The sequence below is a fragment of the Polaromonas sp. CG_23.6 genome, from assembly GCF_029892315.1.
In the GTDB taxonomy this organism is placed as follows: Bacteria; Pseudomonadota; Gammaproteobacteria; order Burkholderiales; family Burkholderiaceae_C; genus Polaromonas.
On the sequence record NZ_JARXUY010000002.1, the window covers coordinates 1 to 55947 of the forward strand.

Here is a 55947-nt window from a genome sequence, read left to right on the forward strand (position 1 = left end):
GCAGTTCGAAAAGTAATATGTTTGAAGAACACCAACCCTGTGAATTTTGGGCAGCTTTCGTGAGACTCGACCATTGGCCAACCGAAGCTGGCCAGACTCCACCCCAGCAGGCAAGCCACCAGGATGGGCTTGACGATGGTGGTCCACTTGATTTTTGAAATCGCACCGCTGCGGCGCTCTGTTCCATCGCATGCTACGCATGGGCCTTTTTTTGCACGCCTGTAAAAAGGACGTTGTCCGTGGTACGTCTCAGGCAAGGCGTGAAGTCGCCATGAATCGGCATTCGTTTTATGACCTACAAGGCCGCGTGTCCGGACGCGCAGGGCGGTGGGCCATGCCGAGCTTGGTCTACAAACCCTTGTCGAAATCAGCCCCTCACGCTCTCATCGCCCGCCACGTTGAGGCGACGGCAGCCATAGGCTGTTCACTGACAAGACTCACTGTTCAGGCGCAGTACGATATGAACTGGTACAACTTTAGAAAAAATCCAGCATGAACGAACTCGTCAAGCTCCTCCAGCAAATTGCCGCCATGGAAAAACAAGCGGTCCAGCTGCAAAAACAAAACCGGCCCGCCGTGCTAGCCCAGTTGCGCGAACAGATGGCTGCCTACGGCATCACGGCCGAAGAGCTGAGCCGTCCGGCTCCCAAAGCCAGGGCCAAGGCGCCCCCGGCCAAACCGGTTAATCCGGTGAAGGGCAAAAAGCCCGTCGTGTCCTCGCCAGCCAAGTACCGCGGACCCCAAGGCCAGTCGTGGACCGGCCGGGGAACCGCGCCCAGGTGGCTCAACGACCTGGTGGCAGATGGCAAAACCCGAGAAGATTTTTTGATCCGCAATGATGACGCGGCAGCTTCTAGCAGCGCAACCCCAGAGTAAAAGAGCAGGCGGCTTGGATGGGGGTGCCTTTCATGCATCGCGCCAAACTTGCTTGCCATGGGAAAACTGTGCAGGTATGCGACGGTGGGCAAAACAGTTGGATTTGCGTTGCAGTTCCAGCCATGGCAACATGGCTCAATCCGGCCGAGATCGCGGTGTTTGAATAAAAAACTGATACTTTAAAATGAGCTCGGGGATAGTGGTGCATTAAACATAATTCTTGGAACCGCCCAGGCTTACAGAGTTCATCTTCCACGAAATAGGTTATGTTAAATAACTACTTCTGATACGGTGTACTTAAGCTCGCGAGATGAGCTATGCTGTAACCATTTGAAACTCTGAGTTTCAGGAAGCCTGCTGAGCTCCTAAAGGCTAGTCATTGGTACCTCTTCGAGGCGTGGTGTAGGCTTTCACTAGAAAAATGGTTCAATTCTTTAACGTTCACTGCCATCAACTGACATTGCAGCCCCGGCTGCACGGCGTCTGTGCGGGGTATGAGTCTGGAAAGTGGCGCTCCGACCAGCTTTCTCGCTACCTAATGGAATGGTTGCCCGAGTTTTCTCTGTCGTACACAGAACGCAAGTCCATCAACGACACCAACTCCGTGGCGCAGATCCGCAAGGCGGCACAAATTGTCTATGACACGGACAAGTACGACAAGCGTGGAGAGTTTGGTGAACTCCTCCTTCACGCCTTGATGCGCGAATCTATGGGAACCGAGCCCGCGATCAGCAAGATTTTCTTCAAAGACGCTGTCAATTCCACTGTCAAAGGGTTTGATTCGGTGCACGTACTCGACACACCAAAAGGCCTCGAGCTCTGGATCGGTGAGGTCAAATTCTACAAAAGTATAACCAAAGCGATTTCTGATGTGATACCTGAGCTTGAAGCCCATTTCAAGGATGACTACCTCCGTAAGGAATTTATCCTCATCACTGGCAAGCTCGATCCACACTGGTCAGGTACCGGTCGGGTGACTGACCTGCTGCATCGAAACAGATCCCTTGATGAGGTTGTTACCTCCATCGTTGTACCCGTGTTGTTGACATACGACAGCGCCACAACGAAAGGCTTCACAGAAGCATCGGCCGCATACAAGGCAGCTCTTGAAGCAGAACTTCAAGATAACCACAGAAAGTTCGTTGCCAAGAATACGGTGTCGAAGGTCCGCATTGAGCTTTTCCTCTTCCCTATGGCGGATAAAAGCGACCTTCTGATTCGTCTGAACAAACGCCTGCAAGCAGCTAGAGATCTATGAGCTACAAGGAACTGCGTGCGACCCTCGATGAGACTGACCACGACAAATCGTTCGACGCATTCGCCTTCCTCGGGAAGCTATCTAGTTTCACTTCATTGGCGACTGATGAAGACCAAATGCAGCTTGCGCGCGAGTTGCTCATCCGCGTTCTCGACCGTGAAGCTATGTTCGAGCCGTACTCACTGATAGTTCAGACGCTGTTGCGGACAGTTGGCCTTTTTCCGTACCTTGACGCTAATAAATCGGGGGTGGCTACGCTTATCGCGACAGAGGCTCACCGGCCGGATGCTATGCCCAAGGACATTGTGTTCACGACGAAGCAGGCCGAGGTGTATCGAACCTTGATGGCGGGGCGGAACGTGATCCTGAGTGCACCGACCAGCTTCGGGAAAAGCCTCATCATCGATGCGATAATCGCCAGCGACCGTCACAACAACATCGTCGTCGTTGTGCCTACGCTGGCTCTCGTTGACGAAACGCGTCGACGCCTAATGAGATTTCGTGATCGCTACAAGGTGATAACCCACCTCAGTCAAAAACCAGCCCAACGGAATATCTTTCTTCACACGCAGGAGCGCGTAGTCGAGAACACCCAGATCGAGAACATCGACTTCTTCGTGATCGACGAGTTTTACAAGCTCCAGATTGACGAGGGCCAGACTGACGAACGGGCTGTGCTCCTCAACCATGCGTTCTACCGACTCGCGAAGCAGGCCAAGCAGTTCTACATGCTCGGACCCAATATCAACGAATTGCCGGACGGCTTCGGCGCGAACTACAACTGTACCTTCATCCGCACTGACTTCAGCACGGTTGCATGTGATACCCATCTAGTGCCTGCCGGCAGTGATGCGAGTACCCGCTTAAAAAATTTGGTCCCGCAGTTGTCCGGGCCAACCTTGGTCTTTAGCGGATCCGTCAAAGGTGCAAGGGTACTGGGCAAGGCCGTTGCCGAAGTGCTCAACAAGTTCGAGCCGAGTGAAATGTTGCAAGACGCCATAGAGTGGCTCAGCAAGAACTACAGCCCCAAATGGGGCTTAGTACAATCGTTGAAAAGAGGGGTAGGTACACATCACGGAAAGCTGCCGCGCTCTGTTGCTCAGATGCTCGTGCGACTTTTCAACCGTGGACACTTGGACTACCTTGTCTGCACTTCAACGTTAATTGAAGGTGTCAACACTGCAGCACGTAACGTAGTGGTCGCCGACAACAAAATCAGCAATCGAAAATATGACTTTTTCACTTTCAACAACATCCGAGGCCGTTCTGGAAGGATGTGGCAGCACTTTGTTGGGCATGTATACCTGTTTAACGACCCTCCTCAGTCGAAACTGGAGTTTGTTGATGTCCCCGTCTTCACCCAGAACGGCAATGCTCCAGATGCGCTACTGATCCAACTTGATGAGGAAGACCTCTCAGACATAGCAACAAAACGAATGCGACAGATCTGGGAACAGGATTTTGTGACACTCGAGACCATCAAGGAGAACGCAGGACTGGAGCCTTGGGGGCAGATCAACCTTGCGCGCGAAATAACAGAAAACATTGATCAGCTTGGCCCTATGTTGTCATGGTGTGGTATGCCCAATTACGATAACCTAAAAATTGTGTTCGACCTCGCATGGCGACATCTGGGTGGGCGCAGCGGTGCTGGAGTGAATACTGCGGCTCAACTCACCTATCGAATTAATCAATACCGCAGCCAACCAAGCTACACGGCTCAGCTTCGCGAAGCTATTAAGGGGAAGTCCGGGGATGAGGCAGATGAGGCTCTTGAGACGTTTTTGGAGTTCGCGAGGCAGTGGGTCAACTTTAAAGCCCCGCGTCTGATGGGTGCGGTCAACCGAATTCAGGCCGAGGTTCTTCGGCGGCATTCCTATACGCCTGGAGACTACGCATTCTTCTGCGGTCAACTTGAATCAATGTTCATGAGTCCTGTTATCACCGCTCTAGAAGAGTATGGAGTTCCGATTCAACTTGGCGAACGCCTTATGCCAATTTTGGGCGCTCCAGATACGCTGGACGACGCTCTCGCGGCTCTGGCAAAGCGGTGGCCCGAAGACATTGTCGGAATTTCCCGCTTCGAACGGGCGCTTATCCGACCGCTGTGTCGTACAGATGTACCCGATCAAATCAGCGTAACTTGACCAACCTGTACAAGGCATACACTGCCACTGAAGCGGTAAATCTAATATGTGGCTGAAGGCAAAGATTTATGGAACCGCTGCTTTTGCCTGCGACGGAAGGACCGCAATCAGTTGCAGGCGTCATTTAGTTCAGCCGCCGTGCATTTCCGCAAGTGGCAGATCAGTGCGCGCATACACAGCCTTTGATTGATTGTGCTTTTTTTCTTTACTTCAATACCATCCAGTAACCGCCCTTTTGCGGGCCGACATGTTTTAATTTTCCGTCCTTGACCAACCGGGCGCTGGCGCGCTCCACGGCGCTGAGCGATTTTTCAATCTCTGCTGCGACTTCGGCCAGCGTCATGGAGGGGTTGGCCGCCAGGCATCGCAATATTTCTGCCGGCGTTTTGACCGGCACTTTGACCGGCGTTTTCACCAGCGCGCCTACCGGCGTTTTAGGCGGATCAACCACCTCAGGAAACGCAAACTCGACCCAAAACCCCGCGCTGTCGCATTCAAACCGTGGCGCAGGCGTGCCTTGCGCTTTACAGGCGTTGCGAATCAGGTCAATGCCGCGCCCCCAGGATTCGATCTTGCCAGCGACAAACAGCACATTGGCCACATCTGGGTTGGCAGGCTGCGACGCATGCTTAGCGAGCAGGCGGTCCAGCGACCAGTCGGGCGGCAGCTGGCCAGGGTTCCATAGCATGAGTTTGTGGTCATACACGCTGACTTGCACCGGGATGCCGGCCGCATAGTCCTTATGCGCGATGGCATTGATCAGCGCTTCGCGCAAGGCCGCCTCGGGCACCGGCAAGCGCTCGAGCCGCTGTGAGCCTTGGTACGAAATGCCCGCCCGCAGGTATTTGGTCAGCAGCAAGTCGAGCGCTTTTTCCACCTGTGCGACCAAGTCGCCCTGGACCACGTCATGAAAGAGCAAGTCCGAGTCGGTGCGAAAAAACCCGATCTTCACACAAGCGCCAGTGGTGAACTTCTCGGGGTCCGCATGAAACAGCAGCGTCGCTGCGCGCTTGAGATAAGGCCCTTCGAGCAAGTGCAGTTTTTCGATCAGCAAGGCATCGCTGTCGGCGGCAGACGCAGCACTCAGGCGTCCGCTTTGCGCTGCCAGCTTTCGAAAGGCCTGGAGCGCTGCCGAATCAAGGTCTTTCACACCAACGTGCAGCATTGGCACGCCGTCCCAGTGCCGCCCGAGCTTGCGCAGCAAAAAGCGGTCCAAGGCCGCCCCCTTGAGTTCTTGCTTGGTGCTGCCGCTGCGCAAGTGGTATTCACCCTTGTAGCTGATCGGGCTGGGGTACGGATCGACCTCGATTTCCAGCCAGTCAAGTCCCGCTTGCGAGTGCAGGTTGACCGCCACCACGATGCCCAGGATGTCGCGCACCTTGTTCGGTATGTCCTCCAACAGCCGGGCAGCATTGTCGATGCCAACCACTTCGCCCTGGTCGTTCTTGCCGATCACCAGCGTGCCGCCCTCGGCATTGGCAAAGCCGCAAATCCACCTCAGGTACTCATCGCGCCAGGATTGCTTCCATTCGGTGTTCTGGCTTTCTTTCATACTAGGCGAATGCTGCCAGTCAGCAGCCCTTGCATCATCTCTTTGTCAAGGCCGCATATCTTTTTAGGGCAAGCTTGGAACACGGCGTAGCTAGCAAACACCGTAGACACGCTGCACTTCTTGTAGCGGCCAGGGTTCATGCAACCGCGCAATCTGCCGCCGGCTTGCCCGAAGGATGAATAGAGGCCTGATTTTTTAATGACCATGAGATGTATTTGATTGAAAAGCCAGTCCGTGCTCAAAGGCAGTGCAGACCACACTAATAACAACGTTAAAGCGATGCCAGGTGCAGCAGTTCGGCTTTAAAGCTGCTTAGCGGTGCCTTTTAGGATGAAATCCTTTGTAGGTTGAGAGAAAAAGTATTCATTGAGAATACGAGCCTACCGCGAGCCGTCCGAGGAATGAACCAGACGTATTTCTCCATGCGCCTTTTCTGAACTGGGCGTGCTGCCTTTGCGGCCGCCATTCAACAGGTTCAGCATGAGGTTAAAGGTCAGTGCATCGATTTCCTCAATGGGAATGAGCAGTTCACCGGCCACATCAAACTTCGAAACGCCCTCCTCGCGCAGCGCCTTGAACACCTTTTCAAGGATCAACGACTTCTCGTGGCTGGCCTCTTCGGGCTCCTTGGTGCGATAGCCCGCCTCGGCCAGTTGAATGCACAGCGTCCGGTAAACCCAGTCCGACGTCATCCCCAGCGCATGGAGCCGGTAATTCAAAGCGGCGACCGAAACTTTCCAATAGTGTTTTGCGCGCACCAATCCGGGCAGGGTGGCCACACGCGGGGCGTTGGCCAACACGCTCTTTCTGGGCATCAAAAACGCCGAGGCAAAAGCATTGGCTTCGCGCTCCAACTCGGGCCCCTGCGTTTGCCCGTGGCGATGCAGGGCCAGGTGCCCGAGTTCGTGCGCAGCATCGAACCGGCAATGCTCGGCCGATTTGTACGTGTTGAGGAACATGAACGGCTTGCCGCCATGCCACATCGAAAACGCGTCGACCTCCTTGGCATCGACCGCCAGCGAAAAAACGCGCACCCCCTTGGACTCTAAAAGGGTGATCATGTTTTTGACAGGCAACTCGCCCAGGCCCCAGTGCGACCGGAATGCCTCGGCCGCCACTTCCGGGCCATTGGCAGTCGATTTCGAAGGAAAGGCAGTTTTCTCTTCGTAAGCTTCGCGCCGCGACGGGTCTGTCAAAACGCCTGGCTCGCGGCCCAGATCGGGAAGGTTCGGCTCGGGCAGGTTGAATTTTTTTTCCAGCCATTCATTGAGCAGCAAACCAATCGAGCCTGATCCCAACGCCGAATCACGTTGGCGCGCGCTCATTTTTGACATGGAGCGAAAGCTCGCGATGTCCATAGTTAGCTCTTCAGGATCGGCTGCATAAAAAAACGCTTGCGGAAAATTCAACGCTTTCGTCATCCGCTGAACGTTGGAGAGCTCGGGCTCCTGGTCACCCTTTTCATAGGCCGATACCGAGCGCTCGCTCACGCCCATGCTTTCGGCAATCTCTCGCTTGGTCAGGCCTCGCCGGCGCCTAGCCAGCGAAAACCGCTTGGGATTGAACATTCAGAGCCTAAGCTACCTTGCGAGTGACCACAATGTCGTCTTCGGGAATCTGGGGCATCGACATTGGCATGGGATCGTTGTCCAGCGAAATGGCGCCCAGCAAGATGCGCTCGGACCATCCAGTTACAAAGCGCTCGGTGTCATCAAAGCCGTTGGGACGCGACAACTCCAGCCGAATTGCGTTTGCGCAGCGGTGGTGCAGCAGTATCCAGGTATCTGTTGGGACAATGCTCTCTGGCGCGGCAGGGACTGTTTCGGGAAAAAGATCAGCCGTTTGGTTGTCCTTGACGGCCTTGGCCGTGCGCGGGCCTTTTTCACTTTTGTTCGATGGAACGCGCAGCCGGTCGCCCGTCGCTTCATTGCCAGAGGCCACAGCAATGCTCATGTTCAATTTTGGATTGAAGACCAGCTCGTAGTTGCCTTCATTTCGCACTTCCCAACCGCGAGGCGCCAAAAAGTCGCGAAGCGCAGCGACCGTCTCAGCCGTCAAAACACCGTAACGAAAAAGAAGCGGATGGTGCGATGTCAGGCGCGCAAAGTACATATGGGCCTGAACCATCGCATCGGTCAGCACCTGTCGGTCCAAATCAAGGCTCGCCAAGCGGGCATCGACGGTATGTGGTTCATCGAAAATGATAGTGGCGAGCATGGAAAGCTTCCTGAATAGACTTCCGGTAATCTTACCGCAATTGAGGTTTAGAAACCGGAAGCCTGCTGCCTAAATACGCACCATCTATTTTGAGCAAGCGCAGTACCGGTTGACGGTAGCCAGTAAGGCACCCCAGTGCTCTGCAGTCTTTGCCAGCCTCGCGCCGCCTTTACTTCGCCAGCCTTTTTTCTCTGGCAGCAGCTGAATTTATGATGCGGGAATATAAATAGCTGCGCTATTGCGCTCTTATCGTGCGGCGCGACATTGCAGAATTTCGTTAAATCAGAAATTCGCTCAGCAACTCCGGGTAACCCTAATCCGTCCGCACTGCTTGGCACACCAAAGATCGCTGCTGTAGGCCTCAAGCGGCACGAAATGTATGCAGCAACATGGTGGCCTCTGGTTGAATTGTTCCGTTATCCTCAAGCGACCCGCCCCGTGTCAGAAAAGGTAACCGACCCATGCCCTCCTCGCTTGCCGAGCCATCCCTGACGACCGCAATGCCTGCCGACGCCGGTTTGGTCCCTGCCGCTGACACGATTTTCCCGCATCCCGAGGGCTTTGCCCTGCTTCGCCTGGTGCTCATCGACTCCCTGAGCCCGGGGCGGATCGTGGAACTCCCACTGGCCGGCGGTGCAGTCCTGACCGGCCGCAACGGGCGGGGCAAGACCTCCCTGCTGCAGTTGCTCTTGCTGTTCTACGGGGAAAGCCCGAACCGCATCGTCACTGCCGAGGCCGGGCGCGAGACCTTCACCGGCTACTATCTGCCGCGCACCACGTCGTACCTGGCGTTCGAGTACCAGCGCCATGGCGGCCACAAGCGCATGGTGGTCGCGTATGCCGACAAGTCCGGCGAGCGCGTGCTGTACCGCTTCATCCGCAGCCACTTTGACGTGTCCCAGTTCATCCGCGCTGACGGCGAGTTCGTCAAGGTCCCGGACTTTCGCACCCACCTGCAGACGCACGGCTTTCAGTGCTCGGAGCGCCAGATCGAGTCGCAAAGCGACTACCGCAACATTATCCAGGGCATTCCGGGCAATTCCACCGACAAGCAGCACCAGCTCTACCTGCGCCAGCTCACCCAGGACTACGCCTTCACGACCACCAGGCAGCCGCTGCGCCAGATCGAAAAGATCGTCAGCGGCATGTTTCGCCGCAAGACCAACTTCGAGGACCTGCAAAGCATGGTGATCGACTGCGTGGCCGACGAGATGGCGTCGCACGCCATTTCCGGCGACCGGCGCAAGATTGAGGACTGGCCCCGGGGCTACAAAGCCTATGCTGCCGTCATGGCGCTCGAGCCCAGGATGCAAGCGGCTGAACTCGCCGAAAGCCAGTTGCAGGCGGCCGAACTGGCGCTGGGCGACATTGGCGCTAAGTACCGCAGCTTGGGCCTGCATTTGGACGAGCAAGCCAATCAAGCATCCAAAGCCATGCGCCAAGTCGAGGAACAGGCGCAGGAAGAGGAAAAAGGATTTCAGCAGCAGCGCCAGCAAATCACCGCCGAGAAAGCTACCACGCAGCGCCAGGCCGAATTCGCCGAGCAGCAGGCAAGCGAGCTTCAGCGTCAAGCGCAAGCTTATGCGCAAGAAGGCATCGAAGCGCTGGACGCGCGGGTGCGCCAGGCGCCGGCGCTGCGTAGCGAGCGGCCGCTTCTGGAAACCCGGCGCCAGGCCTTGCTTGGCGCGCAGTCGGACATCGCCGGGCGCTACGAGCGGCTCAAGCAGATCGAAAAGGACGCGCACAACGGCTTTCGCGACGCCGAGCAAGCCCGCCGAAACCAAGCCACGAAGGCGTGCGAGCTCGATCTGGCCGAACTGGCAACAGCGCAGGATGCGGCCGAGCAGCTGATTCAATCGGAATTGGCAGCAGCGCGCGCGCCGCTGGACCAGGCCGTCCAGACCGCCAACAGCGAGCACGGCCGCTGCCAAAGCGGCGTGGAGCATCCCGCGCCCGATGCCGCCATCGCCACCCTGGTCGAGTGCAAGCGCGATGCGCTGGACGCGGCGCGGCAAGCCGCCAGCGTGGTCGACGAGCAGCGCCGGGCACTAGACGATCTTCAGCGCAAGGCGCTGCAAGCGTTCCTGGACCGCGAAAGCGACGTGTCCGCAGCCAGCCGGCAGCTTGACAAGGCACAAGCCGAACTCGACGCCAAGCGCCTGGAACTGGCACCGCCCGAAGGCACGCTGCTGCACTTCCTGCGCCAGGAGCACCCGCGCTGGTCGCTGGACATCGCCAAGGTCCTGCGCGGCGATATGCTCGGACGCACCGACCTGGCGCCAGCACTGAACGAGCCCGAGGGCACGCTGTACGGCTTGTCGCTCAATCTCGAGCGCCTGGACGCCCATCCTGCCTCCGATGTACGCAGCGCAGAGCTCGATGTCGAGCGGGGGCAAACGCGTGTGAAGGAAGCAAGCCAGGTGCTCGGGCAAGCCCGCGCCCGCCTGGCCCAGGCGAACGACACACGCATTGCAGCCGAGAAGGCCTGCCAGCTGCACCAGCAGCACACGCAAAAGGCCAAAAATCAGGCGCAGTCGGCAGCGGCCGAACTGGAAGAAGCCAAAAGGCAGCTGGAGGTGAGCCGGGCAGAAGCACTGGCGGCAGCCCGGCAGCGCCTGGACAGCGCCAGGCTGTCTCTGGACAATGCCCGGCAAGCGCTCAGGCGGTTTGACGAGGCGACTAGCGCCGAAGCCGCCAAGGTGCGCACCCTGCATGCGCAACAGCGCCAAGCGCGCCAGCTGCAGCGCGATGCCAAGGTCCAGCGGATCGATGCGGCCGTGGCCCGCCAGGAAGCCGAGCTGGCCCAAAAACTAGCAGGGTATGACAGCGAGCGAGATGAAGCGCTTATGGCCAACGGGGTCGACCCGGCCAGGCTCGCCGCCATTGACCGCGAGATCGATCGGATCCAGACCGAACTGAGCGCCATTGGCATCTTTATCGAGCGCGTGCAGGAATGGCGCTTTTGGAAAGAGCATCAGTGGCCTGCGCTGCAAGAGCGCTTGGACGAAGCGGCCCAGGCACGGCAAGCCGAGCAGCAGCGCATTGCCACCATTGCCCGGATCGACAGCCAGTGGACAACCCGCAGCCATCAGTTGCAGCAAGAGATCGGGCAATTCAGGGCAACCCTTGCGAGCAGTGCCGAGCAGCGCAGGCTCGTGCAAGGGCGCCTGGACAGCCTGCAGGGCTACCCCGAGGTGTGCGTTTCGGCCTACGACGCGTCCTGGACGTTCGATGCCTTGTGCGGGCTGGCGAACCAATACGTCCAGGACACCGTGCGCCTGGGCGGCAGCATCCGCCGCACGATCTCCGACGTGGCCTTGGGCTTTCGACTGCACCAGGGCACGCCGCCCGAGCAGTATTTGCAGTCGGCACTTAGCACGCTGTCGCCCGCGCCCAGCCGGGAATGGCTGGCGCCACTCAAGGCCTGGTTTGCCACGGCGCACCATGAATACCGGCGCATCCTCCTGATGCAGGCCGTGAGCATTGCCAGCGAAGTCAATGCGTTTCACCGCACGATGGAAGAATTTCACCGCCGCGTCCAGCAGTTCAACCGCGAGCTGCAAGAGCACCTCGACACCAGCCTGGCCTTCGAATCCATTTCCAAAATCAGCGTCGAGGTGGTCTCGACCATCCGCGAGCTCCAATACTGGCCGGCGATTTGCGAAATGGCCGAGGCCCACCGCGCCTGGGCGGGCAGCAGCACGACTGCCTTGCCGCCGCCAGAGTTTGCCCAGACCATTGAGAGGCTGCTCGAGCACTGGGAGGTCAAGACCGGCATCCGCGCCGACCTCAAGGGCCTGATCCGCATCCAGGGCGAGGTCACCGAAAACGGCAACCGCCGCGTCTTCAAACGGGCCTCAGACCTGGAGGCCGTCTCATCGAACGGGCTGTCGTACCTGGTGCTGGCAACCATTTTTGTGGCCTTCATCAACCGCATTCGCCGCAATGCCCAGGTCAACATCATCTGGGCGCTCGATGAACTCAAGGACTTGGATGGCGGCAATGTCGTCGGCCTGATCGAGCTGCTCAAGCGCAACAACATCACGCTAGTGTGCGCCTTTCCCGACCCGGACCCGGACACGATGGCGCTGTTCCGGCACCGCTTCACGGTCGAGCCCGATCGGCGCCTGGCCGAAGTGCGGGTGGCGTTCGGTGAATTTGGCGCGCCCGATACCCTGGAGGCATCAGACGCCGATCACGCAGCCGATGCGCTGGAGGTGGACCATGTTTGAGCGGGTGGTGCAGTCGCTGCTGTCGGGCCAGTTCGTCTGCCCGGTCTCGGACCATGAAGGCTTTTCCTTCCTGAGCGAAGCGGGCAGCCACCAGGCGGTCAATGCCTACCTGGGAAAAATCGGGCTGCACCTGGCCGCCACGCGCCACGGCGGCGCCTATTTTGCCGCCCACAACGCCATCGGCGGGCCCGAGCGCAAGGCGGCCCGGGAGGTGTTCACCGACATCAAGCAAACGCTCAGGCCCCTGGTGAGCTTTCTCGACCTGGTCATGCGCGCCATGCAAAGCGACGACCTGCTAGCCGTGGGCACGCCGATCGAGGTCAACAAGCTCATGGCGGCGATCGACGCCAACCCGAGCTTTCGAAGCGACCTGCAAACACTCGCTGGCCAGCTCAAGGTCCAGGCCGACGGCACCGACCGTACGCGGCTGGACAAGGTGCTCAAGAGCTTTCACGAAAAGGGCTACCTGTTGCTCTCCAACCCCGAGCGCGAGATCTACCAGGTCACTGGCAAGATCGAGTTCATCCAGGAGGCGATCGAATTCCTGATGGAGCATGACGCCATCCGGGATGACAGTGATGGCAGTGGCGGCTCAGAAGGTGGCAGCGGCGATGGCAGCCACCAGGGCCGCAGCGCGCAAGAGGCGCTGCTGTGAGCCAAAGCGTCGCGAGCATCGTGGCCTACCTCGAGCTGCTCCATGCCAACCGGCACCTGGTCGCCGCGGCCTACAGCCATGGTGGCGTGGCGCTGGACGAGGACAACCAGCGCAGGGTCCGCCAGCTGCAGCAGCAGCGGGTGCTGGTGCCCTACCTGCAGGACGATTTCCGGCTCAGTCCAAGCCTGGGCCGCCACCTCGACGAGGTGTTCCAGCGCCAGCGCAGCTATGCGGTGGGCGCCAACTTTGGCGAACTGGTCCACCGCCTGGAGCAGCTGCTCGGAGAGTACGTCAGCGCCAGCCATGAAGGCCGGTTGGAGGACCAAGGCGAGTATCAGTCGGAGTTTGACATCGGGGTGTTCGAGCTCGCGGCCCTGGTGGGCGATGAACTCCTCGGCTTGCGCGTTATCACGGAAAACCAGTTTGCCAACGTCAGCACGCTGGCCGAGAAACGGCGGCAAAACGAGTTTTACCTGGGCCGCGCCGAGAGAATCGGCGAGACGCTGGCGCTGCTCGAAGGCGAAAGCCTGCTCGGGACTCTGGCGGGCGCATCCATGCTCAAGCCCTTGCTGGAGGTCTTTCGGCACCAGGTGCTCAACCGCCTGCCGCAGTGGCGGGCCACCCACATGGACATCACGGCCGTGCTCAAGGCCTATTTGTACCGACTGCGCCAGGTCGAGCCCAATGCCCGGCGCATCCGCGCCTTCGCACACTTCCTGAGAAAAACCCCCGACTACCAGCCGCCCGAAGCCGAAAGCCTGCAGGCGCTGCCGGCTTGGTCGTCGCGCTTTGCCGGGCTGCGCCTGAAAGTTCACCCCGACCTGGCGTTGTCCAGCACCCGAGAGGCGCTCGCGGACACGGCCAAAAGCATTGCCTCGGCGAAAATCAGCATCGCCCGGCAGCGCCTGGCAGGACGCCTGCTCGAGGGCGGACTTGACAAACCTGTGCGCTTTATCAGCCCCAAACCGGTGCAGCTGGCCTTTGGCCGCTACTTGCTTGAGGCCAGTGCGGCGGCGATGCCCTTGTCGGCGGTCGGCTGGAAGCGCCAGCAGCGCGATTTGGGCAGTCTGGACGAGGACGCCTGGCTGCTCTACGCCCTGCACGCGGTGGACCTGTTGGGAAATAGACTCCAGGGGCGCGGACACCGCCTGCAGGTGGAGCGGCGCCAAGCGCCTGCCAGCCACGCGCGCTCGGGCAACCTGGTGGTGACGGACCTGGCGGTATGGAAAAAGGATTGATTCTGAGCTTGCTGCGGGTGTACCACAGCGACAAGCCACGGCAGGCAGCGACGGTGAGCCTCACGCAGTTCGTGGACGACTACAACATCGGCCAGCGCGTGGGCGCCTCCTTGGCGTTCTCGGCGGCCGACCGGGAGGCGATCGGCCAGTTGCTGCTGAGCGCCGAAGGCATCGATGCGGCAACGACCCAGCCCGGACAGTGGAATGGCCTGAGCCGAACGGCCAGCTTGGCGCATGGCGGCAACGAGAAGATGACGGATGCTGCTGTGCGGCGGGATCGGGTGGCCATCAAGGCTTTGCCCGCTAGAAGCCTACTGCTGGACGGGCAGCGCATCGCGCTGCCCCTGGGCGCCAACCTGGACCTGGCCTGGCCCTGGGTGGCGGCGCATTGCGGGCACACGTCTGCCTTGTTGGTGGAGAACTGGGAAGCGTTCGAGGCCGTGCACCAGGTCACGTTCGATCTGTCCCGCGCCGGGGACAACCCGCTGGTGGTATTCCGGGGAAGTCCGGTCTACCGGCCAGACCATGCGCTGGCCCTGCTGGAGGCGTTAAGGCTGCCGGTGTTTGCCTTGGTGGACTACGACCCGGCCGGCTTGGCCATTGCCCAGGGCCTGCCGCATTTCGCCGGGCTGATGGCGCCGCCCCTGGCAGAACTCGAGAATGGCTTGAGAGCCTGTACCAACCACGCCCGCTACCGCAGCCAGCTCGCCCAGACGCAAGCCATGCTCGATAGTGCGGCGCATCCGGAAATTGCGGCTAGCTGGAAGGTGCTGCAGGCGCACGGAAAGGCCCTGCCGCAGGAGTATTTTTTGATGCCGAAGGCCGGCTGACGCCGAGTTCAGAGTCTATGCGCCGTACGTGTTGCGCTGCTCGCGCGCATGAGTTGGCGATGCAATCGGTTTACCGTATTGCGTTGTGGCGCCGCTTACCGGGTAAATGTCAAGTCGGCTGTCAGATCTCAGGCGCAACGGGGCCAACCTAGCGTTCACGGTGGCTGTCAAGGAAGTCTGGCTTGAAGTGAAGTGAAGTGAAGTGAAGTGAAGTGAGTCAAGCTACTTTTTGCGTGTGTTTCGAAGCTGCTTGATGTGTGAGGTTTCTGGGTTGAGGTGAACGGGGCCTGGGTAATGCACCAGCGTGGTGAAGTCCCGAATGACGTCCCCCGTTTTTCAAACAGTTCTAAACTGGAGTTGGGCGGTTTTTTGGTCATCCCCCAGCAATTAGGGGCAACCCGGAGAAAATCAGCCCTGAGTTGATAACACCCTCTAAGCTATCCTTCGCTATCAGGCAGGTCTGAAACGTGCATATCGATGGCCTTAAGTAGCTCTTCTGAATCTTTTTCGCACCTTTGACCTACCATGCGCGCTACGAGTTCTCGCTCGATAAAGTACTGATAGAGCTCTACTAATCGATGAAGTGAAGCATTATTTAACTTCAGCGTATCCGTAGCAATTCCATTTGACTCCATACGCCCTCGCACGAGGTGAAGTATCAAATACATAGCACTTGACAAATGAACTTTTTTGGTCTGTTCCGAAGATTGAAAGAGCTCAATTACGCGCAGATCGCGACCAATTTGATGAAGAATTGGGTTAGCCAGTGAAGTGGGCATGGCTGCTTCATAACTTTTGTCAGCAATGTGTCTTGAAAGTTCTTCAAGGTTGGTAGCTGGAATGTTGCTCATAAATTAAGCCTTTTATTTGTAGGACGACTCGTAATGCTACTCTAAGTCTGTAGACTTAAAAGCATCATAAATTGAAGCTACGGATCCATGAGGGATCACAAAGCGACAATTGAATCAGCTAGACATCGGCTCGCCAGACATCTTCGCGCACTTCGTGCTGCAAAGGGACTTTCGCAGGAAGCTTTGGCAGATCTTGCCGAGCTTCATAGAACATATGTCGGCTCGATTGAGCGGCGGGAAAGAAGTGTGTCGCTCGACAATATCGAGCGCTTGGCTATGGCGCTGACGGTTGATATCAGCGAACTGCTCAAGCCATAGCAATTTCACAGCAGTACGGATTTTCGTTGTTCCGGGCCGAAAAACTTCAGGTAATACCACCTGACTCAGTAAAAATAACGCCCGTCTTTGCTTCAGGAAGCCGCGCCCAAAACGCGTTACCGCAGTCGGCCCGATGCTATGGCATCGATCGCAGCTATTAACAGCTGCAGGCTGCACCTGGCACGCGGCCCAGCAAGGGCTGCACGGTTTCGCCGCACAAAATCGGTGGTAATTCAGTATCGAGGAAAACTAGCCTGGTCTTCTCTCACCTCGACAGCCAACAAGAAGCACGGCTAGGAGTCTGGGCGCCAGAAGGATTTCAGCAAACCCGTCTTTTGCCATAAATCACCCAAAGTTCGCTGGGCTACGGTGAACGTGTCTGTCAACGGGAATGCGGGTGGTGATGTGAGCGGCATTGAGCACCTGCAAAGAGCGTCTGCTGTGCGTATTCGCGGCGCTCTTGCCTTAACTACCCTGCATCGCCCCCATTCTGCGCAAGTTGAGCGCCAGGCAAACGAGCTTGAACTCGGCTTTTACCTTCGCCAAGCCCCGCATACTGAACTGGCGAAACCCCAGAACGTTCTTGATCCAGCCGTTGGGCGGCTCGGCAATCCACTTGCGTTTGCGGTAGTCTTGCTTGGCCTGCTCGGTCTCGAACTTGGCGGCCATCGCCACCGTGTGCGGGTGACGCGACACTAGCTTGACAGCCGCCGCTGTTCGGCTCACTGAAGGTCGAGCGCTTGCACGGGCAACGCTTCGTGACCCGGCGCCAGGCCAAGGATGAAACCATCGCGTGGCTGCTCTGGTACAACAAAGCCCGGCTGCATTCAACGCTGGCTTACGTCAGCCCGATGCAGTTCGAAAGCGAATGGCTTGCAAGGCAAGCCAACTCATGAGCTCGGTTATGGGATACGCAATCCAGGGGTAAGGTCACTGGCAAGTACGGGCGACATGGATATTCTGGCGGGCCTGTTAGGGCATTCCAATATTGAGTGCAGCCAGCGCTACGCGGACGTGCAGCCCAGTGTTCTGTACGCGATGTTTGCAGACGCTATTTAGTTGACCGATAACTGGATAACGGTTAATATATGTAATGTCAATCCAATCATTTAGTTGTTCCGACACGCAGGCGCTATTTACCGCAGGCAAGTCTGCGCGATTCGTCAACATCAAGAAGGTGGCCGAGCGTAAATTGGCTCAACTGGATGCTGCGCCATCGATTGCATTCATGGGTTCGCCGCCAGGTAACGATCTAAAAGAGTATGACGGAGCTTGGCATGTGCGGATAAATGGGCAATGGCGATTGATATTTAAATGGGGCGAGAGCGGTCCGTTTGATGTGCGGATAGATGACCCTCATTGAGAACAAATTTGAAGGAGCTAAATCATGTTTAAGAATGGAATGCGGCCAGTACACCCTGGCGAAGTTCTTCAAGAGGACTACCTAAAGCCCTTGGGACTCAGCGTTAATGCGCTTGCGAAGGCGTTGGGCGTTCCCACGTCGCGCATGAACGACATTGTGAAAGAGCATCGTGGGGTTTCAGCAGATACGGCGTTGCGCCTTGAGCGTTACTTTGGTTCGGATGCGCAGGGTTGGTTAAACATGCAAACTGCTTATGACCTCAAGACCCCGGGTGTCAGAATTGTTGTCGCATCCAATTCTTTGATGGCTAACTGCCCGACAGCTTCATTTCATGACCAGAACACCGCATTCACATCACTCTCCCGAATTCAAAGAGCAGGCACTGCTCAAAGCCAGGCATCGCGGAACGCGTTCCGTTATCAGCGTTGCCGGCGAGCTCAACATGTCCGCCGGCACGCTCAGGAAGTGGCTGCAAAGCGCAAGCAAGAAAACTGGCACGACAGCCCACCCGGTGCCCGCTGCAACTGCTGTACTGGACGGCCCAGCGTCTGCCTGGTCGCCCGCACAGCGTTTGATGGCGTTGCAGCAGAGCTACGCACTGGACGACATGGCCCGGGCCGGCTGGTGCCGCGAGCATGGCGTGTTCGAGCATCAGCTGGTGCAGTGGCACCAGGAGTTTTGCACGCCTGCCGTGCCCGCTTCACGCGAGGCGAGCGGCGCCTTTCGCGAGTTGCAGCGCCAGCACGATCAGTTGCAGCGAGAGCTGCGGCGCAAGGAAAAGGCGCTGGCCGAGGTGGCTGCCTTGCTGGTGTTGCAAAAAAACTTCCAGGCGCTGTTGGAGGGCGCGGACACATGAGGTCCGTCCAGCAGCGCCAAACCTTGCTTGGTCTCATTGATCAGGCCTGCGCCGATGGCGCCCGCCGGGACGTGGCCTGTCGCCAAGTGGGCCTGTCATGCCGCAGCGTGCAGCGCTGGCAACGCTCTGGTGTGGCCGAGGGCGACCAGCGCCCATCGGGCAAGCGGCGCTACGTGCGCCCTGCCAACCGTTTGCGCGAGGACGAGCGCCAAGCCGTGATGGCCACGCTCAACAGCGAAGCGTTCAAGGACTTGCCGCCCAGCCAGATCGTGCCTCGCTTGGCCGACACAGGCGTGTATGTGGCGTCCGAGTCCACGATGTACCGAATACTTCGACAGCAGGGCCAGCTGGCCCACCGGCGATCAGAGCGTGCAGCGCAAAAGCGCAGCCGCCCGCGCGCCCTGGCCGCGACCGGGCCCGATCAGGTGTTCTGCTGGGATATTACGTATCTGCCGACCCAGGTGCGCGGCCAGCATTTTTATCTGTACCTGTTCGAGGATCTGTTCAGCCGCAAGATCGTCGGCTGGCAGGTGTTTGACTGCGAAAGCGCCGCTCTGGCCAGTCAGTTGCTGACCGACATCTGCCTGCGCCAGGGTATCGTCCCGGGCCAGCTGACGGTGCATTCGGACAATGGCGCGCCGATGAAGGGCGAAACCATGCTGGCCACCATGCAGCGCCTAGGGGTGGCACACACGCGAAGCCGGCCATCCGTGAGTAATGACAATCCGTACATCGAATCAGCGTTCAGAACCCTGAAGTACCGCCCCGAGCTGCCCGTCAAACCGTTTGAAAACCTGCTGGCCGCAAGGCGCTGGGTCACCGAGCTGGCGCACTGGTACAACCACGAGCATCGCCACAGCGCCATCGGCTTCGTGACGCCGGCGCAGCGCCATGCCGGCCTGGACCGGGCCCTGCTTGAGGAGCGCGCGCTCGTCTATGAACGGGCCCGCCAGGAAAATCCCCAGCGCTGGTCAGGACAGGCTCGCCAGTGGACGCATGTCGATGTCGTTCACCTCAACCCAGAAACCCCACAAATCAAGGAGCTTCGAAACACGCAAAAAGTAGCCTGACTCACTTCACTTCAGGCGACAACTTCCTTGACAGCCACCGAAGATAGCTCAGAAGGTTAGTGCGAAGACCATTGCCAAGGCCATTGTGCCCATGGCACTTGCTGCATGAGCACACAAAAGGACTACTTGCAAGCCACCAAAAAGGCTTTGAGGGCGAAGACATGGGATGCCCTGGCAGAGATGGCGGGTGTGGCCCCGCGTGCGCTTAAAACGTACCGGATGCCCGATGACTCTGGTGAGTACCGGGGGATGCCAAACCCCGTGAAAAAGGTGTTTGATTTGTTGCTTGAAAAGAATTCAAAAAAGAATGTCGAGTAGCGCGTACAATAGTACGCAATGCGTACTATTGTACGCGCAGGTGAACACACTATTTCAAGGAAAAAAGCGTGAAGAAAATTCTTGTTGCCGCATTCAAAAGTGATGAGTTTGAGCACCATCTGAAAAATGTGATCGCTGTCAATGACAAGTGCGCAGTTGAGGACATTACGGATACCACCATCATCCACGAAGCGAAGTACGTGCTGTCCAAGTTTGTTGATGGATCAGAGGGTTTTGAGCAGCATGAAGAATGGTGCGGTGAACACGGTCCAGTGCAGCAGAAGCGGGCGAAAAAAAACGTGACGGCCATCAAAAAATTCCTGGAAAAGCATGTCCTGGTGGCAGTCGCCGCTTAACAAGGAAAGCATCGTGCAAAGTATCAACGCAACACCGCAGGCTGATATTCCGATGACTGGGCTAAGCGCCTACATTGGAGATTTGGCCAAGCGACATGGCATTGCGTATGTGAAGACCGGCAGCAGTGCTTTGGCTGAGGTGATAACGCGTTTGGCTGGCGACGATGTAAAGCCTGACGAAACTGAGAGGCTCGTCATCGCACTACGCCGCGCAAACGTCATCAATGGCCGGATCATGGTGACGCTTCTCGGGCGTTACTTTGATGAGACGCGCAATGTTTGACCCTTTCAATGATTTCGACACGGAGGGGTATCTCCGTAACGTCCGAAAAGACAAGGACGCACGGGACATCAAGCGCTTCGAGCATGACTTGTTTGAAGCCAATATTGATGCTGCATTTGCTCATCTGGCGTCAAGTGAAAAATTGACGTACAAGGACTTCCTTGCTGTCCATCGCATCTTGTTCGCCGACTATTACCCGTGGGCTGGGCAGGATAGATTGATGACGCTTCCGAACAGTGCAGTCAAGAAGGGTGACGTGCTTTTCTCGCATCCGCAATCGTCTCGGCTGGCTGTGGAGCATGGTCTGAGTCTGGGACAAGACGCGGCATCGATGGCTCAAAAGCCTGGCGAGGTTATGGGCTTGTTTGCTTATGGGCACCCGTTTCTGGATGGCAATGGTCGAACAATGCTGCCCGTTCATATCGAGTTATGTCACAGGGCAGGTTTCTCTATCGCTTGGCAAAAAACGAACAAGGTTGATTATCTCGGCGCTCTTAGTAAAGAAATCGAGACGCCTGGTCAAGGTTTTCTTGACGCCTACTTGTTGCAGTTCAAGGTAAGCGGTTGGGCATCCCATCTTGAAGGACTGCGAATAGGTTGAGATAGTGTGCGCGATGAACATCATGCACACCATGGCGAGCCCGACTCGCACCACTGAGGTTGCCCCTGTAAAACGTAGTTCTTAGCTCTTGTATAAATTGGACAAGGAGTTAAGAAATGGCAAGTGATCAAACGCGTGGAAAGTACACCTCGGAATTCAAGTTTGAAGCTGTCCGGCAGGTCAAGGCTGGGCAGGCAATCTCGGTGGTGTCGAAGGTTTTGAATATCCCAAAGGCCAGTCTGAGCAACTGGGTGCGTCAGGACAGGCGGGGAACTTTGAGCGGTGCCGGCGATAAACCCATTGGTAATAGCCCGGCGAATACCGTTCTTGCTGAAATTTGAAGTGGCGCCCAAGATCGCGGCAGTTGCACTCCATTGGTGGTGTGCACTCAAGCCTGTGAAGTGGACACCATGCAAGAGTCGAATTCATCGCCCGTCATCGCCACAAAACCCCCCTGTGTCAGACTAGTTGCCGCTCCCCCGTGATTGCGGATGATCCGCATTGGAGCGCTATTTATGACAACAAATCGACATTCAACTGAATTCCAGGAACAGGCCCTGAGCAAAGCCAGGCAACGAGGCACACGCAGCGTGCAGGACGTTGCTGATGAATTGAATCTGCCGGTAGGCACCTTGAGAAAATGGATCAGCAAATCCAACCGAAAGCATGAAGTCGGTGGCCCCGCAGCGCAACTGCCTGAGGACTTACCGGCCCAATCCTGGGGCCCTGCCCAGCGCTTGCTTGCGCTGAACCAGACGCATGCCATGACGCCCACACAGCTGCATGCCTGGTGCCGGGAGAAGGGGTTGTTTGAGCACCAGCTCAAGGCCTGGGGTGACGCGTTTTGCAGCGCCACAGCGCCTGAATCGCGCGAAGCCAGGACGGCACTGCGCGAGTTGCAAGTCAAGCACGATGGGTTGCAGCGTGAACTGCGTCGAAAAGAGAAGGCACTGGCCGAAGCCGCAGCCTTGCTGGTGCTACAAAAAAAGTTCCAGGCCCTGTGGGAGGACGAGGAGAAATGACCAGTTGCCAACAGCGTCAAACGCTACTGACGCTGATAGGGCAGTGCTGCGACAACGGTGCACGTCTGCAAAAGGCCTGCGCCCTGATTGGGTTGGATGCACGTACTGTTCAGCGCTGGCGACACCCTGAGAACCAGCAGGGCGACCTCAGGGTCGGGGACAAACGCCGCATCACCGTGCCGCCTAACAAGTTCAGTGAGGCGGAGCGACAAGCGGCTTTGGAGGTGGTTAACAGCGATCAATTCAAGGATCTGCCGCCAAGCCAGATTGTGCCTCGCCTGGCTGACCAGGGCCTCTACGTGGCCAGTGAGTCGACCCTGTACCGGCTGCTGCTTGAAGCCGGCCAGTTGAGGCATCGCCGCCTGGAGCGGGTAGCGCAAAAACGCAGCAAGCCACGCGCGCTGGTGGCCAACGGGCCCGATCAGATTTACTGCTGGGACATCAGCTACTTGCCCACCGAGGTGCGCGGTACCTACTTTTACCTTTATCTGTTCGTGGACCTGTTCAGCCGCCGTATCGTTGGCTGGCAGGTCTACGACTGCGAGAGTGCCGAGCTGGCCAGTGGGCTACTTCAAGCCATCTGCGAGCGCCAGGGCATCGCGCCCCATCAGCTTACCGTTCACTCGGACAACGGCTCGCCGATGAAGGGGGAAACGATGCTCGCCACCATGCAGCGCCTGGGCGTGGCGGCTTCTCGCAGCCGACCAGCGGTCAGTAACGACAATCCTTACTCCGAGGCTCTGTTCAGAACACTGAAATACCGACCTCAACTGCCCGTCAAACCGTTCAATGGCCTGCTGCAGGCGCGACGCTGGGTGACAGAGTTGGTGCACTGGTACAACCACGAACATCGCCACAGCGCCATTCGATTTATAACCCCAGCGCAGCGGCACTTAAAACTCGATGAGGCCATTCTGGCTGAACGCGCCAAGGTCTATGCTGCGGCCCGAAACGCCAACCCCAACCGCTGGTCAGGGGGGACTCGCAATTGGTCGCCAATCACCGAAGTGCACCTCAACCCGCAAACACCAAAGGAGCAAAATCAACCAGAAAAACTAGCCGCTTGAGCATCGAACTTTTTGCGGCAACTACCTTGACAGCGCCCGGTCATGAGGAAGTTGTCGGGTAAAGCCGTTTGAGTTTGACGCGGGCATCCTTGGTGGTGAATTGCCAGTTGACTTTGGCTTGAAGGTTGTCGCGGCGCGCCTGCCAGGCAGCGACCTCGCTGCGCACGGTATCGATGTTGTCGATGCGCCGATCCAGGCACTGACTGACCATGACATTGATCTCGATTTCTGCCATGTTTAGCCAGCTGCCGTGCTTGGGCGTGTAGACGAACTCGAAGCGATCCCACAGCGCCTTGGCTTTCTCAGGGGCAAACGCCTCGTAGAGCGAGCCCGGGGTATGGGTGTTGAGGTTGTCCATCACCAGCGTGATTCGCTCGGCATCGAAATAGCTGGCAGCGATGTCTTGCACGAAAACGGCCCAGTCCAGTTTGGTACGCCGTTCGGTGACCTTCGTCAGGCGCCGCCCGGCCAGCGGCTCGCTGGCCATGAAGACGTTGCACACGCCGCAACGCTCATACTCATAGTCATGGCGCTCGGGCCGCCCGGGCGCCGCGGCAATGGGCTCACGCGTCTCGCGAATGAGCTGGCGGAGCGTCTCGTCCATGCACACCACGGGGTGTTTCGCATCGTAGGGCCGGCTGTAGATGTCGAGCACCTTTTCCATAGCTGCGACGAATTCAGCGTTGGCCTGGGGCGCGATCACCCAGCCGACTTTCCTCCAGGGCTTGAGTTCGTTTTTTTCAGCGTCCGCCGCACCGTCTCGTGGGATACCGTGTCGATCAATTCGAGCTCGACCAGCCGGTCGGCCAGCAGGCGCAGCGACCAGCGCGCTTGGCCTTCAGGGGGCGCCGAGCAGCTCAGGGCCAGCAACTGTGCCTCCAAGCGGCCATCGATCTTCAAGTCGTACTCGCCTTTTGAAGGCTGGCGGTTAAGCGTCACGTCCAGGCCTTCGAGGACAAACTTCTTCTTGATCCGGTCCACCTTGCGCTCGCTCACGCACAGCATGGCCGCGATGTCGCAGGTGCGGGGGCGTTCGGTTCGCTCCCCGGACTGGTCGCAGTTGAGCAGGATCAAGGCATTGATGACCTTGGACGTGGCGTATGTGCCTTTGCTCGCGATGCCCTGAAGCTCGGCTCTTTCTGGCTCGGATAAGGCGACTTTGTAATGTTCCATCCCCCATTTTTCACGCCACATAGCTCATGACGCGACACTAGTTGTCGCATGAAGGTGGTGTATCAGGCTGCTTTTTTGAGAGTTTCAACCTCCTTGTTTTGCGGTGTGTCCGGATTGAGGTGAACCTGATCCACACGGCGCCAATTGCGGCACTGTTTGGACCAGCGCTGAGGGTGAGTCTGGCGGGCCAGTTCATAGACCGCAGCACGCGCATCAAGCAAGTGCTTGTCTTGCTGCGCGTGGCGCTGGTTTGGCGTCACGAAGCGGCGGATGGCGCTGTGCCTGTGCTCGTCGTTGTACCAGTGCACCAGATCCGTGACCCAGCGGCGCGCCTGGAGCAGGCATTCAAAGGGTTTGACGGTAAGCGACCGGGCAATACACCTTGAATGGATGCTCTCAGTTTTGCAAGATCATGTGCACGCAAATCCATCGTGCACACCATGCTCAAGACCTCAGAGATTTCAAGATATTCGCTACCCCGCACCCACCGCACCTACACGGCACAGTTTAAAGCCGAACTGGTAGCGGCTTGTGGGCAGCCCGGCGTTTCCATTGCCGCCCTGGCCGGGCAACATGCGATGAATGCCAACGTGCTGCACCGCTGGCTCAAGGAGCATCGCCGCAGCGGGCATCACCGGCTGGCGGCCCACAGTCCTGCTGCTGCCCCTGAGACAGCTTCTCCTCTTGCCGCGTTCATCCCCTTGCAGCTGCCCGCGCCCGCGCAGCAGCCCGAAACCCGGGAGATCAAGGTAGAGCTGCGCCGGGGTGCACTGTCGATGGTCGTGACCTGGCCCGTCAGCGCGGCAGCCGAGTTGGCGAGCTGGACGTAAGCAACCACGTTTTCGACCAGAATGAACTGCGTCTGGCGGGCCCCTCAAGCCCGAGATTACTGCGAATGCACATGCATTCAACTGCCGACCTGCATTTCATGGACACGAAGCGGCAATAATTGAGAATGAATTTCAGCTCAGACATGCAAAAGCAGGCACCCTGCGATTTACTTCGAACTGCAGCCTGGCAGCGACTCTGTTGAAGAGCGCAAATGGCTGGCAATAGCTCCGATGAATACCTGAGCTCGACTTTCAAATCGGATGTGGCCACTGGCGCGTCACCGAGTGACATACGTGAGCCGATGTGGGGTTCATGCCTTTAAATGCGGCTTGAGGTGCACCGCCCGCCTTCAGCAATCCAAAAATCGTAAGCGCTTTGCATGCCCATCCACATTTCCCGGCGGGTGCCCAACGCATTTTCCAGGCGGACCGCCAGATCGAAAGTTATCGGTGCATGGCCATTAATGATTTGCAACAAAGTAGCCATGGCGAGATGAACCTCCTGAGCAAACCGCGTGATCGCCAAGTCGTCCAGACCGTCCAGATACTCAACCAGAACGGCTCCTGGATGAGGAGGGTCATGCATGTGAGTCATGGCACTTCCTGGTGATTTTCTTGTCCTTGTTTTACAAATCAGTTTATTGGCACTTTATGCCCAAAATAAACCGAGCTGAAACTTGGGTTTTTTTAATTGCCAACTAAACGGCCGCTTAACGAACACTAGCGAACACGATCTCATCGAAAGGATTTGACCTGGTTCAGTCAGCAACAGACTGAGTCTGGCAAGGCATGTAAAAGGCAGGCAACTCAATTTCTACTTTAAGACCAAATTCAATACTGGGTGAAGAAAGTCATTAACTTTTGATGAGAAAGTCGTCTTTGGTATAGCCCGCTGCCAGTTGAGCCGCCAGCCAGGCAGGAGATTTTCCGCGCCCGGTCCAGGTTTTTTCGCTTTCGTGGTCCTGGTATTTGGCCGCGACCACGCCGCGTTTGTCACCAGCTGCACGCTTGGCGGGTAAACCTTTGCCCGATAAACCTAAATCAGCAGCAGTCAATTCATGATTTTTGATCAGTTCTTTGGCTGAAGCAATGGCCTGCATGCGTTCACCTTTTTGCTCTTCATCCAGCTTTTTACGCAATTCATTGAGGGCAGCTTGAGCTTCCTGGATTTTCTGTTGCAGTGTGGAATCTTGTGTCACTGGTATATTTCTTAAAAACGTAAAAATCAATTATAAATACCTGCCGAGGTATCAGGAATCAATGGAACGTAAATCCAAGTTAAAGCAGCGCTTGTCGCACTTGCCAGCCGTTTCGTCACGAAAGGAAAATGCGTACAGGTCATCGGTTTCCATGACAGGCACCGATAACATCACGCCAGTCGTTGCTTCAGGAAATCGCCAACAAGAGGCGCTTCAGAATGGTGGTCGGAGTTCCTGACCCAATGCAAGTGCTTTGATGACTCTGGCATGCGTGGCCATCACGCGCTGGGCAGCGGCCATCACCACCCGGGAACCCTCTTTGCCAGAGAGGTCCATTTTCACTGGGCGCACCGGTTCTCGTTTCTCTTTGATAACCAAGCCATAGGTGTTTTTCATCGTGTGCATACCCCTGACTGCGCCAGCTTAAGCCCTTGTTTGATTAGCGCCCCATCATCTTCGCGCCCAAGACGCGTCAGGGATGCCGCGTGAATTCTCCATTATCAATGACCGCCACCGGAAACAGTTAGGAGCGCATCAGATTGGCTGCCAGTTCTTTTCTAATTCGGTTTCAACTCCCTGCCAGAGCGCTGTCAAAGCCTTTTCGATCCCCTGCCAAACCTTTTCCAATCGCCTGCCCATCGGCTTTTGATTGCCTGCCAATCGCCTTTGAATCCCCTGCCGATCCGCTGCCAAACCCTTGCTGATCCCCTTCCAATCCCCTTCCAATCCCCTTCCAATCCCCTTCCAATTCCCTGCCAATTCCCTGCCAATCCCCTGCCAATCCCCTGCCAATCCCCTGCCAGATTACCCCGAATGAACAAGGACAGGATGCTAGATATGTGCCTGACGGCACAAATCCAGAGTTTCCCACGCTAGGTTGTTACGCACCCGTCGCGTTACCTCAGGGCTTCGCCCCGAGACCCTTTGTGCAAAAATAAAAGCACTTTTATGAAATCATCCAGGCATGACCAAACTGTTTAAAAAAAAGAGCCCTTCCGAACTGCGTTCGATTCGGCGACCAATTCTTTTAACAATAGAAGAAGATGAAAAAATTCGCCATTCAGCAAAAATCAGAAACATGTGTGTTGCTGAATTCATGCGTCGCGCCGCTCTTGGCCGAAAAGCAGATGTGTCCTATGACAACCAAATTGTTTTGCAGTTAAGCGATGTGGTCAGGTCCATACGCGCAATCCACAAGGCTATGGTTGACTTAAAAATCGAGCCACCAGAAGGTATTTGGGGGCCGGTAATGGATGAGGCTTTGAACGCGATGCTGCGTATCGGTAAGTGACCATAGTGCCAAAGGCAGCAAGAGTTTTTTGCTTGGTATCGAACGCCGCACAGGCTAGGCAAACATTAACTAAGAAATTTGCTTAGGCCGCAAAGCAGCCTGATCTCCATTGTTCACACAAACCCGTCAGGTCAAAGTCGACACTGGGAGCCTCTTGCTCAGAGCCGTGGCCCCTCTTGGCGTTGCAAAAACCAAAACACGGGTCGCTTTATTAGCGAGCTAAGTGGGTCTCGGGACGAAGCTCTGAGGGACCGCGACGGGTGCGTAGCGACCTAGCGTGGAAAACTTTGGATTTGTGCCGTCAGGCACATATCTAACATCCTGTCCTTGCTGGTGACGGGTTTTTTTCCATACATCTTTGGCACATTGATAATCGAGCTTCCTTTCTTTGTGAACCGAGCTTTGGTGCACTGATAATCGAGCTTCCTTTCTTTGTGAACCGAGCTTTGGTGTCCTCAAAGCCGTGTTTGTGTCGAGTCAACATGAAAGAAACAAGACTTTTTTGTCTTCACTATGCAAACAACCATCATTTAAATTAAATTAATATGCTTGTAAAAAGCAAAAGAAATAATGTTGGATGCAGTCGATTTCATATTTCCAGTTAATCTGACACAGCGCCAAGCGGTCGGACCCTTCATGCCATTTCGTTATACACAAGTCCCCTGAGCCTGAAGCTCGCGTGAGAACCTGATGCCGGCGGCAAAGTCCAGAATGCGCTGCATACCAAGCCAGATGGTTTTCACGCCCGGCTCACCATCACCCGTGCGCGCTAGAAAGCCACCGAGTCTGGCAACCAAGCGCACCACCTCGTTGAGCGTGGGCGGCTTGCTTGGCAGCTTCTGCTTGTTCAGGATGTAGGCGGCTTTCCACTCATCGGGCTCGAACATCAACTGGGCATCCAGGTCCGGGCAACTTCGCCCCAGCCGCATCAGCCGGGCGATACGCCAGGCCACCACCATGTACAGCACCAGCGCGCGCTCAATCTTCTCGATGCTTCCCAGTTGCAGCGCCTCGATGCGGCAGCCGTTCTTCAGGACATGAAAGAACATCTCGATTTCCCAGCGGGCCCGGTACCAGTCAATCATGCGCGCGGCCTGCTCCAGGCTCTGCACCGGTAGATTGGTCAGCAGCCGCCACTCGACAGGCTTGTCGCCTGCGGCAGGCTGCATTTCCTTGGCCACGATGCAACTGGCCTGCACAAAGTGGCCTTTGCCATCGGGCAGTTCGAGCATTTGCGCCCACACCTGCTGGACCACTTCACGGGCGCGCTGGCCCTTGCGCGAGGCCATTACAAAGCGTATTTCGCCCAGAGGCTCGCTTTGCAACACAGAGATCCAGAGTTTGTCGCCGCTGGACAGGGTGCGGTTGTGTTGGGAGCGCAGCAGCCAGTCCACAGGCGTGCCCAGCGCGCGCGCACGCCGCATCAACTCCATGATGTCGGCCTCGCGGTCAGCCAGGTACACCAACCGGGTGCCGGACAACTCGGCGGCCATTTCGGCCAGCCGCTCGTAACCTTCCACCCAGCGCACACTCTCCTTGATGCCGGGGCGGCTGCCGTCCTTGTTTTTGGGTTCGCGTGCCCACATCCACGCGTCGAGCACGCCCAGCGGTTCGCGCGAAGTCGACACGGCGTAGGTCGGATGCGCGTACATGCCGCGCTGCGCTTCGTAGCTCAGCGGCCCCAGGCCGCTGGCCTCCTGCCCGTTGAAGTCCAGCTCGGTCGTGTCCTGAATGCACAGCACCACCTCGTGCCCGGCCATGCGCGTCTTGGCGCAGTCCGTGTGCGCGCCCAAAATCGCACGCCAATCGACTTCCTCGTTGCCGAAGAACCGGTACGCCGCCATGGTGTCGGCCCAGTCCCCGCAGGCTTGCGGCACGCTCGCCATGGGCTGGGCGCTCAAGCGCTCCACCAGCCGGATGGCCCGCTTGTTGCGCCGCTCATCGCCCAAGTCTATCGTCTCAAATTCAGTGCCTGCCCAGCCCATCGTTTTCCTTCAAATCTTTCTTGAGGGGAATTTTGCCGGAGTTGTGTATAACGAAATGCCTTCATGCTTCACGCAAAAGCTGGAAATTTCGCGGCGGACAAATTATTGCTTTCGCCAGATAACTCAATGGCGAATCTCAGCAAATTCTGATGTTGTCGAACGCTAAGGTCTGGTTTTAAACCCAAGGCGTTGCCGCAGCAGACATAATGACAAAAGTCACCGGCGCCAGTGGCTTTGAAACTTGGCGCTGGGTTTATTTTTGTTGCTGGGCCGTAATCACTGGATAATGCGTCTGCGTCGCCACTCTTGGTCCGACAGGGCCGCATTCTGGAATGGAAATTTCCCAGCATTTATTTTACTGGCGGTTATGTGGGGGATGAAAAATAACCAAGCAAAGCGTTGCTCTGCGTCATTAAATCAAACCCACTCTGTACTGCCGGCCAGCGCGTGCACCCTGACTGTCGCCTACAGGCTGACCGTGCAACCTGTGCACCCCTGGCATTTCGTGCATCAATATAATTTACCAATATCTGACTCATTCCGTTTCCCTTGCTTGACCTCACCGCACTTGAGATTTAAGGAGGGAGGAGCATATTCAGCTGGCATATTGTCCATATTGATCACATCTTTGGTGGAATCAATTCCAATAAACCTGGCTTGACCAGCAACGGATTGCCAACGCAGGCGGCCTTGACTTGGGCTTATCCCTCCCAGCGAAACCGAAGCATCGGGTTGCTCAATTTTTCACTGTCCATGCCATACCGGTGGTACTTCACGCCTTCCTCGGTCTCGTAAATTTCGGCCACCTGCACGCCCGGCACCGACGGCTCCTCGGCCATCCACACGGCCTTGAGCGGCTCCATCTTCCAACTGCGGGTGCCATTGAGATGGCTGGGCGTCACCACCAGGAGCGAGTCAATCTCGAGCTGGCCCAACTCTTGCGCCGCGATCATGCGCTCGACTTCCTCAATGCGGCTGAACATCATCGTGCTAGCGTGCATGATCGTCTCCTTGTTGCCCATCGGGTAAGCCTGCCGGGCCATCACCATGAACCATGGGGCATTCAAAACCACTTGGGCTGCCAGCCAGTAGGTTTCTCCGGGGGTAGTCGACAGGACCGAAAGCGAAGATTTGTCAGTTTCTTTGGTGCAAAACATAATTGGGCAATGGACTGGATCCGTAATTTTTCTTTTGGGCCCAGCAACTTGCTGGGCTTGTCCATGCAATTGTGACTTAAAAGCGGCTGACTTAAAAGCGGCATGTTTGCAAAATGTTCGGGTGTCCTCAACGCCCAACCCTCTTCGGCCCCCAACCCCAATCCCCAGCGCCAGGGCGTTGCTGGCGGCCAACGTGGTCTTGCTGCGCCACGCCAAAGGCTGGTCCCAAGAAGCCCTGGCCTTTGAATGCGGGCTTCACCGGACCTTTGTCGCGCATGTCGAGCGACAGGCCCGAAACATCGCGCTAGACAACGTCGAACGCATCGCGGCCGCGTTCGGTGTTCAAACGTATGAGCTGCTGCTGGCGCCCGGTTAAGCAACACAGTCAAGCAACACCCCAAGCCGTACGCCATGGGTCAAACTGGCCCGGCAGGAGGGGGAGTGACGGGGACGCCGTCGATGACCTTTGGCGTCCCCTTTGCCGCGTGGTTGGCGCTGGGGATTCCTGCGGCACTGCCATGGATGAGGTTGCGCCGGCCTACACCGATCCGTTCACCTTTCTGATGACGCACCGGGCGCACGGTGGCATCTTCAGGCCATGGGGCAGGCCAGCCAAAGCCGCGTACCAAACCGGTGGCGCTTTGCGCAAGGCTGGTGCCCTTTGGTAGCCGCCGTCACAACCCAAACAGGAGGATCCCCATGCGCCCAGCATCCATGCCCCCGCCCAAACTGCCGCGCCTGAGGCGCCAGTTGCGCCGGCTCCAGCAGGCGCTTGAGGTCAGCGCGCAGGACACGGCGCTGTTGTGGCAGTTGTGCGGCCCGAGCCGCAGCCAGCGGCACTGAAATGCGCACCATGTCCAGGACCTACCGCCAGGACGCTGCGCCCCGGCTCAAACCGCGCCAGCGCAAGCAGCAAAAGCTCCAGGAGCTGCTTGATTGGGACCGGCCGCAGCCTGAACTGCGCCCGGAACCTGTGCAGTTCAAGCCGCTAGGCTAGGCGGCTAGCCATGCCCAATCGTTGAGCTTTTGGTCAGGAACGGCTACGCTTTGGATTTGACTGCAGACCCAATACATGAACATGAACATGAACAGGATGAAGTTTTCTTTCTTTGGGCCGATAGTTGCGAAAACTAGTGTTGCTCAGCTTTGCCCTTGAACTGAAGCGGTGAGGTTTGGCTAAAGTTTCCTGCGGCCGTGCAGGAAGCGCTAAAAAAGCAGTCGACCCGCTCAGACTGCCTTGGCAATCGGCATGTCCGCCCACGCGGTGGTGTAGCCCGGCGTCAGGCGCTCCTGGCGCATGCCCCACTGGCGGGTGCGGTCATCGATCCCCTGGCTGGCCAGGCGCACCATGCCTTTACCGTATTTGTCGTTGAGCGCATCCAGGGTTGCCATCAGCTTGACCCGCTCGCCCGTCAATTCAGGCTCCAGGTCCAGCTCGCCCTGGTAGAGGCTGCCGGGCACCAGGTCCAGCAGCATGACGCCGGCTTTGATGAGCGCAAAGCCGGGCTGGTAGATCGCGCGCAGGCCCAGCACGGCCGCCTGCACCAGGCAAGCGGTGTCGGCCGTCGGGCGGCGCAGCGGCACCACCACGCTTTGCGAAAAGCGCGGGCCCGGCCGGTGCGGCGAAGTGTGGGCGAACACCAAGACTTCGCTGGCCACGCTCGCTTGCCCGCGCAGCTTTTCAGCTGCCCGCGCGGCGAACTCGCTCACCGCTTCCAGGAGCGGCGCGAGCTCGCTCACCGGCCGGCCAAAGCTGCGGGTGCAGGCAATCTCTTTTTTCGGGCTCGGCTGCTCTTCCAGCGCAATGCAGGGCAAGCCCTGAAGCTCCCGCACGGTGCGCTCGAGCACCACGCTCCAGCGCCGGCGCACGGTCGCCGGGTCCATGCGCATCAGGTCCAGCACGGTGGCAATGCCGCCCTCCTCCAGCTGCGCGGCAATTCGCCGGCCGACGCCCCAGACTTCTTTTACTGGGGTGGCAGCAAAAATAGCATCAAGGTCACTCGCCGGCAAGGCAGCCAGATTGCACACCTGGGCCAGCTCGCCCGGATAGCTGCCCGGCCTGCGCTCGGCGGTCTTGGCATGTTGTCGCCGACCGAAAGTTGACCACCTAGAGGCCGAAGTGCCGATTCAAAATTGACCAGGGTGTTCCACTGACCTGCTGAATTTTTCAGCAGGAGAACAAGGTGATTACCATGGACATGATAGGCAAGGTCAGGCGCATGAAACTGCGCGACAAATTTTCCAACAGCGCCATTGCAAAGCTCACCGGGCTGTCGCGCAACACGGTCAAGAAGTGGCTCAAGGCGCCAAGCAGCAAGGCACCCAAATAGGGGTCGTCACAGAAAACGGAAAATAAAGCACGTTAAGGCTGATGGGGCGACATCGCCTTGTTCTTGGCCAAGAGCCGTGCGACCGTTGAAGGGTGAACATTGAACAGGCGTGCGGCATCGGCTGCAATTTTTTGCCCGGACGCGACCAACTGCACGATTTCCTGTTGCTGGCGTGGGGTGAGCTTGGGGCGCCGGCCCCCTACACGGCCTTCCTTGCGCGCGACGAGCAAGCCGCTGCGTGTGCGCTCTCGCAGCATGGCACGCTCGAATTCGGCGAACGAGCCCACGATCTGCATCATCATCCGGCCTGCTGAAGTGGTGGTGTCGATGGCTTCGCCCAAGCTGTGAAAGCCGGCGCCCAACAGCTGCACCTTTTCCAGCAGCATCAGCAAGTCCTTGAGCGAGCGCGACAGCCGGTCGAGCTTGCAGACCACGAGCACATCGCCGTGGCGTAGCTGATCGAGTAGCCGATGCAGCTCGGGGCGATCCCAACGTCCTGCCGATGCTTTTTCTTGAAAAATGCGTGTGCAACCGGCCGCTTGGAGCGCTGCAATTTGCGCGCTGTTGTCCTGATCCTGGGTGGAAACACGGGCGTAGCCAATATGCATCTTGAGGTTTTCTTCAAAAGGATGGGGAGCACCTATAAACCTGTTGCCATTCGTTTGAGTAATGCAATATATTTGCGCAACTCATGCTCTCCCGTGGGATTCGAGCATTGCAGCATAGCTGCGCAAACGATCGTTTGCGCACCAGCATAACCAGGAACCCTTGATGCCTCGTCGTTCCATTCTTTCAGCCGCCGAGCGTGAGAGCCTGCTGGCACTGCCCGAGGGCAAAGACGAGCTTATCGGGCTTTGCACCTTCAGCGATACCGACCTGGCCATCATTGGACAGCATCGTGGGCCAGCCAACCGGCTTGGCTTTGCCATCCAGCTGTGCTACTTGCGATTTCCCGGCGCCATTCTGGGCGCCGATGAATCCCCATCGCCTGCCTTGCTGCGCATGGTGGCCGCGCAACTGAAGGTGCCAGTAGCTTGTTGGGATGAGTACGGCCAGCGCGATCAGACCCGCCGTGAGCATCTGGTTGAACTGCAAACGGCGTTTGGTTTCAAGCCCTTCACCATGCGCCATTACCGGCAAGCCGTCCAAACGCTGACAGAGCTGGCGTTGCAGACCGACAAGGGCATTGTGCTGGCCAGCACGCTGGTCGAAAACCTGCGTCGTCAAGCCATCATTCTCCCGGCCATGAATGCCATTGAGCGAGCCGGCGCCGAGGCCATCACGCGTGCCAACCGGCGTATCCACGCAGCGTTGGCCGATTCACTGACGCTGGCACACCGCCAGCGTCTGGACGAGTTGCTCCAGCGCAAGGAGGGCAGCGGGCTCACCTGGCTGGCGTGGCTGCGGCTGTCGCCGGTCAGGCCGAACTCGCGGCATATGCTGGAGCATATCGAGCGCCTCAAGGCCTGGCAGGCGCTGGACCTGCCCACCGGCATCGAACGGCTGGTCCACCAGAACCGGCTGCTCAAGATCGCCCGCGAGGGCGCCCAGATGACACCCGCCGATCTGGGTAAATTCGAGCCGCAGCGGCGCTATGCGAGCCTGGTCGCGCTGGCCGTGGAGGGCATGGCCACCGTCATTGACGAGATCATTGACCTGCACGACCGCATCATCGGCAAGCTGTTCAATGCGGCCAAAACGAAGCATCAGCAGCAGTTCCAAGCGTCCGGCAAGGCCATCAACGACAAGGTTCGCCTGTACGGGCGCATTGGTCAGGCGCTGGTGCAAGCCAGGCAAGGCGGCAGCGATCCCTTCGCGGCCATCGAATCGGTCATGTCCTGGGACGCGTTCACGGCCAGCGTGACGGAGGCGCAAAAGCTCGCGCAGCCCGAGAGTTTTGACTTCCTGCCACATGTCGCCGAAGGCTACGCCATGCTGCGCCGCTACACCCCGCAGTTCCTGGAGGTGCTCCAGCTGCGGGCCGCGCCCGCTGCCAGGGATGTGCTTGAGGCCATTGAAGTGCTGCGCGGCATGAACACCGACAACGCCCGCAAGGTGCCAGCCGATGCGCCCACCGGCTTCATCAATAAACGCTGGGAGAAACTGGTGATGCCCGATGTGGGCATTGACCGGCGCTACTACGAGCTGTGCGCGCTGTCCGAGCTCAAGAACGCGCTGCGCTCGGGCGATGTCTGGGTGCAGGGCTCGCGCCAGTTCAAGGACTTCGAGGACTACTTGGTGCCGGCCGGCAAATTTGCCAGCCTCAAGCTGGCCAGCGAGTTGCCGCTGGCCGTGACCACCGACTGCGACCAGTATTTGCAGGAGCGCTTGTCCCTGCTGGAGCAGCAGCTGGCGACGGTCAATGCCCTGGCGGCAGCCAACGGCCTGCCCGACGCCACCATCACCACCGCGTCCGGCTTGAAAATCACGCCGCTGGATGCCGTGCTGCCCGATACGGCACAAGCCTTGATTGATCGGGCCGCGATGCTGCTGCCGCGCGTGAAGATCACCGACATGCTGATGGAGGTGGACGAGTGGACCGGTTTCACCGGCCACTTCACGCACCTCAAGACAGGAGAGCGCGCTAAGGACAAAACCTTGCTGCTCACGACCATCCTGGCCGATGCGATCAATCTGGGATTGACCAAGATGGCCGAGTCCTGCCCTGGCACGACCCATGCCAGGCTGTCGTGGCTGCAGGCCTGGCACATCCGGGACGAGACCTACGCAGCGGCGCTGGCCGATCTGGTCAACACGCAGCTGCGCCAACCCCTGGCGGCCCACTGGGGCGACGGCAGCACCTCGTCGTCCGATGGCCAGAACTTCAAAACCGCCAGCAAAGCCCAAAGCACGGGCCACATCAACCCAAAATACGGCAGCAGTGTCGGCGCCGATTGAATATTGACCCACCCTGCCGATCCAATATTGACCCAGGGCGGGTTGCTGGTGTTGGAACCAGCAACTGTGGATAAGTGTACTCAGCGGCTGGTTTTTGATTTTTCCTTGTCCTGGGTTTTTTGAATTTACAGACGGCACGGGGAAAGGAGCGAAGGGCGTAGCCCGTAGCGGATTTCCCCGTGCGCGCCCGGCTCACAGCGGCTCGCCTGGCAGCGCTGCTTTTGCCTCCTTGCGCGTTTGCTCGCGCGCCTTGATACGCGACTTGGCGGCCAGGGTGCTGTGCTGGAAGCGGTACGACTCGTTGCCCGTCTCCACAATGTGGCAGTGGTGCGTGAGCCTGTCGAGCAGCGCGGTGGTCATTTTGGCGTCCCCAAAGACACTCGACCATTCTGAGAAGCTCAGGTTGGTGGTGATGATCACGCTGGTGTGCTCGTACAGCTTGGAGAGCAGGTGAAACAGCAAGGCGCCGCCCGCCTGGCTGAACGGCAGGTAGCCCAGCTCATCGAGAACGACCAGGTCCATGCGCATCAAGCTCAGGGCCATGCGTCCGGCCTTGCCGTCACGCTTTTCCTTCTCCAGCACATTGACCAGATCGACCGTGGAGTAAAAGCGCACGCGCTTGCCCTGCGCCACAATGCCCGCCACGGCGATGGCCGTGGCCAGGTGTGTCTTGCCCGTGCCGGGCCCACCGATGAGCACCGCGTTTTGCGCCGTGTCGGTAAATGCCAGCGTGGCGAGTTGCCTGACCAGCGGCTGATCGACCCTGGACGCGCCAAAGTCAAACCCGGCCAGATCGCGGTGCATGGGCAGCTTGGCCGCGTTCATCTGGTGACTGACCGAGCGCATCGCCCGGTCGGTGTGCTCGGCCTGCAGCAGGTGCTCGACCAGCCAGCGGGAGGTGGCCGTTGACGATTGGCCCTGACCCATCAGGTCCGTCCAGGCGCTGGCCATGCCGTGCAGGCGCAGCTCTTTGAGCTCAGCGGTGACATCACGCATGGTGGACCGCCGTCGCGCCGCCTGGCGCCCCAATGACACAGCGCAGGGTGTCGTAGCGGCCGGTGTTGGCCAGCGGCGCATCGACGAGTTGCAGCGTCGTTTGCACCGTCTCGGGCAGCGCGCAGGCATTGAGCCGGGCCAGCACGTTCAGCACATGCTCGGCGCTCAGGGCGCCGGACTCGACGACCAACTCGACCGCCACCAGCACCGCTTCCAGCCCGGCCGTCGGCACGGCAGCAAGCACCTGCGCCATGATCCGGTCCCCGCCGGGGTGGCGCAGCAGGCCGAGCTTGAGCTGCTTCAAGGGCGCGGGCATGTCGGCAAAGGGCGCGCCGTTGCGCAGGGCGCCGGGCTTGCGCTGCACCAGCGCGATGTAGTGCTGCCAGTCATACACCGTCTGCCCCCGGTTGACGACCCGCTCATGGCTGGCGACCACGGCATCACCGGCCACCACGCAGATGCGCGTCGGGTACAGCCGGGTGCTCACGCGCTGGCCGGCGAACTCGCACGGCACCGAATACCGGTTGCGCTGCACGCTGACCAGACAGGTGCTCGATACGCTCGCCTGCCTTTCCACGTAGCCGTCAAAGGCCGCCGGCATAGGCATCATCTCGGGAAGTTCTTGCGCCAGCATCTCCTGCACGCTGAACTGCTTGTACTCGGGGTGGCGGATCTCGCTCCACAGGGCCCGGCAGCGCTCGCCCAGCCAGGCGTTGAGCGCCTCGAACGAGCCAAACTGGCACTTCTGCGCATCGAGCCAGATGCGCCTGCGGCTGTCTTGCACGTTTTTTTCCACCACGCCTTTTTCCCAGCCCGAGGCGACGTTGCAGAAATCGGCATCGAACAAGTAGTGCGCGCACATCACGGCAAAGCGCGCATTGACCACCCGGCCCTTGCCTTTTTGGACCTTGTCCACCGCCGTTTTCATGTTGTCATAAATGCCGCGCCGGGCAATGCCGCCCAGCGCCGCGAAGGAGCGTGTGTGGGCATCGAACAGCATTTCATGGCCCTGGCTGGGGTAGGCCACCAGCCAGAAAGCGCGGCTGGCGCACAGCTTGAGGTGCGAGACCTGCATCTTGTAATAAATGCCGCCCACCACCAGGCCCTCTTCACTCCAGTCGAACTGGAAGGCTTCGCCCAACTCGAACCTCAGCGGCACGAATGCATGGGGCGCCTTGCCGGCACTGCCGCGCCAGGCGCGCGTGAAGTCCGTCACCGCGCTGTAGCCGCCCGCATAGCCGACCGCCTGGATTTGCGCAAACAGCGCCTTGGCCGTGCGCCGGTCTCGTTTGCTGCGGTGGCCATCGGCCTGGAGGGCCTGCTCCAACTCCCCGGTAAAGCGCTTAGTTTGCCCAACGCCTGGGGCCTGCTGTAGACAGGCGCCTGCACCTCTTGTGGCGCCCTGAGCCAGCGGCGCAGCGTGTTGCGCGACAACCCCGTGCGCTTGGCTATTTCATGCAGCGACAGCTGGTCGCGCAAATGCATCCGTCGAATCTTGCCTAACATTTCCATGGTGATCACCTTTTTCGCTCCTGCCTAAAAATAAGGCAGGGCAAGTAAAACACCTGAGTCAGTTTTGGATCGGCACAACCTCTATAAGTGGGTCAGTTTTCGGTTGGCGTCAACAGCGGTGGATGTCAAGCTAGTTGTCGCAAAAAGTTTGATGCTCAGGCGATCTTTTGGGTGAGTTGGTTCTGGTTTTGTTGTGTTTCCGGATTGAGGTGGACTTCTGCGATTCGGTCCCAATTGCGGGTCGGACCGGACCAGCGGTTTGGGTTGGCATCGCGCGCTGCAGCATACACTTTGGCGCGGTCATCCAGAAGTGCTTGATCGATTTGCATGTGACGTTGAGCGGGCGTCACAAAGCCAATCGCGCTGTGCCGATGCTCGTGGTTGTACCAATGCACCAACTCTGTCACCCAGCGTCGCGCCTGTAGCAAGCCATTGAACGGTTTGACGGGAAGTTGAGGCCGGTACTTCAGTGTCCGGAACAGGGCCTCCGAGTAAGGATTGTCGTTACTTACCGCCGGTCGGCTGCGAGACGCAGCCACGCCCAGGCGCTGCATGGTGGCGAGCATTGTTTCCCCCTTCATCGGGGAGCCGTTGTCCGAGTGAACAGTGAGCTGATTGGGCGTGATGCCCTGACGCTCGCAGATGGCCTGGAGCAGCCCGCTGGCCAGCTCAGCACTCTCGCAGTCGTACACCTGCCAGCCAACGATCCGGCGGCTGAACAGGTCCACGAACAGGTAAAGGTAGAAGTAGATGCCGCGGACCTCGGTGGGCAAGTAGCTGATGTCCCAGCAGTAAATCTGATCGGGCCCAGTGGCCACCAGCGCGCGTGGCTTGCTGCGTTTTTGCGCCACCCGCTCCAGGCGGCGGTGCGTCAACTGGCCGGCTTCACGCAGCAGCCGGTACAGGGTCGACTCACTCGCCACATACAGGCCCTGGTCAGCCAGGCGCGGCACGATCTGGCTGGGCGGCAGATCCTTGAACTCATCGCTGTTGACCACCTCCAGCGCAGCTTGTCGCTCCGCCTCACTGAACTTGTTGGGCGGCACGGTAATGCGGCGTTTGTCGCCCACCCGGAGGTCTCCCTGCTGGTTTTCCGGGCGTCTCCAGCGCTGAACAGTACGCGCATCCAACCCAATCAGGGCGCAGGCCTTTTGCAAACGTGCGCCGCTGTCGCAGGACTGTCGGATCAGCGTCAGCAGGGTCTGACGCTGTTGGCAACTGGTCATTTCTCCTCGTCCTCCCACAGGGCCTGGAACTTTTTTTGTAGCACCAGCAAGGCTGCGGCTTCGGCCAGCGCCTTCTCTTTTCGACGCAGTTCACGCTGCAGCCCCTCGTGTTTGACCTGCAGCTCACGCAACGCTGTCTTGGCTTGGCGCGATTCAGGCGCTGTGGCGCTGCAAAAAGCTTCACCCCAGGCCTTGAGCTGGTGCTCAAACAACCCCTTCTCCCGGCACCAGGCATGCAGCTGTGTGGGCGTCATGGCATGCGTCTGGTTCAGCGCAAGCAAGCGCTGGGCAGGGCCCCACGATTGGGCCGGTAAGTCGTCAGGCAGTTGCGCTGCGGGGCCACCGACTTCATGCTTTCGGTTGGACTTGCTGATCCATTTTCTCAAGGTGCCGACCGCCATATTCAGTTCATTGGCGACGTCCTGGACGCTGCGTGTGCCTCGTTGCCTAGCTTTGCTCAGGGCCTGTTCTTGGAATTCAGTTGAATGTCGATTTGTTGTCATGAATAGCGCTCCAATGCGGATCATCCGCAATCACGGGGGAGCGGCAACTAGTCTGACACAGGGGGACAGCAGCAGCCCTGGGCGAACTTTCTACACCCACATTTCCGACCAGTACGCCCCGTTTCATACCAAGCTGGTCAATGTCGGCGTGCGCGACTCGACCTACGTCCTGGACGGCCTGCTGTACCACGAGTCGGATCTGCGCATCGAGGAGCACTACACCGATACGGCCGGCTTCGCCGATCATGTCTTTGCCCTGATGCACTTGCTGGGCTTTCGCTTTGCGCCGCGCATCCGCGACCTGGGCGAGACCCGGCTGTTCATCCCCAAGGGCCACGCCAGCTATGACGCGCTCGGGCCAATGATCAGCGGCGAGCGGCTCAACGTCAAACATATCCGTGTCCACTGGGATGAAATCCTGCGGCTGGCCACGTCGATCAAGCAGGGCACGGTCACGGCTTCGCTGATGCTCAGAAAACTCGCCAGCTACCCGCGCCAGAACGGCCTGGCCATCGCCCTGCGCGAGCTCGGGCGCATCGAGCGCACGCTGTTCATCCTGGACTGGCTGCAAAGCGTGGAGCTGCGCCGGCGCGTCAATGCCGGGCTGAACAAGGGCGAAGCGCGCAATGCGCTGGCCAGGGCCGTATTCTTCAACCGGCTGGGTGAAATCCGCGACCGGGGATTCGAGCAGCAGCGCTACCGCGCCAGTGGCCTGAACCTGGTGACGGCGACCATCGTGCTGTGGAACACCATTTATCTGGAGCGGGTGGTCAATGCCTTGCGCGGGCACGACCCGGGCATTGATGACACGCTACTGCAGCACCTCTCGCCACTGGGCTGGGAGCACATCAACCTGACGGGCGACTACCTCTGGCGCAGCAGCACCAAGGTCGGCGCAGGCAAATTTAGGTCTCTGCGCCCGCTTGCCAAGTCTTAACGTGCTTTATTTTCCGTTTTCTGTGACGACCCCGTCTACGGCGTCGATAAGGTCTACAAGCAAATGCGCCGAGAGCGCATCACGGTGGCGCGCTGCACCGTCGAGCGACTAATGAAATTTCTGGGCCTGCAAGGGGCCCGGCGCGGCAAGGTGGTGCGCACGACCATTGGCGATATGACCGCTGCCCGACCACTGGATCGTGTCAACCGGCAATTCAAGGCCGATCGTCCCAACCAGTTGTGGGTGTCGGACTTCACGTACGTGTCAACTTGGCAGGGCTGGCAATACGTGGCCTTTGTGATTGACGTTTACGCTCGCCGAATCGTGGGGTGGCGCCAGAGCAGTTCCATGCGGACAGACTTTGTTCTGGATGCGCTGGAGCAAGCCCTGTATGACCGCCAACCGCAATCGGGCGATGCCCTGATCCATCACTCCGACCGTGGGTCGCAATATGTGTCTATCCGGTACAGCGAGCGCCTGGCCGAGGCGGGGATCGAGCCGTCGGTGGGCAGTCGGGGTGACAGCTATGACAACGCTCTGGCCGAAACAATCAACGGTTTATACAAAACAGAGTTAATTCACCGCCGGGCACCCTGGAAAACCAAGGAATCCTTGGAGTTGGCCACGCTCGAATGGGTGTCCTGGTTTAACCCATTTCGTTATACACAACTCCGGCAAAATTCTCCTCAAGAAAGATTTGAAGGAAAACGATGGGCTGGGCAGGCACTGAATTTGAGACGATAGACTTGGGCGATGAGCGGCGCAACAAGCGGGCCATCCGGCTGGTGGAGCGCTTGAGCGCCCAGCCCATGGCGAGCGTGCCGCAAGCCTGCGGGGACTGGGCCGACACCATGGCGGCGTACCGGTTCTTCGGCAACGAGGAAGTCGATTGGCGTGCGATTTTGGGCGCGCACACGGACTGCGCCAAGACGCGCATGGCCGGGCACGAGGTGGTGCTGTGCATTCAGGACACGACCGAGCTGGACTTCAACGGGCAGGAGGCCAGCGGCCTGGGGCCGCTGAGCTATGAAGCGCAGCGCGGCATGTACGCGCATCCGACCTACGCCGTGTCGACTTCGCGCGAACCGCTGGGCGTGCTCGACGCGTGGATGTGGGCACGCGAACCCAAAAACAAGGACGGCAGCCGCCCCGGCATCAAGGAGAGTGTGCGCTGGGTGGAAGGTTACGAGCGGCTGGCCGAAATGGCCGCCGAGTTGTCCGGCACCCGGTTGGTGTACCTGGCTGACCGCGAGGCCGACATCATGGAGTTGATGCGGCGCGCGTGCGCGCTGGGCACGCCTGTGGACTGGCTGCTGCGCTCCCAACACAACCGCACCATGTCCAGCGGCGACAAACTCTGGATCTCTGTGTTACAAAGCGAGCCTCTGGGCGAAATACGCTTTGTAATGGCCTCGCGCAAGGGCCAGCGCGCCCGTGAAGTGGTCCAGCAGGTGTGGGCGCAAATGCTCGAACTGCCCGATGGCAAAGGCCACTTTGTGCAGGCCAGTTGCATCGTGGCCAAGGAAATGCAGCCTGCCGCAGGCGACAAGCCTGTCGAGTGGCGGCTGCTGACCAATCTACCGGTGCAGAGCCTGGAGCAGGCCGCGCGCATGATTGACTGGTACCGGGCCCGCTGGGAAATCGAGATGTTCTTTCATGTCCTGAAGAACGGCTGCCGCATCGAGGCGCTGCAACTGGGAAGCATCGAGAAGATTGAGCGCGCGCTGGTGCTGTACATGGTGGTGGCCTGGCGTATCGCCCGGCTGATGCGGCTGGGGCGAAGTTGCCCGGACCTGGATGCCCAGTTGATGTTCGAGCCCGATGAGTGGAAAGCAGCCTACATCCTGAACAAGCAGAAGCTGCCAAGCAAGCCGCCCACGCTCAACGAGGTGGTGCGCTTGGTTGCCAGACTCGGTGGCTTTCTAGCGCGCACGGGTGATGGTGAGCCGGGCGTGAAAACCATCTGGTTGGGCATGCAGCGCATTCTGGACTTTGCCGCCGGCATCAGGTTCTCACGCGAGCTTCAGGCTCAGGGGACTTGTGTATAACGAAATGGGTTTAACCATCACCGACTGCTGGAGCCCATCGGATACATTCCCCCTGCCGAAGCTGAAGAGAATTACTATCGGCAATTAGCCAGTCAGGCTGCGGTGTCTGCCTGACTTAACCCAACGGGCCTCCACGAAACCCGGGGCGATTCACTCAAGAAACGCACGTAGCTTCGTTTGTTGACACGTTGATAGATTTCAACTCAATTCTCCTATGTTACTCGCCGGATGTAGCGGAAGCGGAACCGTCATCCCGCTACGGGCGTCATGTTTACTGAGGCTGATCAAGAAACACCTTCGTTACACCCAATAGGGGTGCTTTTTGCTTTAATGAGTAATGTCACTAAGCTATAAGCTCTGCACGAGTAATACTCCAGATCCTAAATCGGCGATCCAAGCTGAGTTAGAACGCATTGAAGAAGATTGCATTGATTAAGGCAAAGCGAATTTCAATGCTGGCAGCCGCTGGGCACGCTATCACAGCATCTTTAAATCTTAAGAATAGGAAATGATTATTGGCTATACAAAAAGCGGGTGTACCGCCTGTACACCGCAGAAGGCCTGTCGATCAGAAAGCGTAAAAAGACCAAGCGTGTTTGGGTGTCCGCCGCAGAATGGACGCCTTCGGACAACATGGCCGAACTGCCGGTAATTCCGGCAACCATGAACTTCATAACGGCAATGGCGACGCTGGCACCGGTCGCGCCATTAATCGCCAGCTTGGAGTGCGCCATCGCGGCATGCGCGTCAGGCCCGTGCGTTGGCGCGGCTCATGTCATGCGCCCTAGGACCCAGCGTCCCGCCGCAGCTGCAGTAGCAGTGAGTGCCGTGCCCCAAGCGATATCTACTAAGGTCAGGCGCAACGGCCAGCCCCTCAAAGTGGCCAGGTTGCTGAGGTCGTAGGTGGCATAAGCAAAGAAGCCAAACAGTGCTCCAGCCAAAATTGCGCGCGGCCAGGGCACGTGTGCCGGAGCTGTAAGGCCGCCGGACCAAGCCGCAGGTGCAAGCGCAAAAAGCAATACGCCGGCCGGATAGAGCAAGTAGAAGACGCCGCCCGCCACCAAGTTGGGGGTGTCTGCCATCAGATGTCCGATGGCGTCGCGGTAGAAGGACTTGGCGATGAAACCGAGCCAGACGACATCCAGGGCCAGGAACGCCAACGCAGTAGCACCGTATGCGGCGAGGTAATTCAGCATGTTAGTTTTGTCCTGCTTCAATCTGGTGGTAAAGGAATTCATTGACGCGGTTAGGCGTCAACCGGTTTTTAAAATCATGCCGCATAGAAGTGTTCATCTTGCTCAAGCCGGTGGCATGGGTCTGTGCGGAAGGCAGCACAGCATGTTGGCGTCTTGCACGTCGGCCCGTCGTGCAAGGCAATCATGTGCTGTGGTTTACTTGACTTGTCTGCCGCCGCCTACTGGGGAAGAAAGCATTCGTGCGGGCGATGTAGTCGCGGTAGCCGGGGCGTCGCTCGCCAATGTCCATCTCCTGCAACGCCACGCCCGAAACCTTGAGAAGCAGAATCGTCATGAGCACCGGAGACGAGAGGGCCCACCAGTTCTGTCCCGACAGCGCGATCAGATAGATGCCCCACCATACACAGAACTCGCCGAAGTAATTGGGGTGGCGGGAGTTCCGCCATAAACCACGGTCCATAACCTGCCCTTTATGGGCTGCGTCGGACTTAAAGCGGGCTAGTTGCCAGTCTGCTACAGCTTCGAACGAGGCGCCAGCTACGACGACACACACACCCAGCGAATCAAGCCAGTGCCATGGTCGCAAATTCACGACAGCAGCGAGCACCGGCCAAGAGACGACCCACGCCAGCGTGGCCTGCAAAACGAACACCAGTACCAGACTTTTCCATCGAAAATGGGGCTCGTTGCGAGTGCGAATGGCCTTGTAGCGGCGGTCTTCGGGTTTCCCCCTGTGGCGCCAAGTAATGTGAGTCGCCAATCGCACCGCCCACAGTGCTACCAGAGTGACCACAACGATCGTCCGGGGGCCGGTTTGGGAGGCGGCCAGCGCGTAGGCCGCTCCGCCAATCAGGATGTACAGCGGCCATGCGGTGTCCGCGATGCTGACATCGTTCTTGCTCAGGCTCACCATCCACGCGCAGAGTGCCAACAAGTAAATCAGCAGCAAGGCTTGCAGCGCAACGGTCAGCATATCGTGTGGCCTACACTAAGCCCGGGTCATAATCGGGGCACCCCGACCGCTGTCATTTTGGCATCAGCACCGTATCGATGGCATGGATGACACCGTTGTCCGCCGCCACGTCGGCGGCAACCACCTTAGCTTTGTCGACCATCACGCCGCCAGCTGTGCTGATGGTCAATTGCGCGCCCTGGACCGACTTGACCTTGCCAGGCTTGATGTCCGTGGACATGACCTTACCAGGGACCACGTGGTACGTCAGCACCGACTTGAGCTTTGCCTTGTTTGCCAGCAACTTGTCCAAGTCCGCCTTCGGGATCTTCGCAAATGCTTCATCTGTGGGCGCAAAGACAGTGAAGGGCCCCGGGCCCTTGAGTGTGTCCACCAATCCGGCTGCCTTAAGCGCCGTGACTAGGGTCTTGAAATTGCCTGCAGCCACGGCTGTGTCGACAATATCCGCTGCTTGGGCAGATAGTGAGGCGAGGGCAATTACTGCAGCGGCGAGGAAATTTTTTTTCATAGTGCTCTTTCGATTGAGGGGAGGAGTACCCCGATGCTAGGCGGCACCGGCAGTGGTTTAAGGGACTGTCGGTATCAGGCCGGCGGCATCAGCACCGCATCGACCACGTGAATCACGCCGTTGCTGCAGTCGATGTCGGTCTTGGTTACGTGCACGCTGCCATTGAGATTCACACCGCCCTGCGTGCTGATCTTCAAATCGGCACCGTTAACCGTCTTGGCCGTCTTGCCGTCCATCTTCATCACATCGGCTGCCATGACCTTGCCGCTGAGCACGTGATAGGTGAGGATGGCCGTGAGCTTAGGCACGTCTTTGAGCAGCTTGTCCACGGTGCCTTCCGGTAGTTTGGCGAAGGCGTCGTCGGTGGGCGCGAACACCGTGAAAGGTCCGGCGCTGTTAAGCGTGTCCACCAGTCCGGCGGCCGTCAACGCGGCGGCCAAAGTCTTGAAGCTTCCGGCCGCAACGGCCGTGTCGATAATGTTCTGCATGTCAGTTGTCCTAGTTTGGGTGGGTTGCTCAAAGAGATGTCTGGCGCGACCCAGGGGCAGATAAAACCGCCGCCCAAAGAAAGTATGGCGGCTGGAGCACAACATGTGCGTAGGACAGCGCGCATAGGAGCCTTAAGGTGCGATGCAAGGTTTTGTCGCATTGGCGGTCAAGCAGCTTGCGCGGGTTCTGTCGCGTTAGCCACTGATGAACGTGATTTTGGCGGGGACGAGTGCCAGTTTCTCAAACGGGACGGATTTTTCCTGCCAACGCATAAAACTGGTCGGCAAAAGACAGCTTGATGCAGCCTTGCAGCAGTAACTGACCTTTGCGGATCATGTGCATGAGTTCGATGCCGGTCAGGACATTTCTGGCGGCCCGAAATGACTTGAAGTTCAGCATCGGTTTAGTGATACGTTTGACAGCGCGATGGTCCTGCTCCACGATATTGTTGAGGTATTTCACTTGTCGCAAAGTGACCGGTGTTTCACCTCTGTCATTGATTTCATCCATGGCCGCTTTGTTGGCGGCGCTCTTGTCCATGGTGACCTTCTCGGGAACACCGTTGGCCTTCATGGCTTTGTCAAAGAACCGCAGGGCTGCGGCCTTGTCGCGCCTGGCCGTCAACAGAAAGTCAACCGTCTTGCCGGCCTTGTCCACTGCACGGTACAGGTATTTCCAGACGCCGTTGACCTTGATATAGGTTTCATCCATGCGCCAGCTGCCGCCCACCGCGCGCTTGTGCTTGCGAAAGACTTTTTCCAGCAAGGGCAGAAACCGGATTGCCCAGCGGTTGATCGAGGAATGGTCGACAAACACGCCGCGCTCGTGCATTATTTCCTCCAAGTGGCGATAGCTCAACGGATAAGCCGCGTACCAACGGAGGCATACCAAAATGATGTCGATCGGGAAGCGCATTCCTTTGGTGGTCAGCTTCGCGTTTCAAGCCTTTTCAGTCAAACACTCAGCATAGACGATCAAGCTGCTTGACCGCGAATGCGACAGAATCTTTTAAAGCGAGTTCATCGCTTTTTTCATTAAATGCAAAAATTAGCCTATTTGACAGGCTTTAGCGTAACTGTGTCTGCTCTTTGTGACTCTACTGCTTCTTTTGTAAAGGCCATCGGAAAATAGTTGCCCGTAGCCCAACCTTCAAGCAGATTTGCATAATGAGGACTGGCCGGGTCAGCCGACTGTCCTGGCGCGCTAATCACTAGCGAATTGTCCCAATTGTCAAGATCAATTACCTGCCGGTAAGATGAACCGGAAATCTGCCGATAATCAGAATTTCGATAGGTACCACGATGCACTGTATCGTTGGTTCCTCCTATTGAATAGCTTCTCGTTGCATAACTGACGGCAGTACTTTTGGGGAGAAACGGTGCAAGTTCGTGATCAAATTGAATATGATGTAACTTGCCCCAAGCCCATTGGGACGCGTCTTGCCCAAGACGGGCTTTGATTTCAGCCACTGCGGCTTTTAGAGTCCCTAGCAATACCACATTACGTCCTGTTGTAGGGTTTGAGCCGAAAGATGCGTCAGGCACTTCAAGCCATTTCGTTATACACAAGTCCCCTGAGCCTGAAGCTCGCGTGAGAACCTGATGCCGGCGGCAAAGTCCAGGATGCGCTGCATGCCCAGCCAGATGGTTTTCACGCCCGGCTCACCATCACCCGTGCGCGCTAGAAAGCCACCGAGTCTGGCAACCAAGCGCACCACCTCGTTGAGCGTGGGCGGCTTGCTTGGCAGCTTCTGCTTGTTCAGGATGTAGGCGGCTTTCCACTCATCGGGCTCGAACATCAACTGGGCATCCAGGTCCGGGCAACTTCGCCCCAGCCGCATCAGCCGGGCGATACGCCAGGCCACCACCATGTACAGCACCAGCGCGCGCTCAATCTTCTCGATGCTTCCCAGTTGCAGCGCCTCGATGCGGCAGCCGTTCTTCAGGACATGAAAGAACATCTCGATTTCCCAGCGGGCCCGGTACCAGTCAATCATGCGCGCGGCCTGCTCCAGGCTCTGCACCGGTAGATTGGTCAGCAGCCGCCACTCGACAGGCTTGTCGCCTGCGGCAGGCTGCATTTCCTTGGCCACGATGCAACTGGCCTGCACAAAGTGGCCTTTGCCATCGGGCAGTTCGAGCATTTGCGCCCACACCTGCTGGACCACTTCACGGGCGCGCTGGCCCTTGCGCGAGGCCATTACAAAGCGTATTTCGCCCAGAGGCTCGCTTTGCAACACAGAGATCCAGAGTTTGTCGCCGCTGGACAGGGTGCGGTTGTGTTGGGAGCGCAGCAGCCAGTCCACAGGCGTGCCCAGCGCGCGCGCACGCCGCATCAACTCCATGATGTCGGCCTCGCGGTCAGCCAGGTACACCAACCGGGTGCCGGACAACTCGGCGGCCATTTCGGCCAGCCGCTCGTAACCTTCCACCCAGCGCACACTCTCCTTGATGCCGGGGCGGCTGCCGTCCTTGTTTTTGGGTTCGCGTGCCCACATCCACGCGTCGAGCACGCCCAGCGGTTCGCGCGAAGTCGACACGGCGTAGGTCGGATGCGCGTACATGCCGCGCTGCGCTTCGTAGCTCAGCGGCCCCAGGCCGCTGGCCTCCTGCCCGTTGAAGTCCAGCTCGGTCGTGTCCTGAATGCACAGCACCACCTCGTGCCCGGCCATGCGCGTCTTGGCGCAGTCCGTGTGCGCGCCCAAAATCGCACGCCAATCGACTTCCTCGTTGCCGAAGAACCGGTACGCCGCCATGGTGTCGGCCCAGTCCCCGCAGGCTTGCGGCACGCTCGCCATGGGCTGGGCGCTCAAGCGCTCCACCAGCCGGATGGCCCGCTTGTTGCGCCGCTCATCGCCCAAGTCTATCGTCTCAAATTCAGTGCCTGCCCAGCCCATCGTTTTCCTTCAAATCTTTCTTGAGGGGAATTTTGCCGGAGTTGTGTATAACGAAATGACTTCAAGCCTGTCGAATACTTGTGGCTTGGTCAGATTAGTAAATACTTTGCGACCGGCTGGCGGGATCACTAACTCCGAGACTTTGGCGATCACTTTTGGTTGCCAAAACTCGTAAATCGTCGCCGCGACGGAATCTTTTGAAGAGACAAAGTTCCACGATCGAAGCAAATCTAGAGCTTGTGAAACGTCCGGATCGGGAGAAACCAAACCATTTAGGAACGGCACCAATTTGCGCGCAGGTAAATTCATTTCGTCATACTGTAGCTTCACGGAGTCTGCGACTGTTGTTTTTGCGGAAGCGGAAAGCACTTCAACGATTCGGTCATGTCGATATGGTTCGGCCCAGCCATCTCGCGCTGACATGTTTCTATATGTGTAATCCAGCGGTAAGTTGAATTCATTTGCAGTCGCCAAAAAGCCAGCAGCAGGGTTGTATGTACTAGGAAGCAGCGTACCCGTCAAATGTCCTTTCCATTCGTAAGTGCCATCACCTGATACCGGGAGTAAGCCGGACCAATCTGACTTCCCGCGAATCGGAGCCAATGCCCCACCAATCCAGCCGATGTTGCCATCTACATCGGCATATACCATATTTTCACCAGGTGTAAAGTGATGCGCCATGCCATCAGTGAACTCGTTCCAGTTTTGCGCTTGGTTAAGCCTCAAACTTGCGAGATAGGCAGCTGTGCCAGGAAATTCAAGATAGGCAGCTCGAACTGCATATGCTTTATGGTTAACCGCATCCTCATACAGAACTGGGCCGTGACGAGTAAATTTTAAACTCGCTTGTACGTCCGCTTGACCACGCACCTTGATGGTTTCCGGTACGACTTTCATCACTTCCCAACCTCCCTGATATCGGTATTGATTGGGCGCCGCTGGATTGGTATCGTAGACATAGAGATCTTCTTCATCACCAAAGGCGAAGATGGTCAGTCCGAACGCAATGCGCTCGTTGTGGCCCATGGACAAGCCTGGGAGCGCAGGCTCTCCAGCTCCCGTCATATTCCAACCTGGAGCATTTAAGTGCACCATATAACGAAGCGATGGCATGGCAATTGAGCGATGCGGATCGCCAGCAAGTATTGGTTTCCCGGATTGAGTTTTACTCCCCGAGATCGTCCAGTTGTTGCTCTCATGGGTCAAGGCTTCGCGCTGTTCGTCTGTCGGATCTGTATTACCGATTCCCGTCGACAACGAAGCAACAAATTTTTCTAGCGCTGCTGTATTGAGAGGACTTCTCGGAAAATCACTTGCTTGAAACGGCAAACCCTTATGGGCAAGGTTGTAATCTACCAAGATCGAGGAGGTAATCAATCCCAAATTCACCCCGGCCGGGACTTTAAGATCTATGGGCGGCTGAAAGGAACTTAATTCCTGCACTTTCGCAACACCAAGGGCGTTAATACGCTCCGACAGATTCACCTCCTTAACAACATTTCTTGTAATGCCGTAAATCCGAATCAATGATGAGGTTGGACTCCAATTTCCAGGTTCAGTGCCTGTCAACTTGAACTCGACTGGCATTTTTATCGGATCAGCCTTTGCCTCGGCAATATAAGCATTAATTCCGTCGGAAAATGCTGTGAGTATTTCTTTTCCTTCTGGATGATAGCTTGCATACTCCGCATCAAGATTCCCGCGAAAGAGGAAAAGGCGCGCCGCCCTATCCTGCGATGCAAAGCGCGGTCCAAACTGCTCCGCCATCTTACCCTCACCTTTCCGGCGCCACTGATCTAGCTGCCAAAGGCGATCACGCGCTGCATTCCAGCCTTGCGCAAAAAACAAATCATGCTGGTTCTGCGCATAAATATGCGAAACACCAAATTTATCGCGAATGATTTCGACATCTTGTGTAACACTTTTTAAATCCGTCGTGCTATTTAAATCCCCATTATTGTTATTGCTTGTGGCACATCCCGCCAATGCTACCAACGCTGTAATAATAGTTGCAGTACGTTGTTGGATTAAAATATAAGTCATAGATTTTTTAGCGTTAAATGAATATAGATTGACTTTAGACCAATGGAGAAATTTCTTCAAAATTGTTACAAGAGCTTAGCAGGCTGCTGAAATACCTCCCAGGTGGTCCACGCCCCCAACCCCTGGGACGTTTTAGCTTGATACCGATTCACTGACCCAGCCAGAGCCAATCTACCCAAGTTAAGGATTTGACTCTGGAAGTCAGAAAAATAGTTGGGAATCGATCAAATAAAGCTTGACAAAGTGCAGTAATTTTTTTGCCAGTGAGAATTTTTTATCTCATTGGCGAACATGTCTCTTTCTGCTCTTTTTTCCGATATTTCTGCGCACCTGACGTCCCCCGAGTTTCTCAAGTCCGCTCGTCATCCCGCGCATCCCACTGCATTTACGCGAATACGCAAGTTGCCATTGCCGTCTCTGGTGGCGCTGCTGTTGTGCGGCATGCGCATGAGCATCCAGGCCGAACTCGACCAGTTTTTCGCCCATTTACGCCAACAAGCCCAGCTCGTGCGCAACGTTTCTGAACAAGCCTTCTCTCAGGCGCGCGCGAAACTGTCCTTGGACGCCATCCCGCAGCTCAACGACTGGCTGATTGAGCGCGCCCGACACTATGGCTTTTTGCCCCTGTGGCGTGGTTTACGCTTGGTCGCCGCCGATGCCTCCACTGTGCGCTTTGGCGTGCGCACCAGCAATGTCAATTGTCCTGCGCTGGCCGATCAAATTGCCTTTGGTCTGTTTCTGCCCACGGCGGAGTTGATGCTTGCCACCTCGCTGTACAGCGTGCGTGACAACAACGAGCGTCAGATGCTGTTCGAGCACCTTGATCGCCTGTCCAGCAGTGATTTGCTGCTGATGGATCGGGGCTATCCCTGCTGCTGGCTGGTGTCGGTGTTGAACCAGCGCAGACTACCGTTTTGCATGCGCGTGGAGAAATCCGGAAGCGGCAATTTCGCCTGCGTGCGCGACTTCCTGCGCAGCGGATTGACAGAAAAAAACGTGATGCTGCGCGCCCCCAATAAACGCGATTGCGAAGACTACGAATGCCCGCGCGAACCGCAAACCGTGCGTCTGGTACGCCACATCGCCCCCAATGGAGCTGTACGTGTCTTGATGACAAACCTGCTGGATAGACAGCGCTTCCCGGCGGCTTGCTTTAGCGACCTGTACCACCAGCGTTGGGGTATCGAAGAGGCGTTCAAACGTCTCAAGCACAGGCTTAATCTGGAGCATGTATCGGGCTTGTCACAGCAAGCCGTTGTTCAAGATGTCGCGGCAAAAATCTTGTGCGACAACTTGCAGGCATTGACCTCCAGGGCCGCCCATGAGGGCGCCCACCTGCCTGAGTCAGGGCGCATCAATCATGCCTATGCACACACCGTCCTCAAGCCCCTGCTGCCAGGTTTGCTGCTTGCCAAGAAAGTCGGAAAAATGCTTCGTGAGGTGCTGCGACTGATCGCCAAAATGACATACCGCCACCGCGATGGCGTGTCAAAGCCGCGCAAGCCCAGGCCAAAACCACACAAATACATGACTCAGAAAAATTGCTGATGTGACTCGATTTGTCTTAACTTGGGGAGATTGCAGCCAGAGCCCACTTCATGCGCGGAGCCGACACCTTCACCGAGAGCCTTTTCACCCTGCGCAAGCTGGAAGACTTCGTACCTGCCGACCATCCCCTTCGAGCTATTCGTCAGATGGTCAACGCCGCGTTGGTGAAGATGGATGAGCTTTTCTCTGGGATGTACGAAGCTGACATCAAAGGCGGTCGCCCCAGCATCGCGCCCGAAAAGCTCCTGCGCGCCATGCTGTTGCAAGTGTTCTACAGCGTTCGTTCTGAACGCCAGCTCATGGAGCAAACCCAATACAACCTGCTGTTTCGATGGTTCATTGGGCTGTCCATGGACGACGCCGTTTGGGTGCCCACCGTTTTTACAAAGAACCGTGAACGCCTGATCAAGCACGACGCCATCATCGAACTCTTCAACCTGGTGCTGGAGCAGGCCGAGGACAAGGGTCTGCTCTCAGGCGAGCACTTCAGCGTGGATGGCACCCTCATACAGGCGTGGGCCGGTCACAAGAGTTTCGTGCGCAAAGACGGCAGTGATGATGACGGCGACAGCGCCAACTTCAAGGACCAGAGCCGCAGCAACGACACGCACGTATCGAACACCGATGCCGATGCACGGCTGTACTGCAAAGGCGACAACGCCAGCCGGTTGCGCTACATGGGTCACACCCTGACTGACAACCGCCATGGACTGGTGACCAACGCCATGGTCACCACTGCCGATGGCTTTGCCGAACGCGAAGCGGCCAAGGCGATGATCAACGACGCCCGGCAGGCCACCGACAACGCGCAGGCAGAAATCACTCTGGGTGCCGATAAGGGCTATGACGCGAAAGAATTCATTGACGCCCTTCAGGCAATGAACGTCATCCCGCACGTGGCGCAAAATACCTCGGGGCGCCGATCGGCTGTGCCAGATGCCATCGCTGCCAGTGCGGGTTACGCCATCTCGGTGCAAAAGAGAAAACTCATTGAGCAGGGCTTTGGCTGGGCCAAGACCGTGGGCCGCATCCGCCAGGTGATGGTGCGCGGACTGAAGCGGGTTGATCAGATCTTTGTGCTGACGATGGCGGCCTACAACCTCACGCGCATGCGCACCTTGGGGAAAATCCGTCTGCAGACGGCGTGAGGGGCGGGAAATGTGGAAAAACCAGGCTCAAAACGTCGAAAACGGGTCCAAAGCGAGCAAAAATTTCATAATGCGAGTGCGCTGAGTGAAAAATCAACCCACCCGGGCAGGGTGTTGCGTTTACCCGCAGAGTATTTCAGCAGCCTGTTAGGTGATCTCGGATGAATATTCGGTTTTACGCGTTCCTTTATGTTGGCGCCGATTGAATATTGACCCTCACTATCCCTATCTGGAAAGTGTGAAAGACCATGTGGTGGCTTTCGTATGACCCTTCAACTTTGCCAAAAATCGCAAAATACTAAGATGGAACACGCCTTATCAAACCACTATTAAAGACTGGCAAAAACGCCGGCTATATAAAAGACTGATCCCTTCCCTTTATCTCGGGACCATACATCTAAGCCAATTCTCGCGCAACAAGGCAGAATAGGGCAACCCGACTACTCTTTTCTTATCATGCCCGCCCCATTGAATCCCGAGTTTGAAGAAAAACAGTTAAACGAAGACCGGGTGGCTTGGTGCCAGGCGTACATCTCGGTCTGGGCACAGCTGTCCAAGGGCAGCTTTGACAAGCAGGCTGTCGAGGAAGCCGCGGACGCGCACTGGCAAAGAAGTCCGCAAAGTGATCCCGTGCACATAGCTGCTGTCGAATTCACCAAGTAAATGTCACGTATCGACCAGTACGCGCCGATACCCGCTCTTGAACATGTTCGTTGCTGGGGTAGCCCAGAAGCAAAATGGTCGTGCCTGTGTGTTCCCCGAGGTTTATGTAGCGCCTGACTGCTTGAACGGGTCTTCGCCGAATGTATGAACTACCGCCTAGCTGTTCAAGTTTTTGGCTGCACCCCCCTGCCTGATATGGCTCAATCACAACCGCAAGGTGTTTCCAGTCATGCCAGCAACCAGCCATTTCGCGGTTGGAGCAGCAAGCTCTTTGTGTTGCGAAAAAACCTTGACCAGACCGGGTAGCTTCTGCCGGAATGGTAGTCACCTGACACCATTTTTTTTGCACATTCCGGACTTAGCGAAGCAACTCACTTGGAATGGGGCGTTTGAGCTGCCGGCATGAACTTGTCAGGACGGCGATCAGGAATGAATCCGTCGCGATTGGGCATTTTGACCTGAGCCAGCGAAGTCTTGCCCAGCATGGCGTCCGGCGAAACGACTTTAGCCTCCGACAGGATATAGGCTGTTACAGCATAGACTTCATCGTTCGACAGGCTGCCCGGAGAGTACAGCGGCATGGCCCTTTTCACATAGTCAAACAGGGTCGTGGCATACGGCCAGTAACTCTCGACCGTCTTGACGGGCGCTTTCGTCGGATCACTGTTAACCAAGGTCTGGCGCCCGCCGATCAGCCGGTCTCCAAGCCCTCCTTGCAGCTTGTCGCCATGGCATGCCACGCATTGCGCCTGATAAATGACTTTTCCTTGTTCAACCGTACCCTGCCCATCCGGCAGACCACGGCCGTCGGGTAACGGGGAAACAAAGCTCTGGAGATCCTCGGGGGTAGCGACGCTGCCGAACCCGAACGTGGCTGGCTCGCTGGCGGTTGCGCCCCAACAAACGCAGCTCATGACGAAAGCTGCAACCAACCGCAGAGAATGATTAGTAGTGATGGACATTCGATACCTTTCCGTCGCTCGCAACTTGCCAGCTCTGAATGGCGTTTAAGTGATAGATCGAGCCGAGCGGCCCGTTGAGTCCGCGCTTGGCGATGAGTTGTCCCAGCGTCGGCTGCACGTAGCCCGTGTCTTCAACGCAGCGGCTTTGAAGGATGGCCGGTTTGCCACTCCACATCCATGGCAGTCGAAAGCGGGTGTGGCAAATAGGCAGCACCGGGCCTTGCAGCGCAGCCGCACGCCAAGTCAACCCACCATCGGTCGAGACGTCCACGCGCTTGATCGCGCCGCGGCCGGACCATGCCAACCCAGTGATTTCGTAGAACCCC

The 55947-nt window shown here is 57.8% G+C and carries 56 protein-coding genes and 8 pseudogenes (1 of these 64 only partly in view); 33 read left to right on the top strand and 31 right to left on the bottom strand.

The features are described from left to right. Positions 1 to 257, bottom strand: a 257-nt coding sequence (locus H4V98_RS19415; RefSeq protein WP_280757874.1) for a hypothetical protein, incomplete at its 3' end; no start/stop codon positions are given. 235 nt (positions 258 to 492) lie between these two features. On the opposite strand from H4V98_RS19415, the gene H4V98_RS19420 reads away from it, so the two are divergent. From H4V98_RS19420 to H4V98_RS19430, 3 genes are all read left to right on the top strand, one after another. Beyond that, on the top strand, positions 493 to 876 hold the full coding sequence (locus H4V98_RS19420) for an H-NS histone family protein (RefSeq protein WP_196865137.1): 384 nt from the start codon (positions 493 to 495) through the stop codon (positions 874 to 876). 421 nt (positions 877 to 1297) lie between these two features. Beyond that, positions 1298 to 2134, top strand: coding sequence for a DUF1837 domain-containing protein (locus tag H4V98_RS19425; protein ID WP_280757875.1), 837 nt, complete (start codon positions 1298 to 1300; stop codon positions 2132 to 2134). Then, a complete protein-coding gene (locus tag H4V98_RS19430) occupies positions 2131 to 4281 on the top strand; it encodes a DEAD/DEAH box helicase (protein WP_196865072.1) in 2151 nt (716 codons plus the stop codon). Before H4V98_RS19425 ends, H4V98_RS19430 begins: the two co-directional genes overlap by 4 nt. 205 nt (positions 4282 to 4486) lie before the next feature. Here the strand turns inward: H4V98_RS19430 and H4V98_RS19435 are convergent, their stop codons facing one another. From H4V98_RS19435 to H4V98_RS19450, 4 genes are all read right to left on the bottom strand, one after another. Further along, the gene (locus tag H4V98_RS19435) at positions 4487 to 5833 is read right to left on the bottom strand and encodes an ATP-binding protein (RefSeq protein ID WP_196865071.1); all 1347 of its coding nucleotides are present in this window, start codon (positions 5831 to 5833) and stop codon (positions 4487 to 4489) included. Continuing rightward, complete coding sequence (locus H4V98_RS19440; protein ID WP_196865070.1) at positions 5830 to 6039, bottom strand: hypothetical protein; 210 nt, start codon at positions 6037 to 6039, stop codon at positions 5830 to 5832. The genes H4V98_RS19435 and H4V98_RS19440 overlap by 4 nt, the downstream gene beginning before the upstream one ends. A 174-nt stretch (positions 6040 to 6213) precedes the next feature. Further along, the gene (locus tag H4V98_RS19445; RefSeq protein ID WP_196865069.1) at positions 6214 to 7401 is read right to left on the bottom strand and encodes an XRE family transcriptional regulator; all 1188 of its coding nucleotides are present in this window, start codon (positions 7399 to 7401) and stop codon (positions 6214 to 6216) included. A gap of 7 nt (positions 7402 to 7408) precedes the next feature. Then, positions 7409 to 8050, bottom strand: coding sequence for a hypothetical protein (locus tag H4V98_RS19450; RefSeq protein WP_196865068.1), 642 nt, complete (start codon positions 8048 to 8050; stop codon positions 7409 to 7411). 461 nt (positions 8051 to 8511) lie between these two features. On the opposite strand from H4V98_RS19450, the gene H4V98_RS19455 reads away from it, so the two are divergent. The 4 genes from H4V98_RS19455 to H4V98_RS19470 are packed head-to-tail and all read left to right on the top strand — an operon-like array spanning position 8512 to position 15005. Next, positions 8512 to 12282, top strand: a complete 3771-nt coding sequence (locus H4V98_RS19455; RefSeq protein ID WP_196865067.1) for an ATP-binding protein — start codon at positions 8512 to 8514, stop codon at positions 12280 to 12282. After that, positions 12275 to 12937: a hypothetical protein gene (locus H4V98_RS19460; RefSeq protein ID WP_196865066.1), complete on the top strand. Its 663-nt coding sequence runs from the start codon at positions 12275 to 12277 to the stop codon at positions 12935 to 12937. The genes H4V98_RS19455 and H4V98_RS19460 overlap by 8 nt, the downstream gene beginning before the upstream one ends. Beyond that, the gene (locus tag H4V98_RS19465) at positions 12934 to 14175 is read left to right on the top strand and encodes a hypothetical protein (RefSeq protein ID WP_196865065.1); all 1242 of its coding nucleotides are present in this window, start codon (positions 12934 to 12936) and stop codon (positions 14173 to 14175) included. The genes H4V98_RS19460 and H4V98_RS19465 overlap by 4 nt, the downstream gene beginning before the upstream one ends. Next, on the top strand, positions 14160 to 15005 hold the full coding sequence (locus tag H4V98_RS19470; RefSeq protein WP_196865064.1) for a hypothetical protein: 846 nt from the start codon (positions 14160 to 14162) through the stop codon (positions 15003 to 15005). The genes H4V98_RS19465 and H4V98_RS19470 overlap by 16 nt, the downstream gene beginning before the upstream one ends. A 437-nt stretch (positions 15006 to 15442) precedes the next feature. On the opposite strand, the gene H4V98_RS19475 is transcribed toward H4V98_RS19470, so the two are convergent. Beyond that, a complete protein-coding gene (locus H4V98_RS19475; RefSeq protein ID WP_196865063.1) occupies positions 15443 to 15856 on the bottom strand; it encodes a hypothetical protein in 414 nt (137 codons plus the stop codon). Positions 15857 to 15943: 87 nt separating this feature from the next. Here H4V98_RS19475 and H4V98_RS19480 point away from each other — a divergent pair, with 87 nt between their 5' ends. Further along, positions 15944 to 16174 carry a helix-turn-helix transcriptional regulator gene (locus H4V98_RS19480; RefSeq protein WP_196865062.1) on the top strand — a complete coding sequence of 77 codons (231 nt, stop codon included), beginning with the start codon at positions 15944 to 15946 and terminating at the stop codon, positions 16172 to 16174. 465 nt (positions 16175 to 16639) lie between these two features. On the opposite strand, the pseudogene H4V98_RS19485 reads toward H4V98_RS19480, so the two are convergent. Then, positions 16640 to 16867: pseudogene (locus tag H4V98_RS19485) on the bottom strand (transposase); the annotation flags it as partial. Between the two features lie 20 nt (positions 16868 to 16887). On the opposite strand from H4V98_RS19485, the pseudogene H4V98_RS19490 reads away from it, so the two are divergent. From H4V98_RS19490 to H4V98_RS19545, 12 genes and pseudogenes are all read left to right on the top strand, one after another. Beyond that, a pseudogene (locus H4V98_RS19490) lies at positions 16888 to 17070 on the top strand (IS3 family transposase); the annotation flags it as partial. 197 nt (positions 17071 to 17267) lie between these two features. Beyond that, complete coding sequence (locus H4V98_RS19495) at positions 17268 to 17537, top strand: type II toxin-antitoxin system RelE/ParE family toxin (protein ID WP_196865061.1); 270 nt, start codon at positions 17268 to 17270, stop codon at positions 17535 to 17537. Between the two features lie 24 nt (positions 17538 to 17561). Then, positions 17562 to 17801 (top strand): annotated as a pseudogene (locus H4V98_RS19500) (HigA family addiction module antitoxin); the annotation flags it as partial. Between the two features lie 67 nt (positions 17802 to 17868). Beyond that, positions 17869 to 18393, top strand: a complete 525-nt coding sequence (locus H4V98_RS19505; RefSeq protein WP_280757920.1) for a transposase — start codon at positions 17869 to 17871, stop codon at positions 18391 to 18393. Next, positions 18390 to 19463, top strand: a complete 1074-nt coding sequence (locus H4V98_RS19510; RefSeq protein ID WP_280757921.1) for an IS3 family transposase — start codon at positions 18390 to 18392, stop codon at positions 19461 to 19463. Before H4V98_RS19505 ends, H4V98_RS19510 begins: the two co-directional genes overlap by 4 nt. Positions 19464 to 19568: 105 nt before the next feature. After that, entirely contained in the window at positions 19569 to 19781 is a 213-nt protein-coding gene (locus H4V98_RS19515) for a hypothetical protein (RefSeq protein WP_196865059.1), read from the top strand. Positions 19782 to 19849: 68 nt separating this feature from the next. Further along, complete coding sequence (locus H4V98_RS19520; protein ID WP_196865058.1) at positions 19850 to 20137, top strand: hypothetical protein; 288 nt, start codon at positions 19850 to 19852, stop codon at positions 20135 to 20137. Then, positions 20112 to 20420 (top strand): hypothetical protein, encoded by a 309-nt coding sequence (locus H4V98_RS19525; protein WP_196865057.1) that lies wholly within the window; start codon positions 20112 to 20114, stop codon positions 20418 to 20420. Before H4V98_RS19520 ends, H4V98_RS19525 begins: the two co-directional genes overlap by 26 nt. Continuing rightward, positions 20413 to 21021 (top strand): Fic family protein, encoded by a 609-nt coding sequence (locus tag H4V98_RS19530; RefSeq protein WP_280757876.1) that lies wholly within the window; start codon positions 20413 to 20415, stop codon positions 21019 to 21021. The genes H4V98_RS19525 and H4V98_RS19530 overlap by 8 nt, the downstream gene beginning before the upstream one ends. Before the next feature lie 116 nt (positions 21022 to 21137). Next, positions 21138 to 21311, top strand: a pseudogene (locus H4V98_RS19535) (transposase); the annotation flags it as partial. A 225-nt stretch (positions 21312 to 21536) separates the two neighbouring features. Further along, a complete protein-coding gene (locus H4V98_RS19540; RefSeq protein ID WP_280757877.1) occupies positions 21537 to 22043 on the top strand; it encodes a transposase in 507 nt (168 codons plus the stop codon). Continuing rightward, positions 22040 to 23110, top strand: coding sequence for an IS3 family transposase (locus H4V98_RS19545; protein ID WP_196865141.1), 1071 nt, complete (start codon positions 22040 to 22042; stop codon positions 23108 to 23110). Before H4V98_RS19540 ends, H4V98_RS19545 begins: the two co-directional genes overlap by 4 nt. 40 nt (positions 23111 to 23150) lie before the next feature. Here H4V98_RS19545 and H4V98_RS19550 read toward each other — a convergent pair. Further along, a protein-coding gene (locus H4V98_RS19550; RefSeq protein WP_196865143.1) for an IS630 family transposase occupies positions 23151 to 24283 on the bottom strand; the annotation gives its coding sequence in 2 pieces (ribosomal slippage) (positions 23151 to 23851 and positions 23851 to 24283; 1134 coding nt in all). 62 nt (positions 24284 to 24345) lie between these two features. Beyond that, positions 24346 to 24675 (bottom strand): hypothetical protein, encoded by a 330-nt coding sequence (locus H4V98_RS19555; protein WP_348535240.1) that lies wholly within the window; start codon positions 24673 to 24675, stop codon positions 24346 to 24348. A gap of 48 nt (positions 24676 to 24723) precedes the next feature. Between H4V98_RS19555 and H4V98_RS19560 the strand changes: the two genes are divergently transcribed. Next, complete coding sequence (locus H4V98_RS19560) at positions 24724 to 25113, top strand: transposase (protein WP_280757879.1); 390 nt, start codon at positions 24724 to 24726, stop codon at positions 25111 to 25113. 319 nt (positions 25114 to 25432) lie between these two features. On the opposite strand, the gene H4V98_RS19565 is transcribed toward H4V98_RS19560, so the two are convergent. The 3 genes from H4V98_RS19565 to H4V98_RS19575 form a co-directional block, all read right to left on the bottom strand. Then, positions 25433 to 25708 (bottom strand): HigA family addiction module antitoxin, encoded by a 276-nt coding sequence (locus tag H4V98_RS19565; RefSeq protein WP_280757880.1) that lies wholly within the window; start codon positions 25706 to 25708, stop codon positions 25433 to 25435. Between the two features lie 259 nt (positions 25709 to 25967). Next, on the bottom strand, positions 25968 to 26312 hold the full coding sequence (locus tag H4V98_RS19570; RefSeq protein ID WP_280757881.1) for an H-NS histone family protein: 345 nt from the start codon (positions 26310 to 26312) through the stop codon (positions 25968 to 25970). Between the two features lie 213 nt (positions 26313 to 26525). After that, positions 26526 to 26708 (bottom strand): hypothetical protein, encoded by a 183-nt coding sequence (locus tag H4V98_RS19575; RefSeq protein WP_280757882.1) that lies wholly within the window; start codon positions 26706 to 26708, stop codon positions 26526 to 26528. 568 nt (positions 26709 to 27276) lie between these two features. Between H4V98_RS19575 and H4V98_RS19580 the strand changes: the two genes are divergently transcribed. Beyond that, complete coding sequence (locus H4V98_RS19580; RefSeq protein WP_280757883.1) at positions 27277 to 27603, top strand: hypothetical protein; 327 nt, start codon at positions 27277 to 27279, stop codon at positions 27601 to 27603. Between the two features lie 647 nt (positions 27604 to 28250). On the opposite strand, the gene H4V98_RS19585 is transcribed toward H4V98_RS19580, so the two are convergent. Together H4V98_RS19585 and H4V98_RS19590 are read right to left on the bottom strand one after the other, a co-directional pair. Beyond that, entirely contained in the window at positions 28251 to 29588 is a 1338-nt protein-coding gene (locus tag H4V98_RS19585) for an IS4 family transposase (RefSeq protein WP_280757283.1), read from the bottom strand. Positions 29589 to 30289: 701 nt separating this feature from the next. Next, a complete protein-coding gene (locus tag H4V98_RS19590; RefSeq protein ID WP_280757884.1) occupies positions 30290 to 30589 on the bottom strand; it encodes a hypothetical protein in 300 nt (99 codons plus the stop codon). Positions 30590 to 30866: 277 nt separating this feature from the next. Between H4V98_RS19590 and H4V98_RS19595 the strand changes: the two genes are divergently transcribed. From H4V98_RS19595 to H4V98_RS19605, 3 genes are all read left to right on the top strand, one after another. Then, complete coding sequence (locus H4V98_RS19595; protein ID WP_280757885.1) at positions 30867 to 31121, top strand: helix-turn-helix transcriptional regulator; 255 nt, start codon at positions 30867 to 30869, stop codon at positions 31119 to 31121. Between the two features lie 323 nt (positions 31122 to 31444). Then, positions 31445 to 31588 (top strand): hypothetical protein, encoded by a 144-nt coding sequence (locus H4V98_RS19600; protein WP_280757886.1) that lies wholly within the window; start codon positions 31445 to 31447, stop codon positions 31586 to 31588. Between the two features lie 10 nt (positions 31589 to 31598). Next, the gene (locus H4V98_RS19605; protein WP_280757887.1) at positions 31599 to 31742 is read left to right on the top strand and encodes a hypothetical protein; all 144 of its coding nucleotides are present in this window, start codon (positions 31599 to 31601) and stop codon (positions 31740 to 31742) included. Positions 31743 to 31972: 230 nt separating this feature from the next. On the opposite strand, the gene H4V98_RS19610 is transcribed toward H4V98_RS19605, so the two are convergent. Continuing rightward, entirely contained in the window at positions 31973 to 32773 is an 801-nt protein-coding gene (locus H4V98_RS19610; RefSeq protein ID WP_280757888.1) for a DUF4113 domain-containing protein, read from the bottom strand. A gap of 164 nt (positions 32774 to 32937) precedes the next feature. On the opposite strand from H4V98_RS19610, the gene H4V98_RS19615 reads away from it, so the two are divergent. Beyond that, the gene (locus H4V98_RS19615) at positions 32938 to 33075 is read left to right on the top strand and encodes a helix-turn-helix domain-containing protein (RefSeq protein ID WP_280757889.1); all 138 of its coding nucleotides are present in this window, start codon (positions 32938 to 32940) and stop codon (positions 33073 to 33075) included. Between the two features lie 32 nt (positions 33076 to 33107). On the opposite strand, the gene H4V98_RS19620 is transcribed toward H4V98_RS19615, so the two are convergent. Beyond that, complete coding sequence (locus H4V98_RS19620) at positions 33108 to 33683, bottom strand: recombinase family protein (protein ID WP_181375641.1); 576 nt, start codon at positions 33681 to 33683, stop codon at positions 33108 to 33110. 163 nt (positions 33684 to 33846) lie between these two features. Between H4V98_RS19620 and H4V98_RS19625 the strand changes: the two are divergent. After that, positions 33847 to 35964 (top strand): annotated as a pseudogene (locus tag H4V98_RS19625) (Tn3 family transposase); the annotation flags it as partial. A 201-nt stretch (positions 35965 to 36165) separates the two neighbouring features. Here H4V98_RS19625 and istB read toward each other — a convergent pair. The 4 genes and pseudogenes from istB to H4V98_RS19645 form a co-directional block, all read right to left on the bottom strand. Then, entirely contained in the window at positions 36166 to 36969 is an 804-nt protein-coding gene (gene istB / locus H4V98_RS19630) for an IS21-like element helper ATPase IstB (RefSeq protein WP_280757890.1), read from the bottom strand. Further along, a pseudogene (istA, locus tag H4V98_RS19635) lies at positions 36962 to 38481 on the bottom strand (IS21 family transposase). Before istA ends, istB begins: the two are co-directional and overlap by 8 nt. Before the next feature lie 155 nt (positions 38482 to 38636). Then, a complete protein-coding gene (locus H4V98_RS19640; protein ID WP_196864798.1) occupies positions 38637 to 39707 on the bottom strand; it encodes an IS3 family transposase in 1071 nt (356 codons plus the stop codon). After that, positions 39704 to 40210 (bottom strand): transposase, encoded by a 507-nt coding sequence (locus tag H4V98_RS19645; protein WP_196864799.1) that lies wholly within the window; start codon positions 40208 to 40210, stop codon positions 39704 to 39706. Before H4V98_RS19645 ends, H4V98_RS19640 begins: the two co-directional genes overlap by 4 nt. A gap of 70 nt (positions 40211 to 40280) precedes the next feature. Between H4V98_RS19645 and H4V98_RS19650 the strand changes: the two are divergent. The 3 genes and pseudogenes from H4V98_RS19650 to H4V98_RS19660 all read left to right on the top strand — a co-directional run. Continuing rightward, positions 40281 to 41147, top strand: a pseudogene (locus tag H4V98_RS19650) (Tn3 family transposase); the annotation flags it as partial. A 15-nt stretch (positions 41148 to 41162) separates the two neighbouring features. Further along, positions 41163 to 41891, top strand: a pseudogene (locus H4V98_RS19655) (IS3 family transposase); the annotation flags it as partial. After that, the gene (locus H4V98_RS19660; protein ID WP_280757922.1) at positions 41888 to 43195 is read left to right on the top strand and encodes an IS4 family transposase; all 1308 of its coding nucleotides are present in this window, start codon (positions 41888 to 41890) and stop codon (positions 43193 to 43195) included. The pseudogene H4V98_RS19655 and the gene H4V98_RS19660, both read left to right, overlap by 4 nt. A 512-nt stretch (positions 43196 to 43707) precedes the next feature. On the opposite strand, the gene H4V98_RS21615 is transcribed toward H4V98_RS19660, so the two are convergent. From H4V98_RS21615 to H4V98_RS19705, 9 genes are all read right to left on the bottom strand, one after another. Then, positions 43708 to 43929, bottom strand: a complete 222-nt coding sequence (locus tag H4V98_RS21615; RefSeq protein ID WP_348535237.1) for a cation transporter — start codon at positions 43927 to 43929, stop codon at positions 43708 to 43710. Between the two features lie 36 nt (positions 43930 to 43965). After that, positions 43966 to 44433, bottom strand: a complete 468-nt coding sequence (locus tag H4V98_RS19670; protein WP_280757891.1) for a DUF2177 family protein — start codon at positions 44431 to 44433, stop codon at positions 43966 to 43968. Positions 44434 to 44572: 139 nt separating this feature from the next. After that, complete coding sequence (locus H4V98_RS19675) at positions 44573 to 45364, bottom strand: DUF1295 domain-containing protein (RefSeq protein WP_280757892.1); 792 nt, start codon at positions 45362 to 45364, stop codon at positions 44573 to 44575. A gap of 52 nt (positions 45365 to 45416) precedes the next feature. Then, positions 45417 to 45872 carry a fasciclin domain-containing protein gene (locus tag H4V98_RS19680; protein ID WP_280757893.1) on the bottom strand — a complete coding sequence of 152 codons (456 nt, stop codon included), beginning with the start codon at positions 45870 to 45872 and terminating at the stop codon, positions 45417 to 45419. Positions 45873 to 45946: 74 nt separating this feature from the next. Continuing rightward, on the bottom strand, positions 45947 to 46360 hold the full coding sequence (locus H4V98_RS19685) for a fasciclin domain-containing protein (protein ID WP_280757894.1): 414 nt from the start codon (positions 46358 to 46360) through the stop codon (positions 45947 to 45949). 241 nt (positions 46361 to 46601) lie between these two features. Continuing rightward, positions 46602 to 47276, bottom strand: a complete 675-nt coding sequence (locus H4V98_RS19690; protein WP_280757895.1) for an IS6 family transposase — start codon at positions 47274 to 47276, stop codon at positions 46602 to 46604. Between the two features lie 137 nt (positions 47277 to 47413). Next, complete coding sequence (locus tag H4V98_RS19695) at positions 47414 to 47905, bottom strand: penicillin acylase family protein (RefSeq protein WP_348535238.1); 492 nt, start codon at positions 47903 to 47905, stop codon at positions 47414 to 47416. Between the two features lie 14 nt (positions 47906 to 47919). Continuing rightward, positions 47920 to 49257 carry an IS4 family transposase gene (locus tag H4V98_RS19700; protein WP_280757283.1) on the bottom strand — a complete coding sequence of 446 codons (1338 nt, stop codon included), beginning with the start codon at positions 49255 to 49257 and terminating at the stop codon, positions 47920 to 47922. 9 nt (positions 49258 to 49266) lie between these two features. After that, positions 49267 to 51360: a penicillin acylase family protein gene (locus H4V98_RS19705; protein WP_280757897.1), complete on the bottom strand. Its 2094-nt coding sequence runs from the start codon at positions 51358 to 51360 to the stop codon at positions 49267 to 49269. A gap of 231 nt (positions 51361 to 51591) precedes the next feature. On the opposite strand from H4V98_RS19705, the gene H4V98_RS19710 reads away from it, so the two are divergent. From H4V98_RS19710 to H4V98_RS19720, 3 genes are all read left to right on the top strand, one after another. Next, positions 51592 to 52848 (top strand): IS4 family transposase, encoded by a 1257-nt coding sequence (locus H4V98_RS19710; protein ID WP_196864690.1) that lies wholly within the window; start codon positions 51592 to 51594, stop codon positions 52846 to 52848. A gap of 50 nt (positions 52849 to 52898) precedes the next feature. Continuing rightward, positions 52899 to 53996, top strand: coding sequence for an IS5 family transposase (locus tag H4V98_RS19715; protein ID WP_280757898.1), 1098 nt, complete (start codon positions 52899 to 52901; stop codon positions 53994 to 53996). A 456-nt stretch (positions 53997 to 54452) separates the two neighbouring features. Then, positions 54453 to 54659, top strand: a complete 207-nt coding sequence (locus H4V98_RS19720; protein WP_280757899.1) for a hypothetical protein — start codon at positions 54453 to 54455, stop codon at positions 54657 to 54659. Positions 54660 to 55030: 371 nt separating this feature from the next. On the opposite strand, the gene H4V98_RS19725 is transcribed toward H4V98_RS19720, so the two are convergent. Then, the gene (locus H4V98_RS19725) at positions 55031 to 55621 is read right to left on the bottom strand and encodes a cytochrome c (protein WP_280757900.1); all 591 of its coding nucleotides are present in this window, start codon (positions 55619 to 55621) and stop codon (positions 55031 to 55033) included. After that, on the bottom strand, positions 55605 to 55947 hold the final stretch of the coding sequence (gene soxC / locus H4V98_RS19730; protein ID WP_280757901.1) for a sulfite dehydrogenase. The gene runs 1058 nt beyond the window's last position; the window shows 343 of its 1401 coding nt (coding positions 1059–1401); its start codon lies off the right edge, out of view; it ends in the stop codon at positions 55605 to 55607. Before soxC ends, H4V98_RS19725 begins: the two co-directional genes overlap by 17 nt.

What these genes read in the sequence shown, in the direction of transcription:
- H4V98_RS19455 (WP_196865067.1), top strand. Translation starts at nt 8,512, where the DNA reads ATGCCCTCCTCGCTTGCCGAGCCATCCCTGACGACCGCAATGCCTGCC.
- H4V98_RS19430 (WP_196865072.1), top strand. Translation starts at nt 2,131, where the DNA reads ATGAGCTACAAGGAACTGCGTGCGACCCTCGATGAGACTGACCACGAC.
- H4V98_RS19545 (WP_196865141.1), top strand. Translation starts at nt 22,040, where the DNA reads ATGACCAGTTGCCAACAGCGTCAAACGCTACTGACGCTGATAGGGCAG.
- H4V98_RS19420 (WP_196865137.1), top strand. Translation starts at nt 493, where the DNA reads ATGAACGAACTCGTCAAGCTCCTCCAGCAAATTGCCGCCATGGAAAAA.
- H4V98_RS19495 (WP_196865061.1), top strand. Translation starts at nt 17,268, where the DNA reads ATGTCAATCCAATCATTTAGTTGTTCCGACACGCAGGCGCTATTTACC.
- H4V98_RS19620 (WP_181375641.1), bottom strand. Translation starts at nt 33,683, where the DNA reads ATGCATATTGGCTACGCCCGTGTTTCCACCCAGGATCAGGACAACAGC.
- H4V98_RS19675 (WP_280757892.1), bottom strand. Translation starts at nt 45,364, where the DNA reads ATGCTGACCGTTGCGCTGCAAGCCTTGCTGCTGATTTACTTGTTGGCA.
- H4V98_RS19475 (WP_196865063.1), bottom strand. Translation starts at nt 15,856, where the DNA reads ATGAGCAACATTCCAGCTACCAACCTTGAAGAACTTTCAAGACACATT.
- H4V98_RS19640 (WP_196864798.1), bottom strand. Translation starts at nt 39,707, where the DNA reads ATGACCAGTTGCCAACAGCGTCAGACCCTGCTGACGCTGATCCGACAG.
- H4V98_RS19425 (WP_280757875.1), top strand. Translation starts at nt 1,298, where the DNA reads ATGGTTCAATTCTTTAACGTTCACTGCCATCAACTGACATTGCAGCCC.
- H4V98_RS19480 (WP_196865062.1), top strand. Translation starts at nt 15,944, where the DNA reads ATGAGGGATCACAAAGCGACAATTGAATCAGCTAGACATCGGCTCGCC.
- H4V98_RS19585 (WP_280757283.1), bottom strand. Translation starts at nt 29,588, where the DNA reads ATGGGCTGGGCAGGCACTGAATTTGAGACGATAGACTTGGGCGATGAG.
- H4V98_RS19505 (WP_280757920.1), top strand. Translation starts at nt 17,869, where the DNA reads ATGACCAGAACACCGCATTCACATCACTCTCCCGAATTCAAAGAGCAG.
- H4V98_RS19435 (WP_196865071.1), bottom strand. Translation starts at nt 5,833, where the DNA reads ATGAAAGAAAGCCAGAACACCGAATGGAAGCAATCCTGGCGCGATGAG.
- H4V98_RS19670 (WP_280757891.1), bottom strand. Translation starts at nt 44,433, where the DNA reads ATGAATTCCTTTACCACCAGATTGAAGCAGGACAAAACTAACATGCTG.
- H4V98_RS19460 (WP_196865066.1), top strand. Translation starts at nt 12,275, where the DNA reads ATGTTTGAGCGGGTGGTGCAGTCGCTGCTGTCGGGCCAGTTCGTCTGC.
- H4V98_RS19565 (WP_280757880.1), bottom strand. Translation starts at nt 25,708, where the DNA reads ATGACTCACATGCATGACCCTCCTCATCCAGGAGCCGTTCTGGTTGAG.
- H4V98_RS19685 (WP_280757894.1), bottom strand. Translation starts at nt 46,360, where the DNA reads ATGCAGAACATTATCGACACGGCCGTTGCGGCCGGAAGCTTCAAGACT.
- H4V98_RS19515 (WP_196865059.1), top strand. Translation starts at nt 19,569, where the DNA reads ATGAGCACACAAAAGGACTACTTGCAAGCCACCAAAAAGGCTTTGAGG.
- H4V98_RS19530 (WP_280757876.1), top strand. Translation starts at nt 20,413, where the DNA reads ATGTTTGACCCTTTCAATGATTTCGACACGGAGGGGTATCTCCGTAAC.
- H4V98_RS19540 (WP_280757877.1), top strand. Translation starts at nt 21,537, where the DNA reads ATGACAACAAATCGACATTCAACTGAATTCCAGGAACAGGCCCTGAGC.
- H4V98_RS19525 (WP_196865057.1), top strand. Translation starts at nt 20,112, where the DNA reads ATGTCCTGGTGGCAGTCGCCGCTTAACAAGGAAAGCATCGTGCAAAGT.
- H4V98_RS19645 (WP_196864799.1), bottom strand. Translation starts at nt 40,210, where the DNA reads ATGACAACAAATCGACATTCAACTGAATTCCAAGAACAGGCCCTGAGC.
- H4V98_RS19690 (WP_280757895.1), bottom strand. Translation starts at nt 47,276, where the DNA reads ATGCGCTTCCCGATCGACATCATTTTGGTATGCCTCCGTTGGTACGCG.
- istB (WP_280757890.1), bottom strand. Translation starts at nt 36,969, where the DNA reads ATGCGTGATGTCACCGCTGAGCTCAAAGAGCTGCGCCTGCACGGCATG.
- H4V98_RS19560 (WP_280757879.1), top strand. Translation starts at nt 24,724, where the DNA reads ATGCTCAAGACCTCAGAGATTTCAAGATATTCGCTACCCCGCACCCAC.
- H4V98_RS19470 (WP_196865064.1), top strand. Translation starts at nt 14,160, where the DNA reads ATGGAAAAAGGATTGATTCTGAGCTTGCTGCGGGTGTACCACAGCGAC.
- H4V98_RS19680 (WP_280757893.1), bottom strand. Translation starts at nt 45,872, where the DNA reads ATGAAAAAAAATTTCCTCGCCGCTGCAGTAATTGCCCTCGCCTCACTA.
- H4V98_RS19600 (WP_280757886.1), top strand. Translation starts at nt 31,445, where the DNA reads ATGCGCCCAGCATCCATGCCCCCGCCCAAACTGCCGCGCCTGAGGCGC.
- H4V98_RS19615 (WP_280757889.1), top strand. Translation starts at nt 32,938, where the DNA reads ATGGACATGATAGGCAAGGTCAGGCGCATGAAACTGCGCGACAAATTT.
- H4V98_RS19700 (WP_280757283.1), bottom strand. Translation starts at nt 49,257, where the DNA reads ATGGGCTGGGCAGGCACTGAATTTGAGACGATAGACTTGGGCGATGAG.
- H4V98_RS19720 (WP_280757899.1), top strand. Translation starts at nt 54,453, where the DNA reads ATGCCCGCCCCATTGAATCCCGAGTTTGAAGAAAAACAGTTAAACGAA.
- H4V98_RS19450 (WP_196865068.1), bottom strand. Translation starts at nt 8,050, where the DNA reads ATGCTCGCCACTATCATTTTCGATGAACCACATACCGTCGATGCCCGC.
- H4V98_RS21615 (WP_348535237.1), bottom strand. Translation starts at nt 43,929, where the DNA reads ATGGCGCACTCCAAGCTGGCGATTAATGGCGCGACCGGTGCCAGCGTC.
- H4V98_RS19725 (WP_280757900.1), bottom strand. Translation starts at nt 55,621, where the DNA reads ATGTCCATCACTACTAATCATTCTCTGCGGTTGGTTGCAGCTTTCGTC.
- H4V98_RS19710 (WP_196864690.1), top strand. Translation starts at nt 51,592, where the DNA reads ATGTCTCTTTCTGCTCTTTTTTCCGATATTTCTGCGCACCTGACGTCC.
- H4V98_RS19605 (WP_280757887.1), top strand. Translation starts at nt 31,599, where the DNA reads ATGTCCAGGACCTACCGCCAGGACGCTGCGCCCCGGCTCAAACCGCGC.
- H4V98_RS19575 (WP_280757882.1), bottom strand. Translation starts at nt 26,708, where the DNA reads ATGAAAAACACCTATGGCTTGGTTATCAAAGAGAAACGAGAACCGGTG.
- H4V98_RS19590 (WP_280757884.1), bottom strand. Translation starts at nt 30,589, where the DNA reads ATGCACGCTAGCACGATGATGTTCAGCCGCATTGAGGAAGTCGAGCGC.
- H4V98_RS19440 (WP_196865070.1), bottom strand. Translation starts at nt 6,039, where the DNA reads ATGGTCATTAAAAAATCAGGCCTCTATTCATCCTTCGGGCAAGCCGGC.
- H4V98_RS19715 (WP_280757898.1), top strand. Translation starts at nt 52,899, where the DNA reads ATGCGCGGAGCCGACACCTTCACCGAGAGCCTTTTCACCCTGCGCAAG.
- H4V98_RS19510 (WP_280757921.1), top strand. Translation starts at nt 18,390, where the DNA reads ATGAGGTCCGTCCAGCAGCGCCAAACCTTGCTTGGTCTCATTGATCAG.
- H4V98_RS19445 (WP_196865069.1), bottom strand. Translation starts at nt 7,401, where the DNA reads ATGTTCAATCCCAAGCGGTTTTCGCTGGCTAGGCGCCGGCGAGGCCTG.
- H4V98_RS19580 (WP_280757883.1), top strand. Translation starts at nt 27,277, where the DNA reads ATGACCAAACTGTTTAAAAAAAAGAGCCCTTCCGAACTGCGTTCGATT.